General features: G+C 33.5%; 40 protein-coding genes. 26 read left to right on the plus strand and 14 right to left on the minus strand.

The genetic code is table 11. From position 1 onward, the window contains the following. Positions 1-268 precede the first annotated feature (268 nt). The 4 genes from HNQ90_RS07735 to nhaC all read right to left on the minus strand — a co-directional run bounded on the left by HNQ90_RS07735 (position 269) and on the right by nhaC (position 3,259). Positions 269-526 (minus strand): DUF6952 family protein, encoded by a 258-nt coding sequence (locus HNQ90_RS07735; RefSeq protein ID WP_092853337.1) that lies wholly within the window; start codon positions 524-526, stop codon positions 269-271. A 73-nt stretch (positions 527-599) separates the two neighbouring features. Further along, positions 600-908 carry a thioredoxin family protein gene (locus tag HNQ90_RS07740; RefSeq protein WP_092853335.1) on the minus strand — a complete coding sequence of 103 codons (309 nt, stop codon included), beginning with the start codon at positions 906-908 and terminating at the stop codon, positions 600-602. Between the two features lie 92 nt (positions 909-1,000). Beyond that, positions 1,001-1,645 (minus strand): peroxiredoxin, encoded by a 645-nt coding sequence (locus tag HNQ90_RS07745; RefSeq protein ID WP_144116091.1) that lies wholly within the window; start codon positions 1,643-1,645, stop codon positions 1,001-1,003. 144 nt (positions 1,646-1,789) lie between these two features. Continuing rightward, positions 1,790-3,259: a Na+/H+ antiporter NhaC gene (nhaC, locus tag HNQ90_RS07750; protein WP_144116090.1), complete on the minus strand. Its 1,470-nt coding sequence runs from the start codon at positions 3,257-3,259 to the stop codon at positions 1,790-1,792. 381 nt (positions 3,260-3,640) lie between these two features. Between nhaC and HNQ90_RS07755 the strand changes: the two genes are divergently transcribed. Continuing rightward, positions 3,641-5,713, plus strand: a complete 2,073-nt coding sequence (locus tag HNQ90_RS07755) for a hypothetical protein (RefSeq protein ID WP_144116089.1) — start codon at positions 3,641-3,643, stop codon at positions 5,711-5,713. Positions 5,714-5,747: 34 nt separating this feature from the next. Here the strand turns inward: HNQ90_RS07755 and HNQ90_RS07760 are convergent, their stop codons facing one another. Further along, the gene (locus tag HNQ90_RS07760; RefSeq protein ID WP_144116088.1) at positions 5,748-6,962 is read right to left on the minus strand and encodes an aminotransferase class I/II-fold pyridoxal phosphate-dependent enzyme; all 1,215 of its coding nucleotides are present in this window, start codon (positions 6,960-6,962) and stop codon (positions 5,748-5,750) included. A 189-nt stretch (positions 6,963-7,151) separates the two neighbouring features. Here HNQ90_RS07760 and HNQ90_RS07765 point away from each other — a divergent pair, with 189 nt between their 5' ends. The 4 genes from HNQ90_RS07765 (at position 7,152) to HNQ90_RS07780 (ending at position 11,092) form a co-directional block, all read left to right on the plus strand. Then, positions 7,152-7,610, plus strand: a complete 459-nt coding sequence (locus HNQ90_RS07765; protein ID WP_144116087.1) for an Lrp/AsnC family transcriptional regulator — start codon at positions 7,152-7,154, stop codon at positions 7,608-7,610. Beyond that, a complete protein-coding gene (locus HNQ90_RS07770) occupies positions 7,611-8,237 on the plus strand; it encodes a CPBP family intramembrane glutamic endopeptidase (RefSeq protein ID WP_144116086.1) in 627 nt (208 codons plus the stop codon). Positions 8,238-8,331: 94 nt separating this feature from the next. Beyond that, on the plus strand, positions 8,332-8,850 hold the full coding sequence (locus HNQ90_RS07775; RefSeq protein ID WP_144116085.1) for a hypothetical protein: 519 nt from the start codon (positions 8,332-8,334) through the stop codon (positions 8,848-8,850). A 1,423-nt stretch (positions 8,851-10,273) separates the two neighbouring features. Next, on the plus strand, positions 10,274-11,092 hold the full coding sequence (locus HNQ90_RS07780) for a sensor histidine kinase (RefSeq protein WP_144116083.1): 819 nt from the start codon (positions 10,274-10,276) through the stop codon (positions 11,090-11,092). A gap of 11 nt (positions 11,093-11,103) precedes the next feature. Here the strand turns inward: HNQ90_RS07780 and HNQ90_RS07785 are convergent, their stop codons facing one another. The 5 genes from HNQ90_RS07785 to HNQ90_RS07805 all read right to left on the minus strand — a co-directional run bounded on the left by HNQ90_RS07785 (position 11,104) and on the right by HNQ90_RS07805 (position 16,843). After that, positions 11,104-12,474 carry an aldehyde dehydrogenase gene (locus tag HNQ90_RS07785; RefSeq protein ID WP_420837399.1) on the minus strand — a complete coding sequence of 457 codons (1,371 nt, stop codon included), beginning with the start codon at positions 12,472-12,474 and terminating at the stop codon, positions 11,104-11,106. A gap of 56 nt (positions 12,475-12,530) precedes the next feature. Next, positions 12,531-13,232, minus strand: a complete 702-nt coding sequence (locus tag HNQ90_RS07790; RefSeq protein WP_144116081.1) for an RluA family pseudouridine synthase — start codon at positions 13,230-13,232, stop codon at positions 12,531-12,533. A gap of 84 nt (positions 13,233-13,316) precedes the next feature. Next, positions 13,317-14,135, minus strand: a complete 819-nt coding sequence (gene panB / locus HNQ90_RS07795) for a 3-methyl-2-oxobutanoate hydroxymethyltransferase (RefSeq protein ID WP_144116080.1) — start codon at positions 14,133-14,135, stop codon at positions 13,317-13,319. Positions 14,136-14,388: 253 nt separating this feature from the next. Continuing rightward, positions 14,389-15,810: an L-serine ammonia-lyase gene (locus HNQ90_RS07800; protein ID WP_144116079.1), complete on the minus strand. Its 1,422-nt coding sequence runs from the start codon at positions 15,808-15,810 to the stop codon at positions 14,389-14,391. A 79-nt stretch (positions 15,811-15,889) separates the two neighbouring features. Next, a complete protein-coding gene (locus HNQ90_RS07805; RefSeq protein ID WP_144116078.1) occupies positions 15,890-16,843 on the minus strand; it encodes a T9SS type A sorting domain-containing protein in 954 nt (317 codons plus the stop codon). A gap of 474 nt (positions 16,844-17,317) precedes the next feature. On the opposite strand from HNQ90_RS07805, the gene dnaK reads away from it, so the two are divergent. Beyond that, a complete protein-coding gene (gene dnaK / locus HNQ90_RS07810; RefSeq protein ID WP_144116077.1) occupies positions 17,318-19,222 on the plus strand; it encodes a molecular chaperone DnaK in 1,905 nt (634 codons plus the stop codon). 448 nt (positions 19,223-19,670) lie between these two features. Here the strand turns inward: dnaK and HNQ90_RS07815 are convergent, their stop codons facing one another. After that, a complete protein-coding gene (locus HNQ90_RS07815; RefSeq protein ID WP_183822306.1) occupies positions 19,671-20,342 on the minus strand; it encodes a hypothetical protein in 672 nt (223 codons plus the stop codon). 185 nt (positions 20,343-20,527) lie between these two features. Here HNQ90_RS07815 and HNQ90_RS07820 point away from each other — a divergent pair, with 185 nt between their 5' ends. Together HNQ90_RS07820 and HNQ90_RS07825 are read left to right on the plus strand one after the other, a co-directional pair. Then, entirely contained in the window at positions 20,528-21,757 is a 1,230-nt protein-coding gene (locus HNQ90_RS07820) for a class I SAM-dependent rRNA methyltransferase (protein WP_144116097.1), read from the plus strand. 71 nt (positions 21,758-21,828) lie between these two features. Continuing rightward, positions 21,829-22,776 carry an NAD(P)H-dependent flavin oxidoreductase gene (locus HNQ90_RS07825; protein WP_144116075.1) on the plus strand — a complete coding sequence of 316 codons (948 nt, stop codon included), beginning with the start codon at positions 21,829-21,831 and terminating at the stop codon, positions 22,774-22,776. Between the two features lie 24 nt (positions 22,777-22,800). Here the strand turns inward: HNQ90_RS07825 and HNQ90_RS07830 are convergent, their stop codons facing one another. Together HNQ90_RS07830 and HNQ90_RS07835 are read right to left on the minus strand one after the other, a co-directional pair. Further along, positions 22,801-24,861 (minus strand): DUF3857 domain-containing transglutaminase family protein, encoded by a 2,061-nt coding sequence (locus HNQ90_RS07830; RefSeq protein WP_144116074.1) that lies wholly within the window; start codon positions 24,859-24,861, stop codon positions 22,801-22,803. 248 nt (positions 24,862-25,109) lie between these two features. Beyond that, positions 25,110-25,682, minus strand: a complete 573-nt coding sequence (locus tag HNQ90_RS07835) for a GNAT family N-acetyltransferase (protein ID WP_144116073.1) — start codon at positions 25,680-25,682, stop codon at positions 25,110-25,112. 119 nt (positions 25,683-25,801) lie between these two features. Here HNQ90_RS07835 and HNQ90_RS07840 point away from each other — a divergent pair, with 119 nt between their 5' ends. From HNQ90_RS07840 to HNQ90_RS07860, 5 genes are all read left to right on the plus strand, one after another. Next, complete coding sequence (locus HNQ90_RS07840) at positions 25,802-26,224, plus strand: PaaI family thioesterase (RefSeq protein WP_092853293.1); 423 nt, start codon at positions 25,802-25,804, stop codon at positions 26,222-26,224. A 2-nt stretch (positions 26,225-26,226) separates the two neighbouring features. Continuing rightward, positions 26,227-27,342 carry a chorismate-binding protein gene (locus HNQ90_RS07845; protein WP_144116072.1) on the plus strand — a complete coding sequence of 372 codons (1,116 nt, stop codon included), beginning with the start codon at positions 26,227-26,229 and terminating at the stop codon, positions 27,340-27,342. 209 nt (positions 27,343-27,551) lie between these two features. Next, positions 27,552-29,312, plus strand: a complete 1,761-nt coding sequence (menD, locus tag HNQ90_RS07850) for a 2-succinyl-5-enolpyruvyl-6-hydroxy-3-cyclohexene-1-carboxylate synthase (RefSeq protein WP_144116071.1) — start codon at positions 27,552-27,554, stop codon at positions 29,310-29,312. Positions 29,313-29,408: 96 nt separating this feature from the next. Further along, positions 29,409-29,747 (plus strand): DUF2853 family protein, encoded by a 339-nt coding sequence (locus HNQ90_RS07855; RefSeq protein ID WP_144116070.1) that lies wholly within the window; start codon positions 29,409-29,411, stop codon positions 29,745-29,747. 305 nt (positions 29,748-30,052) lie between these two features. Then, positions 30,053-30,886, plus strand: coding sequence for a CvfB family protein (locus HNQ90_RS07860; protein WP_144116069.1), 834 nt, complete (start codon positions 30,053-30,055; stop codon positions 30,884-30,886). Here HNQ90_RS07860 and HNQ90_RS07865 read toward each other — a convergent pair. Further along, entirely contained in the window at positions 30,871-31,299 is a 429-nt protein-coding gene (locus HNQ90_RS07865) for a hypothetical protein (RefSeq protein WP_144116068.1), read from the minus strand. The two genes, HNQ90_RS07860 and HNQ90_RS07865, sit on opposite strands and share 16 nt — an antisense overlap. A gap of 421 nt (positions 31,300-31,720) precedes the next feature. On the opposite strand from HNQ90_RS07865, the gene mnmE reads away from it, so the two are divergent. From mnmE to HNQ90_RS07930, 13 genes are all read left to right on the plus strand, one after another. Then, the gene (mnmE, locus tag HNQ90_RS07870) at positions 31,721-33,112 is read left to right on the plus strand and encodes a tRNA uridine-5-carboxymethylaminomethyl(34) synthesis GTPase MnmE (RefSeq protein ID WP_144116067.1); all 1,392 of its coding nucleotides are present in this window, start codon (positions 31,721-31,723) and stop codon (positions 33,110-33,112) included. Between the two features lie 597 nt (positions 33,113-33,709). After that, positions 33,710-34,945 carry a peptidoglycan-binding domain-containing protein gene (locus HNQ90_RS07875; protein WP_144116066.1) on the plus strand — a complete coding sequence of 412 codons (1,236 nt, stop codon included), beginning with the start codon at positions 33,710-33,712 and terminating at the stop codon, positions 34,943-34,945. 311 nt (positions 34,946-35,256) lie between these two features. Further along, positions 35,257-35,586 carry a hypothetical protein gene (locus tag HNQ90_RS07880; RefSeq protein ID WP_144116065.1) on the plus strand — a complete coding sequence of 110 codons (330 nt, stop codon included), beginning with the start codon at positions 35,257-35,259 and terminating at the stop codon, positions 35,584-35,586. A 6-nt stretch (positions 35,587-35,592) separates the two neighbouring features. Then, a complete protein-coding gene (locus HNQ90_RS07885; RefSeq protein ID WP_144116064.1) occupies positions 35,593-36,927 on the plus strand; it encodes a sugar MFS transporter in 1,335 nt (444 codons plus the stop codon). Between the two features lie 163 nt (positions 36,928-37,090). Further along, positions 37,091-39,163, plus strand: coding sequence for a lipocalin family protein (locus tag HNQ90_RS07890; RefSeq protein WP_144116063.1), 2,073 nt, complete (start codon positions 37,091-37,093; stop codon positions 39,161-39,163). 137 nt (positions 39,164-39,300) lie between these two features. Next, positions 39,301-39,747, plus strand: coding sequence for a hypothetical protein (locus HNQ90_RS07895; protein ID WP_144116062.1), 447 nt, complete (start codon positions 39,301-39,303; stop codon positions 39,745-39,747). 228 nt (positions 39,748-39,975) lie between these two features. Then, complete coding sequence (locus tag HNQ90_RS07900) at positions 39,976-41,301, plus strand: hypothetical protein (protein ID WP_144116061.1); 1,326 nt, start codon at positions 39,976-39,978, stop codon at positions 41,299-41,301. Positions 41,302-41,423: 122 nt separating this feature from the next. Next, on the plus strand, positions 41,424-42,863 hold the full coding sequence (locus HNQ90_RS07905) for a T9SS type B sorting domain-containing protein (protein WP_144116060.1): 1,440 nt from the start codon (positions 41,424-41,426) through the stop codon (positions 42,861-42,863). A gap of 1 nt (position 42,864) precedes the next feature. Next, on the plus strand, positions 42,865-45,282 hold the full coding sequence (locus HNQ90_RS07910; RefSeq protein ID WP_144116059.1) for a PorP/SprF family type IX secretion system membrane protein: 2,418 nt from the start codon (positions 42,865-42,867) through the stop codon (positions 45,280-45,282). 80 nt (positions 45,283-45,362) lie between these two features. After that, on the plus strand, positions 45,363-53,609 hold the full coding sequence (locus tag HNQ90_RS07915; protein ID WP_241678342.1) for a T9SS type B sorting domain-containing protein: 8,247 nt from the start codon (positions 45,363-45,365) through the stop codon (positions 53,607-53,609). 3 nt (positions 53,610-53,612) lie between these two features. Then, complete coding sequence (locus tag HNQ90_RS07920; RefSeq protein ID WP_144116058.1) at positions 53,613-54,596, plus strand: PorP/SprF family type IX secretion system membrane protein; 984 nt, start codon at positions 53,613-53,615, stop codon at positions 54,594-54,596. A gap of 173 nt (positions 54,597-54,769) precedes the next feature. After that, the gene (locus tag HNQ90_RS07925) at positions 54,770-55,261 is read left to right on the plus strand and encodes a hypothetical protein (protein ID WP_144116057.1); all 492 of its coding nucleotides are present in this window, start codon (positions 54,770-54,772) and stop codon (positions 55,259-55,261) included. A gap of 119 nt (positions 55,262-55,380) precedes the next feature. After that, on the plus strand, positions 55,381-57,618 hold the full coding sequence (locus tag HNQ90_RS07930) for a TonB-dependent receptor (RefSeq protein WP_144116056.1): 2,238 nt from the start codon (positions 55,381-55,383) through the stop codon (positions 57,616-57,618). Positions 57,619-57,671: the final 53 nt, after the last annotated feature.

The following is a 57,671-nucleotide window of genomic DNA, read 5'->3' on the forward strand; positions in this document are numbered from 1 at the left end:
CACTTGATAAATTTTATCAACTGTTTTTCCTACTATTTGATTAATAAAGTTGTTAGATTTCAATTTCGTGTTCGTTTTTTTTAATTAATGCCAACTCGTTATATAGTTACGTTTATATTTTATATCCCGCAAATAGACCAGAATATCGTAAGTTTCTTGTTGTTATCCCGTAAATATAAATAATTTTTCTTACCAAACTCAATACAAACAAAAAACCACCTTGCTTTCGCAAAGTGGTTTTTAAATAGTCATTTTTCTTTTTCTAACTCTATTTATCAATAGAACCTAAAACACGTTTCATAAAGTTATTAACGGCGTCTTTTTTAGAGGTACCTTCTTTAATCATTTTATTAACTTCAATGGCGCCATACATGTTAGAGATTAGCTCTCCAATAACGTCTAATTCTTCATCTTTTAACGAAGATACTTCGGTTAAGGCTTCTAGAGTTTCAATGGTTTCAACTATATAGTCTTCATCATTGTCTTCTATAAATTGTGTTAAGTGTTTTATTACTGGTAGTTTCATTGATTCATATATTTTTTTCATTTCTGCACTTATACTAGGCTTAGTATATACTGCAAAAACGTAAGTTGTTTTATTATGCTACTTCGTCAACTAATTCTTTTAAAACATCTACTTTATTGGTTTGCGTTTGGTTTACAAAAGCACCTCCTTTAAAGGTTGCAAAAGTTGGTAAGTTATCTACGGTAGCTAATTTTCTTGATTCTGGAAATTTTTCCGCATCAGCGATAACAAACGTAATGTTTTCTAACTCGCTAGCTAATTTCTTAACTTTTGGTTTCATAATACGACAGTTACCACACCAAGTTGCAGAGTATTGCACCACAACAGTATCGTTAGCAGCAATGATTTCGGCTAAATTATCTTGACTTAATTCTTGTACCATAATGTTTAAATTTATAGGAGTAAAATTCCAAATTCTAAAAGCTGTTAATCTGTAGTTTTAGGAATTTGGATTTTACTACTTGTAATTATTAATTAGTTAGAATGTGCAGCTAAATACTCGGCAGTTGCTTTTGCATTAGCACTCATAGCATCTTTTCCTTCTTCCCAGTTTGCAGGACAAACTTCTCCTTTTTCTTGAACGTGCGTTAAAGCATCTACTAAACGAAGGTACTCACCAACATTTCTACCTAATGGCATATTGTTAATGCTTTCGTGTTGTACAACACCATCTTCGTCAATAATATATGTAGCTCTGTATGTTACGTTATCGCCTTCAACTTGTACAGTTCCTGTAGCTTCGTCGTAAGTTTCGTTAGTAATATCTAAAATACCTAAGATGCTAGATAAGTTACGGTTGCTATCTGCAAGAATAGGGTAAGTTACACCTTCAATTCCGCCGTTATCTTTAGCTGTGCTTAACCATGCAAAGTGTACTTCTGGTGTATCACAAGATGCTCCAATTACGATAGTGTTTCTTTTTTCGAATTCTGCCTTAGCAGCTTCAAAAGCATGTAATTCTGTTGGACAAACAAAAGTAAAATCCTTTGGGTACCAAAACAATACAACTTTCTTTTTGTTATTTACCGCTTCTTCTAGAACGTTTACTTTAAAAGTATCGCCCATTTCGTTCATTGCGTCAACGTTTAAATCTGGAAATTTTTTTCCTACTAATGCCATGTTATTAAAATTTTATAATTATTGATTGTTTTTTTCTCATGCAAATATACACTTGAAAATACGTTTTCAGAATGAATAAAATTTTAAATTTTTATTAAGGAATAGATATAATTTATACTGAAGTTAATCTTGTATAGCTTAGGTTTATTTGCTTGTTTTTAACTGTCTGATTTTTAAGTTTAAAGCAGCAAAAAGCAGTGTTGTAAACGGACTTAGCCAATTAAAAATGGCATACAAGAAATATTCGCCAACACCAACTCCTAAAACTCCAGATTGGTAAGCGCCACAGGTGTTCCATGGTATTAAAACCGAGGTTACTGTACCAGAATCTTCTAAGGTTCTACTTAAATTTTCGGGGGCTAATCCGCGGTCTTCGTATGCTTTTTTAAACATTTTCCCTGGTATTACTATGGCCAAGTATTGATCGGAAGCAATGGCGTTTAAACCCAAGCAGCTTATTACTGTGCTTGCAAATAGTCCAAAAATAGAAGTAGCTACCGAGAGTAGGGCACTTGTAATTCTAGCAAGTGCTCCAATACCATCCATAATACCACCAAAAACCATGGCACAAAGAATTAAATAAATGGTCCATAACATACCTTGCATGCCTCCAGCAGAGAAAAGATCGTTAAGTTTCTCGTTATCGGTAGTAATTTGGGTATCTGTAAGAATAGAAGTGATTATCGCTGAAAATTTAGAATCTGCTAAACCATCTAGAATATTACCTTGAAATATAAAGGCGAATATAGCTGCTAAAATAACCCCAGAACATAAGGCTATTAATGGTTTTGTTTTTAAAAGAATTAATGCAACAACCGTTACTGGAACCAAAAATAACCACGGTGTAATAGTAAATGTAGTGTCTATAGTACTTAGTAAATTACTAATATCTGCACTACCAGTAGTTGTTATTGAAGCGCTTATAACGGCAAAAACAATAAGCGTGATAATTATGGTTGGTACCGTAGTAATGGTCATGTATTTAATGTGCGTAAACAAATCGGTTCCGGCCATAGCAGGAGCAAGGTTAGTGGTATCGCTTAATGGCGACATTTTATCTCCAAAATAAGCACCCGAAATTACAGCACCAGCAATCATTCCTGGGTTTATACCTAAAGCTGTACCAATACCAACAAGCGCTATACCTACGGTTGCAGAGGTGGTCCAGGAACTGCCCGTTGCAATAGAAATTATGGCTGCTATAATTACAGAAGCTGGTAAAAATATTTCTGGACTTAACACTTGTAAGCCGTAGTAAACCATGGCAGGAATTACACCGCTAACTAGCCATGTTCCTGCTAATGCACCTACTAGAAATAAAATCATGATTGGGATAAAAACACTTTTTATGTTTTCCCAAATTTCGGTATACATGCGTTTTAAAGATACTTTATTAAAAAGACCTACAATGGCAGCAATACCACCACCAATTAATAAGATAAATTGATTTGAGTAATCGCCTAAAAGTGCCCCATCGGCAAAAAAGATGTTATAAAACAAGAGGGCCATAAGAAGAACAACAGGAATAAGGGCTTCTATGAAATTAAGTTCTTTATTTTCTATAATAGTTTCGTGGTCTGCCTTAATTTCAGAAATGTTTTCTTGGTCTTGCATGTAAAATATTTTGGTGTTGTAATGTTACGATTTTCTTAAATTCTTTCAAAATTATGTGACTTATTTGAAAGATTAGCGTCCTAACTGTATAATATCTAAATTATTAGACCATGACTTTGACTGCAATAATCGTATTTTTTTTAGCTGCAATATATTTTTTGATTTATCTAAAATATAGTTCAAAGGCCAATTCTATAAAACTTCTTAATAATAAAGGTTTAACCGATAAAGAAAATATCATTTCTCGCACCAAGTCTTGCGTTTCGGCTGTTCTACTACCAGACGAGTTGTATTTTCCTTACTAAAGTTAATGGATTCTATTTCGATAGTTATACTATTTAATTATATTTGTACATTCTACACTTCTCTCAATAAATAGGTATGAAAAACATAATATTATTAACGTTCCTTGGGTTATCTTGGTGTTCAAGTAATGCGCAAGTTGGCGTAAATAATGCAAGTCCAAAAGCTTTGTTAGATGTTGAAGCAACAACACCTAATACACCCAATGCTAATGATGGATTATTAATTCCTAGAATAAACCAATTTCCGGCTACAAATCCTATTGCAGATCAAAATTCGATGATGGTTTACTTAACCACTAATTTATTTGCAGTTAATATTAACGGTACAGCAAAAGATTATACTTCGGGTTTTTATTACTGGGATAATGCACAAACAGATTGGATTCGCTTTCTTCAACAAACAGGTTGGACTATTAATGGAAATGACAATACAGATAGCAGTTTAAATTTTTTAGGCACCACGAATAATCAAGATTTAGTTTTTAAACGAAATAATGTTGTTGCAGGTTTGTTACATACTAGCAATACCTCTTTTGGGGTTAGTAGTTTAGTTGCTAATGCATCTGGCATTAATGGCACTGCTATTGGTGTTAATGCTTTAAGTAGTAATTCTGGCGGGTCTAGCAATACGGCTATTGGAAGTAGTGCTTTAGCTGCCAACGTATCAGGCATTAGAAACACTGCTATAGGTCATAATGCCTTACTAAATAATTTAGGAGGACGAAATACCGCCATTGGATATGGAGCAGGAGATACGAATACTAATGGAGATTTTAACACGTATATTGGAGAGAATGCGGATGCAACAAATAACAATTTACAATCTGCAATTGCAATAGGTAATGGGGCTAGAGTAGGTGCTACAGCTACTGTTTCTATTGGTAATAATGCAGAGGCTACAGAGCAAGATGCCATTTCAATAGGTAGAAACGCCGATGCCTTTGGAATAAATTCTATTTCAATAGGTCGAAGTACAGGTAGTAATGGTCTAGGTGCCGTTGCCGTTGGAGCTAATAGTGATGCTAGTTCCCAATATGGTTCTGCTTATGGGTCGTTTGCTCAAGCCATCGGAACAAGATCTACGGCTTTAGGTTATAGTAGTGATGCTAACGCAACAGATGGCGTGGCAATTGGAAGTAGTAGTCAAGTTTCAGGATTAAATGGTGTTTCAATTGGATCTTCATCTGAAACTACCGGAACAGATTCTGTTTCCATAGGAAATTCGGCATCTGTAACAGCAGGGAATTCTGTTGCCATTGGAAGTTCTACAATTGCATCGGCAGACCGCACAACTAGTGTGGGTGAACAAGCTGTAGCAAATGCGGCGAATGCTTTGGCCTTTGGAAGTGGAACAGTTGCTTCGGGTGTAAGAAGTTTGTCTTTAGGTAGAATAGCGGAAGCATCTGGAGAAAACTCAAGTGCTGTAGGAGAGAATTCTATATCTAGTGGGGTGTCCAGTTCTGCATTTGGTAGTAAAGCTGAAGCTACAGCAGATTACAGTTTAGCTTTGGGGTTTTTAGCTCATGCGGCAGACGAGTCTTCAGTGGTAGTTGGTAGTTATTCAGAAGTAACAGGAGCAAGTTTAAATTCTATTATACTTGGTAATTCATCTCTTATTTCAGGAAGTTCTACAAATAGCATCGCAATAGGTAACGATATTACTATTACAGGCTCAAAAACTAATGCTACAGGTGTTGGTTACCAAGCATCGCCAACAGCGTCCAATCAAATAATGTTGGGTAATGCGGCTGTTACTGAAGTTGTAACATCGGGAGCAGTTAGAGCTAACTCTTTTATATCCAACACTACAACATATCCCGATTATGTTTTTGAGGATTATTTTAAAGGTTTCTCTGAAATTAAAGCTGATTATAAGTTTAATACTTTAGAAAAAGCAGAAACTTTTGTTAGTGAAAATGGTCATTTACCGGGTGTAAAATCATATGCGGAAGTAAAACGCAGTGGGTTTAAATTGGATATTACTGAAGCTACAATAACTAATCTAGAAAAAATTGAAGAGCAGTTTTTGTATATTATAGAGCTTAACAAGAAAATAAAATCTCAAGAGCAATTAATTAACTCTCAAAATTCAAAAATTGAATCGCTTGAAGAACGCTTAACCAGAATTGAAAAACTTCTTGAAAAATAGAGCTTTAAAAGTGTTATTTTCGTTTGCTAATAAATTATGCTTTCTGTAATTCTAGTATCCCGACATCAATCATACAAGTTCGCATCATTTTATAAGTGCGGTTAATATCAGCATCTAACCCAATAGAAAACCGAATTAAACCATCGCTTAGTCCCATTTCTTTTTGTTCGTCTTCAGGGATTTCTGATGATGTAGAACTTCCCGGAGCGCTAAACAATGTTTTATAAAAGCCAAGGCTAACTGCAAGGTATCCTAAATTTCTATGTTGCATTAATTCCATTAATTCATTTGCTTTTTCTAAAGAGCCAACATCAATAGTTAACATACCGCCAAACCCATAGGCTTCATTCATCATACTTTTAAATAATTCATAAGAAGGATGCGATTTTAATCCTGGGTAAACCGTTTTTAAACCATCTGCTTCAAACCTTTCGGCTAAAAACAGACCATTTTTACTGTGTTGTTGCATTCTAATGTGCAACGTTCTTAAGTTTTTCAAAATAGATGCAGCTCTTAAGCTATCCATAGTAGAGCCAAGTAGCATGGATGCACCATCGTTTACGTTTCGTAAGTTATTTATAAATTCTTGAGTGCCACAAACAACGCCACCAACCGTGTCGCTAGAGCCATTAATAAATTTAGTTAAGCTATGTATAACTATATCTGCTCCCAAAGTAGCTGGCGATATAGATAATGGTGAAAATGTATTATCAACTACTAATTTTAAACCATGTTTTTTAGCAATTTCGGATAAGCCTTTAATATCGGCAACCTCAAGAAGCGGGTTACTTACAGATTCGCAATATAAAACTTTTGTGTTTTTGGTAATAGCGGCTTCTACGCTATCCAATTTTGTAATATCTACAAAAGTCGTTTTAATATTAAACCGAGGAGTGAAATTTTTAAAAAACGCATAGGTTCCACCATAAATGGTTCTACTAGAAATAACATGATCTCCTGCTCCACATAATTGAAGGATAGTGGCGGTTATTGCTCCCATACCAGAGGCAGATACATTGGCGGTTTCTGTGGCTTCCATAGCTGCTAATGCTTCACCTAAATATAAATTTGAAGGTGTTGAATGTCGCGAATAGAGGTAGCAACCATCCGCATTACCTTCAAAAGTATCAAACATGGTTTTTGCAGAAAGAAAAGTATATGTAGAAGAGTCTGAAATGGAAGGATTAACGCCTCCAAATTCGCCAAAATATTGTAAGTCTTGAATGTTATTTGCAGGTTTAAATGCCATAGTTTTAGTTTGTTGTTAGGTTTATAATAGTTGAAATCTAGTGTTATTTACATCAAAAATCGTTATATTTAGAATGAAATACAATATAATATTACTTAAGTAGAATATAAAACTATAATATATTATATTTGTAGAATATAAGACTGATTTAAGCGTGTTTACGAGCGTTTTAATGAAATATTTTCAAGTATGATATTTGATGCTACCGATAAAAAACTATTAGAATATATCCAACAGGATAGTAAGCAGACTAATAAGGAGCTTTCCAATAAATTAGGGCTTTCTGTTACTGCAGTATACGAACGGATTAAAAAGCTGGAAAAAGAAGGTTATATTAACGGATATATAGCAATAGTAAATAAAAAAAAGGTTGATAGAGATTTTGTGGTGTTTTGCCATGTAAAGCTCTTGCAGCATAGTCAGGAATTTGTGAAGCGTTTTGAGAAAGAGGTAACCTCTATTAACGAGGTTTTAGAATGCTATCATTTAAGTGGCGACTATGATTATTTACTTAAAATTATCGTAAAAGATATGGCTGAGTACAGAGAGTTTATGGTAAATAAGCTTACTAATATTAACCATATTGGGAGCACACATAGTATGTTTGTAATTTCTGAAGTAAAATACACTAATGCCATAAGTTTTTAAATGAAGTCTGTTACCTATAAAATTATAGAGTTTGTAATTATTTTTTTAATAATCCCAATAAGCTTTGCAGTGCCTTATTCACCTTGGTTAAAATTAAGTTTTGGGCTGTTAGGTTTTCTTTATGTTATTTATATATTGCTAAGAGTGGAGCAGTTAAAATTAAAAGTATCTAAAACCATAAAATGGAAACCCTTCTGGAAACTAACAGGTATTAAACTTCTCCTAATTGCTTTTTTAACGACCATATTTGTTTGGATTACGGATAGTGAGTCTTTATTTACTGTTTTATTAAACAAACCTTTAAAATGGCTTATGCTGCTTTTTATTTATAGTTTCTTTTCAGTATATCCGCAAGAGCTATTGTATAGAGCATTCTTTTTTAAGCGGTATCAAAGCTTGTTTAAAAACGAACCTCTTTTCTTATTGGTAAATGCCATTTTATTTGCCTTAGCTCACTTGTTTTTTGGAAGTGTATTAGTGTTAGTTATTACCTTTATTGGTGGTTTATTATTTGCCTTTACCTTTAAAAAAACGCAATCTACACTTTTAGTCTCTATTGAACATGCTATTTATGGTTGTTGGTTGTTTACTGTTGGTATGGGCAGTATGCTCGGTTTTCCAACCTAATTGTAGTATAATGAAATAGAAAAACTAATAATAGCCTTTAGTTAAATCTTTTTATTACTTTTATGGAGCTATTAACAACCTTAACTAACAAAACATGAAAAAATTAGGACCAGTCATTTTCGGATTTATTATTGGAGCAATTTTAACCTATTATTTTTGTCCGAGACCTCTTGGAGATAAGCCAACTATGGGTGAGGAATATGTAGTGCCAAAAGACACTATTTCGGTAAAGGAAGCTAAATTATTTAGTGCTAATTGGGAAAAAAATAACGAAACAGAAATAGATTCTACAATTGAAGTGGAGGGCCCAAGAAAGAAAATGCGCTCGGTATGGTGGTCATTAAAAGAAGTAAACCAATATTTAGCTTATGCTAAAGCGCAATCGGACACCTTAGGATTTAAAATGACAGGTGTGCGAATCTATCTAGGGAACTATGGGGATCGAAAAAAAGGATCTAAAAAGAACAGAAATACTATGTTTATTGTACCTACAGGTCCAAAATCGACATCTAAAGCTAGTAGTGTAAATATGTTTTTTCCACCTAGTGATCCAGATATTCCTGTACCGCCTTTAAACGATGGTGGTGGAGGTGATAGTGGTTACCCGAATTAGGCGTTTTTTTTTGGAAGAATTTTTATACCAACATAGATGGATTATAACAAGAGCCGTAGAAATTATTGCGGCTCTTACTGGTATTGTATTTTTTAAGAAATATAAATCTACTAACGCGAAGTATTTTATATATTTTTTAATATACCTATCTATTTGCGATTTTTTAAATACTTATACCTTGTATACAGGAAAAGGACAGTTTTTTTATTTTTTAAGGGAAACTGTATTTAAATATAATTATTGGTGGTCTACTTTGTATTGGAAAATTGGAGCTATTATGTTTTTTGTTTTTTTTTACAATAAAATACTATCCAACAAAAAATTTAAAAACATAATAAAATTTAGTGGCTTGTTTTTTCTGCTTTTTTCTATTATTTATATTCTTTTAAATTTTGATGATTATTTTGTTAGATTCTTTCCACCAATAAGTATTTTAGGTGCATTTATTATATTTTTATGTACCGTGTTTTACTTTATTGAGGTTCTATTAAGTGATAAGATTTTAGTTTTTTATAAATCATTAAATTTTTACATCAGCTTCGCAATATTTATTTGGTGGTTAATTATAACTCCCATTGTGCTGTATGATATATACATGCTTCACAAAGATTTTAATTATATCAAATTAAGATTTTTAATTTACTTATTGGCTAATATTACTATGTATTCAACATTTACTTTCGCGTTAATTTGGTGCAAACCAGAATTAATAAAAAATGAACTTACATAATGATTGATTTTTTAACGCGTAATTTTAATTTTATTTCTTATGCGTTGGAGTTTCTTGCCGCATTTGTAGGTTTGCTATGTTTTAAAAAGTATCGAAATACGTCCACACGATATTTTATTTATTTTTTGGTTTACATTTTTTTTGTTGAAGTTATTGGAGCCCTGTTAGTTTACGCTCCATTTTTTTTACCCATTCAATTATTAAGAAAAGCGGGTGTTCGTGTTAATAATTGGTATAATGTGTTATGGCTTTTTGGAAGTATTGTATGTGTAGTTTTCTATTTTCATGCTATTATAAATCGAAAAAAACTTAAGCTTGTAATAAGGGTTGTAGGCGTTTTGTTTATAGCAGTTATGCTATCTCATTTCGTATTTTATTATGATGTGTTTTTAAACTCGAGATCTATGTTTTATCAAATAGCTGGTCTTATAACCACAGTTGTTTGTATTACTACATATTTTATTGAATTAACAAATAGTGATTCTATTCTAAATATGTTTAAAATATTTAGCTTTTACGCTAGTGTTGGTCTATTTTTATGGTGGTTAATAATAACGCCCGTCATATTTTTTGATATTTATAATACAGAATCCGATCGGGATTTTGTTATTTTAAAAAGACTCATTTTTTTATTTGCCAATATATTTATGTATTCTTGTTTTATACTAGGTTTAATAATTTCAAAACCAAATAATGCTTAATTTATTTAATTTTTTATTTCTAATTCAGTCAGCGGTATCTACAGCCTCAGAACGCTATTTATTGGTGTATATGATAATCGTTTTAATTATCATTACATCCTTAGTGATTGTATTTTTTGTGGTATTCCAGAAGCGAAAGAATAAATTACTTCAGGATAGAATTAAGCAACAACAAGCTTTTGAAGCCGAAATTATACAGGCACAAACTGAGGCTCAAGAACAAACTTTAAAAAATATTGGTTGGGAATTGCATGATAATGTGGGGCAGTTATTGTCTTTTGCCAGCATGCAATTGAGTATATTAAAAATGCAAGTAGCTGATGATGTTAAAGATAAGTTTAAAGACACCTCAGAAGCACTTAGTAATGGTCTAAAAGAAGTTCGTGCACTTTCAAAAACACTTAATAACGATGTTATTTTAAATATTGGTTTTGAAAAATCCATTACCAATGAGTTGGACCGCATGAAAAAGATGAAGTTTACATCGGCAGAATTAAAAATTATTGGAGATAAAGTACCTTTCGCTGATCGAAAACATGAAATAATTGTGTTTAGAATACTTCAAGAGTTTTTGTCCAATTCAGTAAAATATTCTGATGCAAAAAATATTGGAATTACTTTAAATTATAAGCCAGAACGCATCATTATTACTGCAACTGACGATGGTAAAGGTTTTGATATTAAAGAGATTGAACAAGGTTCTGGTTTAATTAATATGAAAAGTAGAGCGGCGTTAATTCATGCAGATTTCGAATTGAACTCGCAGCCAAATAGTGGTGTTCAATTGGTACTTAACTATCCTTTAAACTAAATACCTGCTTACTATCCTAAATACTTAAAAACGGTTTTTAGTAAACCAACTTTTTTATTGTAAGGCGCATATCTAAACGAAGGATCAATCCAATTACCTCGTTTTACAATTGGTTTTGTATTAGAAAAAGCATTAAAACCATGTTTGCCATGGTATTCCCCAATACCACTAGCGCCAACACCTCCAAAAGGTAATCTGTGGTTTCCAAAGTGGATTAGTAAATCGTTAATTACACCACCGCCAAAACTAAATTTATTAATCGTTTCATTTATAAATGATGATTTGTTAGAAAATACGTAAAGCGATAATGGCTTATCTAAATTCCATATAATTTTTTCAATATCAGACGCCGTATCATACACTAATATTGGTAAAATAGGACCAAATATTTCTTCTTGCATTATAGGGCTTTCTATATTTGGCTCATCAATTAAAGTAGGAGCGATGTAACAGGTTGATTCGTCTATTTCACCACCATGCACTATGGTAGTGTCTTTAATTAATTCAGATAATCTTTTGGTGTTTTTTTTATTTACAATTCTAGGGAAGTCAGCAGAATTTTTAGGGTTATCACTGTATCTATTAATTATTTCGGCTTTTAAAGCCTTGATAAGATCTTGTTTAATATTAGATTTTACAATAACATAATCTGGTGCAATACAAGTTTGACCTCCATTTAAAAGTTTGCCCCATACCAAGCGGGTTGCTACAAGTTTTATATCAACCGAATCGTCAATAATACAAGGCGATTTACCACCAAGCTCTAAAATAGTGGGCGTTAAGTGTTTTGCTGCCGCTTTTGCTACAATTTTACCAACCGTTGTGCTGCCAGTAAAAAATATAAAATCCCACTTTTGCGCTAATAACTCGGTAGACGTTTCTACACCACCTTCAATTGAAATAGCAAGGTCTTCTGGAAAAACATATTCAATTATCGAGGTGATTACTTTTGAAGTATTTACAGTTAGTTCGCTTGGTTTTAATACAACCGTGTTACCTGCCGCAATAGCCATTATTAAAGGTTCCATAGCTAACAGAAATGGGTAGTTCCAAGGCGCAATAATTAATACCGTTCCGTAAGGCTCTTTATAAATATAATCTTTAGAAGGAAAGGTTAACAGCGACGCTTTAATGCGTTTAGGTTTTGCCCATTTTTTTAGGTTTTTAATAGCTAAGTTGAGTTCGGAAAGGACAATACCTATTTCGCTAAGGTAAGCTTCAAATTCCGATTTTTTAAAGTCTTGATATAAGGCATCTAAAATGTCCTGCTCCCTAGCTAGAATTTCTTTCTTTAAGGCTTTTAACAAGGATAGCCGATAGTCGATATCTTTAGTTTTTTGCGATTTGAAAAAAGAGTGTTGTACCGAAATAAGTTCTGAAATTGATTTCAAAGTTTTCTTTTAAAGGTATGAAAAAAATAAAGAAAGTGAAGTTGTTTCTATTTAAGACAAGCATTCCAAATGGCATCATCTGGTAAAGGCGCATCAATAGAAATAGGTTCGTTTTTTACAGGGTGTATAAACTCGATATGTCTAGCGTGTAAACTAATGCTTGCATCTTTGTTGCTTCTATCAAACCCATATTTTAAATCCCCTTTTATTGGGCAACCTATATTGGATAGCTGCACACGTATTTGGTGGTGTCTGCCGGTTTCAAGGTTCACTTCTAATAGAAAATAATTGTCTAATTTTTTAATTATTTTATAATGAAGAATAGCCTTTTTGCTTTCCGGAACTTCCTTTATGTGAGCTTTAGATTTATTGTTTTTAGGATTCTTTTTTAGCCAATTAACAAGTGTGTCCTCTTGTTTTGGTGGTTCGTTTTTTACAAGTGCCCAATAGGTTTTGCTAATATCTTTTGAAACAAATAACTTATTTAATCTAGGTAAAGCTTTACTGGTTTTTGCGAAAATAACAAGTCCTGTTGTGGGTCTATCTAGCCTGTGTACGGTTCCTAAATAGACGTTTCCTGGTTTGTTGTATTTGTCTTTTATATATTCTTTTACAACATCGCTTAGTGGTTTATCGCCAGTTTTATCGCCTTGCACAATATCGCCTGCCCGTTTATTTACCACGATTATGTGGTTGTCTTCAAGTAAGACTTGGAGATTGGATTTGTTTGAAAGAATTTTGTTTGACACGAATTTCACAAATTTGTACGAATGCTTCTCTTATAATTTTTAAGCTTACGAGTGAGACTGATTACTTAGACTGTTACTGAAAACTTAATACTTCTCATTTTCATTAGGGAAATCGGTACTTTTTACATCATCTACATATTGCGAAATAGCAGTGGTCATTTCATCATACAAACTTAGATACCTGCGTAAAAAACGAGGGTTAAATTCGTGTGTCATCCCTAGCATATCATGTAATACAAGCACTTGTCCGTCTACATCTGGTCCTGCACCAATACCAATAATTGGAATACTAACACTTTCGGCCACTTGTTTAGCAAGTTTAGCCGGTATTTTTTCTAAAACAATAGCAAAACAACCAATTCTTTCGAGCATTTTAGCATCTTCAATAAGTTGTTCTGCCTCTTCTTCCTCTTTGGCACGAACGGTATATGTTCCAAATTTATATATGGATTGTGGTGTTAAACCTAAATGCCCCATTACAGGGATTCCTGCATTTAAAATACGTTTGATGGATTCTTTAACTTCTTTACCACCTTCTAGTTTAACCGAATGCGCTCCACTTTCCTTCATGATTCTAATAGCAGAACGTAAAGCCTCTTTAGGGTCACTTTGGTAGCTTCCAAAAGGTAAATCTACAACAACCAAACACCTGTCGATAGCACGAATTACAGAAGAGGCATGATAAATCATTTGGTCCAATGTAATAGGTAATGTGGTTTCGTGTCCAGCCATAACATTACTAGCAGAATCGCCCACAAGAATAACGTCAATACCAGCACCATCAACTATTTTGGCCATAGTATAATCGTAGGCCGTAAGCATAGATATTTTTTCGCCATTGGCTTTCATATCTACTAATGTTTTAACGGTAATGCGTTTGTATTCTTTTTTTGCTACAGACATGTATTTTAAATTTAGTTCGTCTGTAAAAATACTAAATAAAGAAGATACTTTAATAGTTTTCTTTTAGGTGAATTTTGAGAGTTGATTATCAGTTGTTTGGTTGAGGATTTCAGGATGTCGATGTTCAAAAATATATTTCTCGCAAGGTTGAATTAGATAAAAAGAGAACATAAAATAGAGAAAAGAAAATGCGGACTTGAAAGTGAAATTATAAGTGTACCTGAAAACTGAGACTGTGACTACAAACTGAATTCTAGCAATCTGTTAAATAAACACCAACAGCTAAACCACCTTCGCTAGTTTCCTTATATTTAGAGTGCATATCTTTTGCGGTTTCCCACATGGTATTAACCACTTTGTCTAAAGGTACTTTTACATTTTCGGGATTGGTATCCAAGGCTAATTCTGCAGCGTTTATAGCTTTAATAGCTCCCATGGCATTACGTTCAATACATGGTATTTGTACTAAGCCTCCAATAGGATCGCAGGTTAACCCTAAATGATGTTCCATGGCTATTTCTGCTGCAATTAAAACTTGTTCTGGTGTGCCTCCAAGTAATTCGGTTAAGGCGCCGGCTGCCATGGCAGACGACACTCCAATTTCTGCTTGACAACCACCCATTGCTGCACTTATTGTGGCACCTTTTTTAAAGATACTTCCTATTTCGCCTGCAACTAACAGAAATCGTTTAATATCCTCGAAATCGCCATCGTGGTTTTCTATAACCAAATAATACATTAAAACCGCTGGAATAACACCAGCACTTCCGTTTGTAGGCGCTGTTACCACACGACCTAATGATGCATTAACCTCGTTTACGGCTAAGGCAAAGCAACTTACCCATTTTAGTATTTGGCGAAATTTAACTTCGGTATCTCGTATGCTATAAATCCACTCTACGGGCGTAGTGTATGGCAATTTACCAACTAAGGTTTTATGCATATCGAATGCACGTCGTCTTACATTTAAACCACCAGGAAGACTGCCTTCTGTATGGCATCCTGTGTACATAGAATCTAGCATAACATTCCAAATGCGTTTTAATTCTGTATCAATTTCGGTTTCTGTACGGATCGATTTTTCGTTTTCTAAAACAACCTGCGATACGGGTTTGTTTAGTGTTTTACAAAATTGAAGTAGCTCTGTACCTTTATCTATAGGATAGGGGAATGCGCATTTTATTTCGAAATTCCGTTTTGAGTTTTTTCGTTCTTCTTTTACAACAAATCCGCCACCAATTGAATAGAAGGTTGATGCTGTTTTTTTACCATGACATACTGCTGTAAATTTTAATCCATTGGCATGAAAAGGCAAAAACTTTTTATTGAAAACAATATCTGTTTTAGGGTTAAACTCAATTAGGTGTTCATTATTAAAAGATAAGGTGTTTGTGTCTTTTACTTTAGAAATGATGTCGCTAATGGTTTCGGTAGGAATGGTTTCTGGATTTGCGCCATATAGACCTAGTATAACAGCATAATCTGTGGCATGTCCTTTTCCGGTTAAAGATAGTGAGCCATATAAATCGACTGTGATACTTTGCACAGCGTCGAACTTTTTGGCGTCTTTAAGTTCTTTAATCCAACGTTCGGCAGCTCGCCAAGGTCCAAGTGTATGTGAACTTGAAGGGCCAACACCTATTTTTAACATGTCGAAAACCGATATACACTCCATAAATTAGTCGTTTTGTTGTAAAGATATATCAAAATTTCCTCATAAAAGTAAAGTTGTTAAGCCTGTTATTTTAAAAATATTAGAGTTTAAAAATCTTTTTAGTTATAATTGTATTAGTGCCTTTTATGGAAAGAAAATAAACACCACTTTCTAAATTTTCTGTGTTAATTTCTCTTTTATTATTAATGAGTCCTTTTTGTAAAATTTGACCACTTAGATTTACGAGATTGTAGTTTGTTAAATCATGATGATTATTACTAAAGTGTAAGTTGATTTTGTTTTGAGCTGGGTTTGGATAAATTTTTAAGAAATCGTTATCGACAGTAGTATTGGATGTGGATAAGGTAAAGGAGGATAAAGCACAAACGGCATCAATATCTGCTCCAGGCGTAGTGCCAGAACAAGAACCGTTTGGAATATCTGTAATTTGAATGGCATTAAATTTTAAAGTTTTTTGAGAATATCCGGTTATTACAGCGTCTATATCAAATCCGCGTATTGAGCCGCTTATGGAACCTATTTCATAAAACCCATCATCATCTATATCGGGTATGTTATTGTTAATGAGTTGCGTTTCTGTAAATGCATCGGCTGGTCTAATAGCTAAATCGCTGGCTTCTACTTGCGGACCAATTTCAAAAACAAATACATCATTTTCCTCTGTGCCACTATTGGTTAAGAGATTGTTTGTAAAACCTAGTTTTATAGAGCCACCCTGACCTAAATAAACATAGCTGTAAGGATCTCCAGACACAAAATCATTTAGGCCAATAGCGCCCTCTGGATCGGGGTCGGCATTATCACATCCTGGGTTGTAATCAATAAGTACGTCTGCAAAGGTTATACCGTCTGTACATAGTTCGCAACCATTATTAGACCCTAAATTTTGGCAATCTGGGTCGTTACAGTCAATAAGAGTGTCGTTGTCATTATCTATACCGTCGGCACAGGTTAAGGCTGTATTTTCTTGACCAAAAGTAGACATGGTTAAAAATGAAAATAAAAGAAATAGATGGATTGTAAATGTTTTCATGAGAGTAAGGTTTTGTGTGTTAATAGCTTGATTTAAAGATAGTAAAAGAAAGTGTTATGTGAATGTTCTTACGTGTTAAAGTTTTGATTTATAATTAGTTGTAAAAAATGAAGCGTTTTTTAATAGATATTTAATGTAATAACCCAATTTAAATATGAAGTATGAAGTTTTTAGATAGTTGCGCAAGGGATAGTAGAGGAAAGCCCACAGCCCGACAAAGGAGGTGCGAGGACTTGTAACGGATAGCCCGACCCTTGTGGTTGCGCCCAAAAAAAAATAAAATTGACCGAAGACTGAAGTTTTGATGCGCATGAGTGAGACTGTAAACTGAGACGGTGACTGAAAACTAAAAATATGACACTATGTCATAAATTTTCAGTTGGCATAATGATTGACTTATACAACCTGAAATTAAAAATGAATACAAAGTTTCTGTGAAGACGGAAATCTATAAACAATAAATAAAAAAATATTATGAGTAAAATTATTGGAATCGATTTAGGAACAACCAACTCTTGCGTTTCTGTAATGGAAGGTAACGAGCCAGTAGTTATTCCTAATGCAGAAGGAAAAAGAACGACACCATCTGTTATTGCTTTTGTTGAAGGCGGTGAAATTAAAGTTGGTGATCCGGCAAAAAGACAAGCCGTAACTAACCCTACAAAAACGGTTTATTCTATTAAACGTTTTATGGGTAACAAATATTCTGAGTCTAAAAACGAAGCAGAACGTGTACCATATAAAGTGGTAAAAGGAGATAATGATACACCTCGTGTAGATATTGATGGTCGTTTATATACACCTCAAGAATTAAGTGCAATGATTCTTCAAAAAATGAAGAAAACTGCCGAAGATTACTTAGGTACAGATGTAACACGTGCGGTAATTACTGTACCTGCTTACTTTAACGATAGCCAACGTCAAGCTACTAAAGAAGCTGGTGAGATTGCTGGTTTAAAAGTAGAGCGTATTATTAATGAGCCTACTGCTGCTGCTTTAGCATACGGTATGGACAAAAAAGGAACTGACCAAAAAATAGTAGTATTTGATTTTGGTGGAGGAACACATGATGTATCTATCCTTGAATTAGGAGATGGTGTATTTGAAGTACTTTCTACAGATGGTGATACACACTTAGGTGGTGATGATGTTGATGAGAAAATTATTAGCTGGTTAGCCGATGAGTTTAATGCTGAAGAAAATATGGACTTACGTAAAGACCCAATGTCTTTACAACGTTTAAAGGAAGCTGCTGAAAAAGCGAAGATTGAGTTATCATCTTCTGCGCAAACAGAAATTAACTTACCTTATATTACTGCTACAGCTAGTGGACCAAAGCACTTAGTACGCACATTAACACGTAGTAAATTTGAGCAGTTAATTGACGATTTAGTAAAACGTACTATCGAGCCTTGTCAATCTGCATTAAAAGCAGCAGGTTTATCTAAATCTGATATCGACGAAGTTATTTTAGTAGGTGGTTCTACACGTATTCCTGCAGTACAAGCAGCAGTAGAGAAATTCTTTGGAAAAGCACCAAGTAAAGGTGTAAACCCTGATGAAGTTGTATCTCTAGGAGCTGGTATTCAAGGTGGTGTATTAACAGGAGATGTTAAAGATGTTTTACTTTTAGATGTAACACCTTTATCTCTTGGTATTGAAACTATGGGTAACGTATTTACTAAGCTTATTGAAGCTAATACTACGATTCCTACTAAAAAATCGCAAGTATTCTCTACAGCAGCAGATAATCAACCATCTGTAGAAATTCACGTATTACAAGGTGAACGAGCAATGGCTGCCGATAATAAAACTATTGGACGTTTTCACTTAAGTGATATTCCACCAGCAAGAAGAGGGACTCCACAAATTGAAGTAACTTTTGATATTGATGCTAACGGTATTATTAAAGTATCGGCTGAAGATAAAGCAACTGGTAAGAAACAAGATATCCGTATCGAGGCTTCTTCTGGATTAAGCGAAGAGGAAATCGAGAAAATGAAAGCTGATGCTGAAGCAAATGCTGAAGCAGATAAAGCTGCAGCTGAAAATGCTCAGAAATTAAACGAAGCTGATTCTATGATTTTCCAAACGGAAAAACAATTAGAAGAGTTTGGTGATAAATTATCGGAAGATAAAAAACAACCTATCGTTGATGCTTTAGCAGAGTTAAAAACAGCTTACGAGTCTAAAGACTTAGCTGTAATTACTCCAGCTTTAGATAAAATTAACGAAGCATGGAAAGTAGCTTCTGAAGAAATGTACAAAGCACAAGCGGAAGCGCAAGGTGGTGCTCAACCAGGACCAGATGCAGGAGCAGGAGATGCTCAAGCTGAAGGAAGTGATGTTGAAGACGTAGACTTCGAAGAAGTTAAGTAAGCAGAGAACCATTCTCGATTTTTTATCGAGATTGAGTGAATCGCTTATTCCGAACTTGTTTTCGGAATCTTTAAAATAAAGCTTGAAGTTGTAAGACTGAAGCTAGAAGTTTAAAAAACGCAATCATTAATTTGGTTGCGTTTTTTTTATGGCGTTACCCAAGGGTCGGGCTTTTGGCAGTCGCTTTTTTGTGTTGCATAGGTGCAACAACACAAAAAGAGCTTCAACAAATGCCTCAATCCCTAACGCAATTATCTACTAGGTTTGTTTTATAATGGAAAGTTATTTTGACTTTTGGAGAGGTTCGTTTGATGGTGTTGTGTACGGTTACTTGCGTGTTTAAGCAACTAATTTAGTAAACAAAAACGAACGCGAGAAAATTCCGAAGGAATTTTCCAAATAAGCACTTGCCCAAGCAATTAATTATACACGGTATTGTGCATAGTATTTATTGAAAGTCCGTCGAATTTATTTCTACCTCATACTCGTACAATTCCGTAGTATTATTCAATGGTATGACAATATAATGATTCAAATAAGGGCTTGTTGTTCTGATTTGAAAATTAATTTCATTTTCTACATTTTTATCAGCCCAAATCCTTCTAACAGAACTTTGAGTTGAAGGTGGTATTGGGTCAATTTGCCTTCCTGGATGTTGTTTATACACATTAATTTCTTGAGTTATTTCATCGGTAGTAATGACTCGCAAATCAATAGGAAAAAGCCTTAAAGCCTCAAAATTCAACTCTTCTTGGTTTCCAATGTTTTCATCTTGAATAATTTTCTCCAAATTTGGAATGTGAACCTCTTCGTTATAATCAAGTTGAATTGAATATTTATTTCCGTTTCCAGTTGTAGTGAATGGCAAACTATACTCTCCATTTATGGCAGTTGTTGTTGAATCTATAAATCCTTTAAAAATATAATTCGTTCCAGCGAAAGTTCCTTGAGTACTAAATTCGGCTATTTTTACTTTTTCATTTACTATTGGAATATCATTAGTTGAATCATAAATTTTTCCAAATACTAAAGTTTCAATATCAGCTGGAATTGGGTCTTTTTCACAGCTTATAATTAGAAGCGAAAAACAGGTCAAAATGTAAATCAAATTTTTCTTCATAGCAGTAGGTTTATATTATGCACAATATTTTTACGAATATGAAATCGTTTTAATATTTTATACCCAACGTTAAACGAATTTAGTTGATTATTTTTACAAAGTCAAGCGCTTTATTAATTTATAACTCATTATAAAACTTGACATATATCCATTCAAAACATTTATTTTTACAAGAAATTCAAAGCATGTCCTTTTCATCAAAAATAAAATCTAATTACATCCCAAAACGATTAGCTGTAAAGTTAAACGCTAAAGGCGAGCAGTTTGTTGTGCAAGGGCATCCTTGGGTGTTTTCAAATAATATTACAAAAATAAATGACGATGCAAAATCTGGAGATTTAGCCATCATTTTTAGTAAAAATAAGAACAGAGTAGTTGGTTTAGGGTTGTACGATGCCAATTCGCCCATTCGTATTAAAATGTTGCATAGTAGCTATGAAAAAGCAGAAATTAATGCCGCTTTTTTCAAAAGTAAAATTGAGCTAGCTTACCATAAAAGAGAACCCTTATTACGCACTAATACCAATAGTTACCGTTTGCTTTTTGGAGAAAATGACGGTTTTCCAGGTCTTATTGCCGATGTTTATGCCTCGGTTTTAGTGGTTAAAATTTATTCGGAAATTTGGTTACCTTATCTAGAAAGTATTATTCCTAGTTTACAGCAAACAGCCCAAGCCGAAACTGTTGTAGTGCGTTTAAGTAGAAGTTTAGAGCAATCTAAAGCACATACACTTGAAAATGGCGAAGTGGTTTATGGCGTTTTAGAAAATGAAGTTGTAGAGTTTGTAGAACATGGTGTTAACTTTTCGGCAAACGTTATAAAAGGACATAAAACTGGTTATTTTTTGGATCATCGTGCCAATAGAAAACAAGTAGGCGAGTGGAGCAAGGGCAAATCAGTGTTGGATGTTTTTAGTTACGCTGGCGGATTTTCAGTACACGCTTTAGCCAATGGAGCCAAGGAAGTTACAAGTTTAGATATTAGTAAACAAGCTCTAGAAATAGCCATAGAAAATGGAAAACTTAATAGCTATTCCGGAACGCATAAAACTATTGCTGGCGATGCTTTCGCGGAATTGAAGCAACTTATAAAAAATAACGTGACTTTTGATGTCGTGGTTATAGATCCTCCAAGTTTTGCAAAACAAGCTTCGGAAATTGATTTAGCTAAAAAGAAATACGCTCAACTAGCAGAATTAGGCGAGCAATTAACAGCTAAAAATGGCTTATTGGTTTTAGCATCGTGTTCATCACGAGTTTTAGCCGATCAGTTTTTTGAAATTAACCATAAAACCTTATCAGCTACAAAAAGATCTTATAAAGTCGTTTTAAAAACGGGTCATGATACCGATCATCCTATTGGATTTCCAGAAGGCGCTTATTTAAAATGTGGTTATTATAGGTTTAAAGGGTAGTTTTTAAATGTTTATTTTGTTATGCGTGCATAATAAAATAATGATTATATTTGTCGAAATAAGATGAAACCATGACAACTAAAATCACGCAACTTCTACAAATTAAATATCCAATAATTCAAGCGCCAATGTTTTTGGTTTCTAACGTTTCTATGGTAAAAGAAGCTATGAATGGCGGTATAGCAGGTTGTATTCCTGCCTTAAATTACAGGACTTTAGAGGAGTTACGTATGGCTTTAAGAGAGTTAAAATCTGCCAAACCAGAAGGTGGTTCTTTTGGGTTTAATCTTATTGTAAACAAATCGAATGTAAAATATTTAAACCAACTGGAAGTCATTTGTGAAGAAGGTTGCGATTTTATAATTACCTCTCTAGGAAGTCCAGAAGAAACCATAAATCAAGCCCATAAAGCAGGGATTAAAGTTTTTTGTGATGTTACCGATTTACGTTTTGCTAAAAAGGTGGAAAGCTTAGGAGCCGATGCTATTATTGCTGTTAATAATTTAGCTGGAGGGCATCGCGGAAACATATCGCCAGAAGTTTTAATAAAAGATTTAAGTACAAATTGTAATATCCCTGTTATTTCTGCGGGTGGTGTAGGATGTAAAGCCGATATTGATAAGATGTTAAGCTATGGAGCAGAAGGCGTCTCCGTTGGGAGTCCGTTTATTGCATCTATTGAAGCAGGAGTAACAGACGAGTATAAACAAGCGTGTGTAGATTATGGCGCAGAAGATATTGTAATGACCGAGCGCATCTCTGGAACACCATGTACAGTAATAAATACAGATTATGTTCAAAAAATTGGCACTAAACAAACGTGGTTAGAGTCTGTTTTAAACAAGAATAAAAAACTTAAAAAGTGGGTTAAAATGATTCGCTTTTCAATTGGTATGAATGCGACTAAAAATGCAGCAACCAAAGCCACATATAAAACCGTTTGGGTTGCAGGACCAAGTATAGAACATACCGATAAAATTTTACCTACTAAAGCAATAATAGAGCGTTTGGTAAGTTAAAAGAGGGCTTGTATTCGTGTACGCTTACCTTTTCTTATTTTGAAAGTACATAAAAACTAATAAGCCAATAACCACTATAAAACCTAATATTAATATAAGTTTTATTATATCAAATATTCCTGAAAAATTATTGGTATTGCCATCAAAAAGGATTGATGAACTGGAGAAGTTTTTAGGTATAAAAAGCAAATAGCCAGAACTTTGGTCTACCTTTTTTACATCGTTTAAATATTGTTTAAACTCACCTTTAGTAATGTGGTCTTTTTGGGTTTCTAAATAATAGTATAAATTTATAGCTTTTTGCGATCTATCATAATTTACTTTCCATTCGTAATAGAAACCAGGAGAGTTAACAAATAGTTTATTATTTGTAATGTCCCAAGCTGTAGGCAAGTTGACTTTAATTTTATGTTCTCTTATTATAGGGTAGGTAATAGCTATTTCAGATGTTCTTTTTTGCTTGTTAGGGATATACAGCGAATTCAAAAGGTTGGTTGCCGTAAATGAAGCCGCTATGTGGTTTTCCTTTTCAACCATAGGTTCCCAAATACTATCAATTTTATAGGTTTCAAAAACTTTAAAAATATTGCTGATTTTTCGATCCTTGAAAGTAGGAGCATTAGGTGAAGACACGTTAAAATAGTAATTGGAATAGAAGTTTTCGTATTCTTTTTTAATTGCGTTCTTACCATTGTTTTTAAAGTAATTACGCATATTATCTGCTTCAGATTCATAATACGTACTAACAACTTTAAGTATTGCACCTTTGCCTATAGTATCAATAGTAAACTCTTCTAAAACTTCAACTTTATTTTCAGATTTGGGTTTAATTTCATCAAACTCCGTATTACCTTTTTGTAAAACTAAACCAAATCTATAGTCAGGAAAATGAGTACTATCATAATCACCTCCTTGGTTTGTTATAGTAGGGTCGTAATAATATTTACTTTTATTATCAACGACCTTTACCACACAATGATCAAAAAATTTAGGAGATGGTAATAGTTCTTTTATAGAGTGTTTTAAAGTCGTATTTACTAACATGGGATAAGCTTCAATTCCCATTTCTTTCAGCATCGTTATCATTAACAGACTTTTATCTTTACAATCTCCAAAACGTCTTTCAAATACAAGATTTGGAGTAAATGGTTTGTAGCCACCTATGCCAAATTCAAACCCAAGGTATCTAACATCATTTTGCACAAAATCGAGTGTGGCTTTTATTTTTTCACCTTTAGAGGTAAAAGCGTTATTAATTTCATTAATTTTTAATTGTAATTTGTTGTCAATTTTTGTGTTTACCTCGTATAATTTTATTCCCCAATCTACAACCTCTGCCCAAGAGTTGTACTCACTAACAAACAGCGTGTTATATATAAATTTCCAAGAAGGTATATTTTCTTCGTAATCCAATTTTGTAGTATTGGAAACGACCCAGTGGTATTTATTAAGGTTATTTACTTTAGTAAGATTTAAAACAGGACTCGTATTAAATGTTTTGTGATTTAGTTTGTTATTTGATAAAATAGAAACATTTATTTTACCAATAGGATCTATATCGTTTAAATAAAACGATTGAGAGTACTTTTTACTAAGCGGATTAAACCCATAAATGGAATAGGAATAATCAATAATATCGCCAGTTCTTACATCCGAAATATTCATAACTGCCGATAGCGATCCATCATACAAGTAAATCTCCGTATTAAGTTCGCGGCGCATTACTTGAAAGTTTGATAGGTCTAGTTTATCAATAATTTTATTGTCTCTTATTACATTAATGCTATGGAATTTTAAAGATTGATACGCTGGATCGTAAGAAACACTTACTGTTGATGCATTTTGAATACCTACATTGTCTGTGATTTTCATTACCAACCTTGAGTATTCTATTTTTTTCGATGCATGTATTTGATTGTCATATAATAAAATAAATGAACCATCTGAAACATCATCTATATGCATTACATCTTCAGTGTAAGTATTAGTATCAACCCAATTGGGTGTTTTTTCTTTTAATACTTGCGAAAAAAGTTTAGTTGTGGATATAGTAATTACTAGTATTGCAATAAAAAATGATCTCATAAAAGGTTGGTCTTATAAGTGGTAAAGTTAAATTTTTATGTAAACTTTATATTTGTTTTTAGGAAAATCGATGTATAAATTTTCTTATTTTCGATTAAATGCTAATTATTACAGCCTTAATAATTTGAAAAAATAACTGAATAATGTTCCATACAAATGGAAAAAAAGGTATCCTTTTATATGGGATTGCTAAAATTATTCAGCTTAATTAATTCAATATTTTAAGAGCTGTGTTTAAGTTTTAATGATTAAAATCCTTTAAAAATAGATGTTTTTATAGTGTCCCATTCTTCTATTAAAATACTGTAACAACACGTACTACGTTTAAATCCATCGGGCATTAATACATCGTTCCTCAAAATACCTTCTAGAGTACCACCAATTTTTTCAACCGCCTTTCTAGATCTTATATTTCGTTCATCTATTGTAAATCCAACTTTATCAAATTTTAAGGTTTCAAAGGCATATTGTAGCATTAAAAACTTCATATTCATATTTAATCCTGTACTTTGAAACTCTCGTCCAATCCAAGTCCAACCAATATATAAAACTTTGTTAGTGGTGTTAATAAATCCGTATCGCGTGCAGCCAGCATAGGTTTGTTTTTCTTTATCGAAAATAATAAATGGCATAGCTTTATTTGCTTCGGCTCTTTCTAAAGCTGTTTTTACATAAATTTCCAAATCTTTGGGTGTGTCAATTTTACTAGGGGAATATTGCACCAATTTATCTTGTTTGGCAATGTCTATTACATGCGTGTAATTTTCTAAACTTAAGGGGAGTAGTTTTACGCGGTTATTTTCTAAGATTGGTGTTTTCATTAATAGGTCTTTTTTATCATGCCCCAAAGGGAATGAATCTCTTAAATTGAACTTAAATTTATCTATGATTGTTCTAGCATTTTGTACTTTTACAACTGCGAATAAAAATAAACTATTATATGCAATTATCTAAAAAAGATACGCTGGAGCGCGCTAAATTGGCGTGTAAAAACACTTTAATGGAAACATTACAAATTGAAATGATTGACTTTGGTGAAGACTTTCTAATTGCAAGAATGCCCGTTAACTCTAGAGTATATCAGCCAGATGGTGTTTTACATGGCGGTGCTACAGCAGCTTTAGCAGAAAGCGTTGGTAGTTTTGCTTCTCATATTTTTATTGATACCGATAAGTTTTTTGTTCGCGGCATAGAAATTTCGGCAAATCATTTAAAAAGTGTTAAGGAGGGATTTGTTTATGCAAAAGCAACGTTTATTCACAAAGGCAGAACAACACAATTATTGGAAATTCGAGTAACCGACGACGCCGATAATTTAATTTCTATCTGTAAGCTTTCAACTATTGCTTTACCTAAAAAATAAGAATGATTTCAAACGATTTTTTTGAGCGTATTGAATCGCATTTTCAAAATAAATTACCATTTGTAAGCTACAGAAAACCTAACTTAGGTAAAGTTTCGGCACGACTACAAAAGGATTCGAGTTTACATTTTACTGCAGATTTTACAGAAGATGGTTTTGTGTTTTCGCCGTTCGATGACATAACAAAAACAGTGTTAATGCCTAGTGCTTTATCCGAAATTATTTCAACGTCTTATGTCGTTGAAGAATCCGTTGAAGCTTCTAAATCGTTACCAGGCGCATCACCCGAAGCGGAGCATTGTCATATTAATTTGGTTAATAAAGGCGTAGATGCCATTTTAAATTCAGAATTAAAGAAAGTGGTGTTATCGCGACAAGAAACGGTAAAACTAACAGAAGATAATCCGTTTCAGATTTTTAAACGGCTTTTAAACACCTATAAATCGGCTTTTGTATATTGTTGGTATCACCCAAAAGTAGGGTTGTGGTTAGGTGCAACGCCAGAAACGTTAATTAAAATTGAAGGCCAACGGTTTTCAATTATGGCGTTAGCAGGCACACAAGAGTATAACGGTAGCTTGGATGTAGTTTGGCAAAACAAAGAAAAACAAGAACAGCAATTTGTAACCGATTTTATAATTGATAACCTTAAACCATCGGTGGAGGATTTTAAAGTTTCGGAAGTCGAAACCGTAAAAGCCGGAAATTTAGTGCATTTAAAAACCATGATTATGGCGCAGTTAAAAGCAAATACGCCATTAAAACAAGTTATTGAAGCCTTGCATCCAACACCTGCAGTTTGTGGTTTGCCAAAGCAAATGGCTAAACAATTTATATTAGAAAACGAAAATTATAACCGCGAATTTTACACAGGTTTTTTAGGTGAGTTAAATTGCGAAACCATTATCGCACCAAGATCAAGTAAACGTAATATAGAAAATAGAGCCTATGCTGTAAAGCGCAAAAGCACCCAGTTGTATGTTAATTTACGCTGTATGCAGCTAAAAAATGAAGCAGCCATAATTTATGTTGGTGGTGGTGTAACCGAAAGCTCCAATGCGGTTAGCGAGTGGGTTGAAACGGTATCAAAATCGGTAGTCATTAAATCTGTTTTATAAATGGTAATTTAAAGGGCTATTTTGTATTTTTGTAGCACTCATCTTGACTTTTTTATTATATCCAGAAAAGAGTTAAAATATGTTTATATAAAACTGTTTTTTTAGGCAAAGCATCGCTAAGTATATTGAAATAGACAAAATAAGGGCGGATTATATCCGTTTTTATGGAGTTTAAAAAATCAAGAAGAGTTCTTTTATAAAATTGCTACATGATTTACCCTAAAATTCCGCTTGCCCAAACCGTTATTCAACTTTGTAAAACTAAAGGTGTTAAGCACATTATTATTTCACCAGGAAGTAGAAATGCACCTTTAACTATTGGTTTTACTAACGATCCTTTTTTTAAATGTTATAGTATTGTTGATGAGCGCTGTGCAGCTTTTTTTGCACTAGGAATAGCGCAACAATTAAAGGAACCTACGGCTGTAGTTTGTACTTCGGGTAGCGCGTTACTTAATTATTACCCAGCGGTATCTGAAGCTTTTTTTAGTAATATTCCGTTAATAGTTATTTCGGCAGATAGACCTAAACATTTAGTAGGTATTGGAGATGGACAAACCATTAATCAGAAAAATGTTTTTGAAAATCATATTTTATATTCGGCTAATTTAAAGCTAGATTTAAAAGATGAAAAACAGGTGCCTAGTCATGAAGAACTGCCTATTTTTAAAAACCTAGAAGATAAGTTTGAACGTTTATTAGGACTGCAAAAAGATATTCAAACCAATAATGAAGAAGAAATAAATACAGCCATAAATGCGGCAAACATAAAAAAAGGTCCCGTACATATTAATGTTCCTTTTGATGAGCCTTTATATGATATGGTTGAAACCTTGAGCGTTTCGCCAAAAATAATTGAAGCTGTAGCTAAGGAAGAGGATGTTGAAGATTATGTTTTAAAATCTTGTTTTGAAGATTGGAATTCGGCATCGAAAAAAATGATTTTGGTAGGTGTAAACGGACCGAATGAAATAGAGAAGAAATGGTTAGACGAAATAGCCGAAGATGATAGTGTAATTGTTTTAACCGAAAGCACATCAAACCTACACCATTCTAGTTTTTTTCCTAGTATTGATAAGTTAATTGCACCGCTTAACCCGGAGGAAAAAAAGCAGTTACAACCCGATATTCTAGTAACATTTGGAGGTTTAATTATCTCTAAAAAAATTAAGCAGTTTTTACGGCAATACCAGCCTAAACACCATTGGCATATTGATGCTAAAATGGCTAAGGACACGTTTTTTTGTTTAGATACGCATATTAAAAAATCGCCAAACGCGTTTTTTGAATTGTTTTTGCCTAGAGTTACGCATTACGTAAAGAGTAATTATAAAGCTACTTGGACAGCGGTAAAACAACATAGAAGTAAGAGACATAAAGCCTATATGGCAGAAATTCCATTTTCTGATTTTAAGGTGTTTAATAGTGTTTTAAAATCGATTCCAGATGATTATATATTACAATCTGGAAATAGCTCGACCATTAGGTATACACAACTATTTAAAATACATAAAAGTATTGATGTGTTTTGTAATAGAGGTACGAGTGGTATTGATGGAAGTACATCTACAGCCATTGGTTGTTCTGTTGCTAGCACGAAACCAACCGTTTTTATAACAGGCGATTTAAGTTTCTTTTATGATAGCAATGCGCTTTGGAATAATTACATACCTAAAAGCCTTAGAATTATTGTTGTGAATAATAAAGGGGGAGGTATTTTTAGAATTTTACCTGGACATAAAAACACTGAGAATTTTGATACGTATTTTGAGACCAATCATAACTTAACTGCCGAACATTTATGCAAAATGTATGGTTTAAATTACGAGGTAGCAACAGACGAAGCAACGCTTAAAACAAGCTTGGAATCGTTTTACATGGAAAGTGAGCATCCTAAACTTTTAGAAATTTTTACACCGAAGGATATTAATGATGAAATACTGCTAAATTACTTCGAGTTTGTAAGATAATAATGTGACCGTTAGATAATTATTGTGTCAAAAAATTAGTACCTTTAAAACGGATAACTATTTAATTTTTTTCTAACATATTTAAACTTTATTATTATGAGTAAAAGAGACGAGCTTATTGTAAAATATGCTGCCGATTTAAAAGACAAATGCGGTGTTAACCCAGACATGGATTTATTAACTAAAGTAACTATTGGTTGTGGACCATCTATTTATAATAAGGATGCGGCAACGGTTTCAGGATCGGATGACTCTGAATTAGCTACTGTTAAAAATAACTTCTTAATTAAAAAATTAGGATTAAGTGATGGACCTAAGTTGGATGAAGCTATTGCATCTGTAATGGAAACTTATGGAAAATCTAACCGTAACAAATATAGAGCTGTTGTATACTACATGCTTACTAAGCATTTTGGTAAAGAGTCTATTTACTAGAACCTAGTTTATAAAATATTTAAAACGTTACATTGCTGTAGCGTTTTTTTTTGTTTTTAATTTTATGGATATCGTAATTAAGAATTTTTGTTGTTTGTACTTTATTGCTGCCATGACATGCGCAAGGGATAGTAGTGGAAAGCCCACAGCCCGACGTAGGAGGTGCGAGGACTTGTAGCGGATAGCCCGACACCGACCTTAGGAGGTGTTGCGCCCAAAAAATTAATTAAATTTTGCTGTATAATTAGTATAACTTGAGTGCTTATTAATATCGTGTAAGATTTAAAATTTATTACCTTTGTGGCATGATAAAATTAGGGGAAATAAATACGCTTGAAATACTTCGTGAATCTGAACATGGAGTTTATTTAATTGATGATGAGGATAACCAAGTGTTATTGCCTAATCGATACGTTCCTGAAGAATTTAAGATTTGGGAAAAGCTTGATGTATTTGTGTATTTGGATAATGAGCAGCGTCCTGTTGCTACTACCGATATGCCTTATATTAAAATTAACGAATTTGCATTATTACGTTGTAACCAAGTTACAGATTATGGTGCTTTTTTAGATTGGGGATTGGTAAAAGAATTGTTTTGCCCATTTAGCGAGCAGGCTTTTAAAATGAAGCAAGGTGGTTGGTATTTGGTACATTGTTATATAGATGAAAAAACCGATAGGTTAGTGGCGTCTAGTAAAACAAACCGCTTTTTAGATAATAACGAGTTAACGGTTAGTGAGTTTGAGGAGGTTGATTTAATTGTTTCGCATCCATCGGACATTGGTGTTAATGTTATTGTAAACAAAAAACATATTGGTTTAATTTATAAGGACAGTATTTTTAGGGATTTAAGTGTAGGTGATAAGCTTAAAGGAATCGTTAAAAAGATTAGACCAGGAAATAAACTAGATATTACTTTAGGCCAAGTAGGGTATAGGAATATTGAACCTAACGCCGATCGTATTATGAAAGCGTTACAGGATGATAATGGGTTTTTAAACTTAACGGATAAATCGAGTCCGGAAGCCATTAAGGATACCTTACAAATGAGTAAAAAGAACTTTAAAAAGGCTATTGGAACGTTATATAAAAAGCGCTTAATAGAGATTAAAAGCGATGGGATTTATTTAGTAGAATAAAAGGAATTACTTTGTACTTTATTGTAGATGGAATTTACGGCATCGAATAAACTGTCGTATTCTACTTTATCTGCTTTACAGAAATCGTTTTCTATAGCAGCATTCATTTTTCCTGCTAAATCATGACCAACAACACCATAAGCATATAGATTTTTAGCCATTTTTCTAATTAAGGGTACGTGCACTAGGTTTACGGAGTACGAATTAATACGGTTTGCAACTACACCATAAGGCATAGTTTCTTTAAAATATTTGTTTAGTTCATTTATAATTTTTGGTGCATTATTAATATCTAAATGTACGCCTTCATTTATTTCAACAACGGCTATATGGTTAAAGAAATAAATATAGCCAACTTCGTTTTCGACGAACTTTGTAATTTGTTCAGAAAATTCAGATTCTAATATTTTCATTTTGTTTGCAAGTCTTTTCCTCGTTGCACTAGGTGGATTAATATGAGGTAATTAATTGTTTATGTGACACATAAATACTTAGCAGGTCACATTATAAGTATAATAAAGTGTTAAATAAACTATAATTTTTAAGACCAATAGTTATTGTTATGTAGTATTTATCTGTTAAAATTCTTCGAAAAAATTATATTTATTTTTTTTATTGTTGAATTCTTTTTACCATTTAGGGGTTTTTTATAAGAACTCAATAATTGTAAACTGCTGTAAAGTTTTATATTAAAAAACATTAAACTTTTTTTTGTTGAGTGTAGAAAATAAGAGAGTAGCCCCATTAATTTATTTTTAAACTTTGAAATAAGGCTAGGATGATTTTAAAAATTATTTGCTATTAATAGCATTTCAAATTTAGTATTTTTACCACATGATAAATCAAGACACTATAGTAGCTTTAGCAACGCCATCGGGCGCTGGTGCGATTGCTGTAATAAGACTTTCTGGTAACGAGGCTATAGCATTAGCAGACGCCTGTTTTAAATCTGTTAAAACTAATAAGGCGTTAGCCTCACAAAAAACGCATACCATACATTTAGGTCATATTATGGATGGCGATAGAACTATAGATGAAGTTTTAGTATCTATTTTTAAAAACCCGAATTCTTATACTGGTGAGGATGTTGTAGAGGTTTCTTGTCATGGTTCCAATTACATCCAACAAGAAATTATTCAATTATTTGTTAGAAAAGGATGCCGAATGGCTACTGCTGGCGAGTTTACACTTCGAGCGTTTTTAAATGCTAAGTTAGATTTGAGTCAAGCTGAAGCTGTTGCCGATTTAATTTCTAGTGATAATGAGGCGTCTCATCAAATAGCTATGCAGCAAATGCGTGGTGGCTTTTCTAGTGAAATAGCCAAACTTAGAGAGGAACTTTTAAATTTTGCATCGTTAATAGAGTTGGAACTTGATTTTGCAGAAGAGGATGTGGAGTTTGCAGATAGAACGCAGTTTAAGGAATTGGTGGAGCGTATTCGTTTTGTTTTAAAACGTTTAATAGATTCGTTTGCTGTGGGTAATGTGATTAAAAACGGTATTCCTGTGGCTATTGTAGGTGAACCAAATGTGGGGAAATCTACGCTTTTAAACGCCCTATTAAATGAAGAACGTGCTATAGTTTCGGACATTGCAGGAACGACTAGAGATACCATTGAAGATGAAATTTCTATTGGTGGTATTGGATTCCGATTTATTGATACCGCTGGTATTAGAGAAACTAAAGATGTGGTAGAAAGTATAGGTATTAAAAAAACATTCGAGAAAATAGACCAAGCACAGGTGGTTATTTACTTGTTTGATTCTACAGAGTTTGAATCGGCTAGTGCAACTTTTAAAGTAGAAATAGAAAAAATAAAAAACAAGTATCCTTTAAAACCGCTTATTGTTATTGCTAATAAAATGGATAAACTTTCTGAGGATGCTATGCAGGTTATTCAGTCGCAAATAGAAGGTTTAACCTTAATTTCTGCTAAAAGTGGCGATGGTGTTGATGCGCTTAAAAACCAGTTACTTAGTTTTGTTAATACAGGAGCTTTAAGAAATAACGATACCATAGTAACCAATTCGCGTCATTACGATTCTCTTTTAAAAGCTTTTGAAGAAATTGATAAGGTTAAGTACGGTTTAGATTCTGGATTATCTGGCGATTTATTAGCCATTGATATTCGTCAGGCTTTGTACCACTTTGGTGAAATTACCGGAGAAATTACTAACGATGATTTGTTGGGTAATATTTTTGCTAATTTCTGTATTGGAAAGTAATAAAAACAACCACTCCGTATTTAAATTCTTTAACCAAAAACGCCATAAATAGGAGGGCGTTAATTTACTATTTGCATGTAAAATAATGTTCTCTTTTGTGTAACTTGAGCTTAGCTTAAAGTTTTTAATGTCTTTACTTAAAAAAAATATTCTATTAAGTTTATTTCACAAAATAAGTAGCATTACTTTTTTACGAGACCACGTAAAAGAGTGGGGGATTTATGTATAATGCTAATTGAAATATTTTTCTTATATTTGATGTAGTTACTTAATTTATAGGTAATTAAAATCTCCCTTTTAAAAAATACAATAGCAACTTTTTTTATTACCCAATAAGTATGGGGTATGTTATGGTTTTAAATGAAGCCATAATAAAGTGTATTGTATAACTAAAACAACCAAAAAGTAATACGCTTCTTAAATAGGACGGTTAATAGCTGCAATAAAATCAAACGCATCTTTAAATTTTATTATAAAGACATGAGGACATTACAAAATGAGTGGTCATTTTGCCTCATTGTTGGATATGAAATTTGATGTTAGAGATTAATATCTAGTGAAATTAAAACAATTAGTTTAACATTTAAAAGCAAACCAATGGCATTATTATTTTTAGGAAGTACTGATACTTCAAGATATCCAAGCGATCGAAAAAAATTTCTGCGGCCTTATCACAAAGATGGTTTATTAGTTGAAAAAGTTACATTTAGAGATGATGACCGTACCACATGGAGATCGTTTAGGAAAGAAGAAGGTAATGAAGTTGAAAAACTGCAACAATTTCTTATGAATTCTGGGTTTTTAACGAGTAGAATGAACATTGGTGTATTTGATTATGCAACGCAGTCGGCAGTTCGTTTATTTCAAGAGTATGTAAGAACTATTGATGAAGAAGGCGATAAAACCGTGGTGCCAGATGGATTTGTTGGTAGCGGTACTATGAAACATATTAATAGGTGGATTGCTCAAAACAAAGTTTGTAGTTGGGGGCCAATGTCTTCCCCTTCACAAGAATATAAAGATTGGTTTAAACTGTTAGAAAAAGCGAAAACATTTTACACCTCTAATCCCGGGCCTATTTTAAAACATGTAAATAGCCTAAGTAAAACATATTCCACCCGAAAGGTAAAGGATTGGAAATTTAACCAAGATGAAATTCATTTAATAGGAATTCGTCGTAATCAGGATAAGGCAGTACACGACCGCGAAAATGATGATATTTTTATATTACTAGTTAACGGTCAGGTGTTTAAGTTTTGGGGTTCTACAGATCCAAGTGCTCGAATGGCAGGTCGAAAAGACGAACCTTTTTTAGTAGAAGGGCAACATGATTATCGATTTGGCTGGCATAAAATCTGGAAAGAATCAAAAATTTATAAAGCAGGAAAACCTAATATTGCCACTGGTGTTTTAGTTTTACGAGACTGGGATAATGATAATTCTCTGTCGCCTAAAGATCTTGATATAACAGATAATAATGGTAAAGCTTTAGGCATACATGTAAATAATTCAATTAACATTCATTGGTCTGGTATGGGGAGCACTAATTTCTCGGCAGGTTGTCAAGTAATTTCTGGTAAAAGTTATATAAATAACCATAATCAGGTTATTGATTGCTCAAAGTTTGCATCCAGAAGTTATGGCGATTTAACTACATCTGCTAAGAAAACCAAAGGCGCTTATAATATGCTTGCAGATATGGTTATCTGTTATACAAAACCAGGCGTTAATAACTTTTTGTATACTTTAGGGCGAGAAGAGTCTTTAGATATTGATTCTAGTTTTGGGGCAAATTATGCTAAAAACGCTTTAGATAAAATGACAGGGGGTTAAAGCTAGAATTCTAAAATATCATCAGTATTGTAATTATTACACGAGTTTAGTTTTGGAAAACGAGAGGTCTGACAAGGCCTCTCTTTTTATTTAAAAAAACAACCTTAATCTAATTTAACATGTTACCGGTCGAAATTATTTATTAATGCGTTTGTTTTCCATTTCCTTTATAAATAATCTAAGCAAAAAATGTAAAGATTTGTTTATATCATTTTTAAGTTAATTTGTTTAAGAGAAGAACTGAGAGTTCAGTTCTTCTTTTTTTAGTTCTAGTTTAGAAATATGTGTTAACAATATTTCTGTTAAATTATATGGATTTAAAAGGTAGCATAAAATATTTAAAACCTTATTACACACTTGTTCATCAAGAAACCTTAACCCATCAAGAAACATACATTAAGTTTATCAATTGGGTTTCTGGAGAATTCGATTTATATCTTCAGGAAAAAACTGAAGGTTTAAAAATTTACTATCCTAATGTCTATTTTAATATTAAAAATATAGCTAATAGTGGGCAGGAAATAAAACTTCAAATTACTATATTGAGCAGGTCTAAAGAGATATGCTACAAAATAAACAAACAGCTACAATCTATTTTTAATCAAATAATTCAAATTTATAATAACCAATCAAGAAAATAATTAATTATGGATCAAAGTAATCAACCATTATCAGAACCAAAAAATAAAACCTTAGTTCCAATTTTAATTATAGCTGGTCTATTTTTCATATTTGGTTTTGTAACCTGGATAAATGGTGCTTTAATTCCTTTTATGAAAACTATAAGCGAGTTAACATCGGCTCAATCACTTTTAGTGGCATCGGCTTCATATATTTCATTTGTAGTTATGGCTTTGCCCGCCTCTTATATTTTAGAGAAAACAGGTTATAGAAAAGGAATGTCTTTAGGATTATTTATTATGGGTTTAGGAGCGTTAGTTTTTATACCTGCAGCCGAGGCTAGAACATATTGGATGTTTTTAGGTGGTATTTTTATACAAGGAGCCGGAATGACACTTTTACAAACAGCATCCAATCCTTATATTACTATTTTAGGCCCTATAGAAAGTGCAGCTAAACGTATTTCAATTATGGGAATTGCCAACAAGGTGGCTGGTGCATTAGGATCGCTTATTTTTGGTGCGCTTTTACTATCAGGAATTGACGAGATTAACGAGCAATTAAAAACCGTTTCGAGTACTGAAAAAGCACAGTTGTTAGATACTATGGCAGATAGTGTAGTAATGCCTTATATAACTATGGCTGTTGTTTTATTTGTATTAGGCTTATTAATTTTAAAGGCACCATTACCACACGTTGAGCCGGAACCAATAGAAGAAACAGCAAATGGAACAACTACAAAAACTAGTATTTTTCAGTTTCCGCATTTATGGTTAGGTGTGTTAACCTTATTTATGTATGTAGGTGTCGAGGTTATTGCAGGCGATACTATTATAGCTTATGGTATTTCATTAGGAATTCCTACAGCAGACGCCAAATTTTTTACAACCTTTACATTAATGGCTATGGTGGCAACCTATGCGCTTGGTGCTATTTTAATACCAAAATATATTAGTCAAACTAAGGCCTTAAAATTAAGTGCGCTATTAGGTATAATATTTTCATTGTGCATTGTTTTTACAACAGGTTTTACTTCGGTATTATTTGTGGCAGCATTAGGTATTGCCAATGCTTTAGTATGGCCAGCAGTATGGCCTTTAACATTAAATGGTCTTGGTAAATTTACCAAAACGGCATCGGCACTATTAATTATGGCTATTTCAGGGGGTGCTATAATTCCGCCTCTGTATGGGCAACTAGTAGATGGAAATAAAGCAGCATATTTAGCCGAAGGCATGAATGAGGCTTTAGCTACTGCAACGGCATCTACAAAGGGCTACTGGATTTTGTTACCGTGCTATACCATAATTTTATATTATGCTATTTCAGGCCATAAATTAGGATTGAAAAAAGATAATTAATACTCTAATTTTTTGGTTGACAAAAGGCTGTTTTTATTAACACATAAGTAAATTTCAACAAAACTTAAACTACTTTTGTTTAAGTTAGAAGTTGTATATCCTTATTGGAAAAATACATTAGCCATTTATTTGGAGACGTACACCTTCTGTAAATAAATGTAATATGGTGTTAAGACTCTTTTCTTTAGTAGTAATATTTCTGTTAGTTATTTCTTGTGGTAGCGATGACGATTTACAAGATAATCAAGGTGTTAATAGTTTTTATAGTAATACATACAAATCGGCTTCAGAAACAGATTTGTATGGTATTTGGGCTATTTTTAATGTTGAATACCAAGGCGTTGTTGCAGATGTACCACTTAACTACCAAGAGTGTGGTAGAGATTTCTTTATTTTTTCAGAGAATAAAAGATATACCGAATATGTATTTGAAAGTAGTGGATGCGATTATTTTTTAAATGTGCTTAACTGGGAGTTAGCCAATGGGATAATTAATTTATCTAATAATTTTAATCAAAATGATGAGCTTGTTATTACTAAATTAGACAAGAATCAATTAGTATTTAAAAGTAGGTTTGATATTGATGAGGATGGCGAATTAGATGTTATAACAATTTACGCTAAACCTTATAAACCAAACGAAATTGATGTAATTTCGAATACCTTTTATAGAAATAATGAGTCTGGGTTTGAAAACTTAATAAGTTATAATTGGGATGCTTATGCAGGGTTTAATGAATTTGATCGTTACGAGATTTATAGAAGTGAAGGCGATAATTGTTCTAAAGGAAATGCCACACTTATTAAAACCATAACAGATGTAAATGAAACTGAATTTACAGACTTAAATCCGCCAAAATCCGCAAAAAGACTTTGTTATTTTATTAAAGTTTATACCAATCAAGGTTTATTAGGAGAAAGTTATCTTAATGATTTTACTACAGAATATATTAGACCGTCGCCAGTAAATCTTTACGAGCCTACTGTAAACTCCAATCAAATTTCTTTTAATTGGAGTAAAAGTGAAGATCCGTACTTTTCACATTACGAATTAGCGTTTTCAAATTATGGTGGAGGTACTGGTTCTGGTCAACAGGAATATACCGTTGCTATCTTGAATAATATAGAAACCACGTCTTTTGTTGATGAAAATCCGCCTTACCTAGAAAATCCATTTTACGTGCTTTATGTGCATAATATTTTTGGTAATAAAACGAGTTTCGTTAATTATGATGTTACTACGTTTTGGGAGGTAAACTATAAACGACAAGAAATTATAGATATAAAGGCTATAGAAAGTTATGCAGTAGATAACACCGAACCCGTAGTTTATTTTTATGGTAAGGAGCGTGGGCAAGAAACCATTTATAACATTCATCGTTTTAATTATGAAACTAAGCAAACCGAAGCTGTTTCCAATTATACCCCAAATTTTTCAACAGGAATACCAATAAAAACAATACGTACAAGCTATGGTAATGAACTTTTTATAGAGCAAGCATCAGAGTTATATGTTTATGATGCGGCTACACTGGAATATAAATATGCTTTAAACCCTAATATATTAGGAGTCCATGATTTTATTTACACCAATAATGGTTATTGGCTTTTTATAACTAATAATGACGTTTATACATTTACTAGAGATAATGCCAATTTAACCCTTGTAGATACTAAGCCACATTTTACAAACCATCAGGGTAGTTTTTATTATAAATGTTTTGGTTTAAATAATAACAAAATAATTGTTGGTCATAATAATGAAGTGAATAGTTATGTGTTTGATGTGGATGTAAATGGTAATTTAACATTTAATCAAATTGTACCAATACCAATTCTAAATAATTGGGAATCTAAAAGCGAATATAGCGCTGTAGGCCAATATATAATCAGTTATAAGGAAAATAAATTATATTCAACAAGTTCTTTCGGTTTACTAGAATCGTTTGAAGAACCTTATTTTGCTTCAGGTTTAAGCATTAATGGAACAACTATTTTCGGAACCAATAACGATCCTAATTGGCAAGTCAATTCAGAAAGTATTCACAAAAAAGAAGTTTTACAACTTAATAGAAATACGCGTTTAGTAACCAAAACCCCAACAATTGGTTATCCTTTATTTGTTTTTGAAAACTACAAAGGCGATGTAATGAGCATTTCCAGTGGTTTAAAAAAAGAAAGGTTAACTGATAATATAAATGATAAAGCTGATATTTTTATCGAGCGTATTAAATAGAATTAAGTTAAACATAAGTGTCTATTTTGTAGGTAAAAACTGTTTATGTTTAAAAAAAAGTAAAAATAAATCGATAAAATGATTGTTTTTAACGATTAATTACATAAATTTGTGTAAGAACCCCAAAAATCTACAACATGAACATAAAGGTTATAGTAATCAGTTTAAGCCTTTTATTCTTTACAGGCATGAGTTATGCACAAAAAAAGAAGGCTCCTAAAAGTTTTATTAGCGAGAAAGTTACCATTAGCAAATATCATAACAAAGGAGAGCTAGAGCGTATGCACAAGGGGCAGTTAATAACCTTATATTCAGAGCGTATAGAGGTTTTAATTAAGACATTGCCATATATAGCATTTGCAACAAAACCAGGTATTACAATGGCTACCTTAGGTATTCCAACTAACAACGATAATAAAAAGGCGTTGGATAGTCAGTTTGATTCTACCGATACGTTTATGGAAGAATCTAACACATTTCTAGTAGAATATCTTCCCTATGCAGACACAGGTAGTTTAATTACAGGTATTTTGTTCTATGAAGATATCATGAAATCACTACATCAGTACAACGATTTTCGTTAGACTTTAATCATTTGTTTTTCGATTGTTTTTAGTGAAAAATTGTCGATTTTAGAAGGTCTAACATTGTGTTTTTTAACTGTTTACTTGGTATTTCATCGATTAATAGTAGCTTGTAGGTATTAAAAAAATGTTATTTAACGAAAAAATTGGTATTTCGTGGATTTTTTTCTAATTTTGAGTATCAACTAAAATGAGCAATTAATTTTAGTTTTAAAAATAAATTTAACTATGAAAAATTTTACCCAAATCATTTTCATATTACTTGTTTTAACTAGTACTAGTTATGCGCAACAAGAAAAAGGAATAGTAGGCGAAGATAACTGGCTAAATAATTGGACAGATTTTAGGCCTAACCAGAGCGAAAGCCCAGAGCCTACAAAAATATTAACAGGTAGTATAAGCGAGAACACCACACTTTATAAAAAGGATGTGTATTTATTGCTAGGTAGTGTTTTTGTTTCAGAAAACGTTACACTAACTATCGAGCCAGGAACTGTTATTATTGGTGATTATAATTCAAATGGTTCTTTAACAGTAGCTAAAGGTGCTACTATTATGGCAGAAGGTCTTCAAACAGATCCTATTGTTTTTACATCTAACCGCAGCGTTAAAAAAGCAGGCGATTGGGGTGGATTAACCATACTAGGAGATGCACCTTCAAATAAATTTGGTAATGGATCAGTAGCATCATTTCACAGCAATTTAAATTCAGATTCCTATGCCGCTGTAAATTACGGTGGTGAAAATAATGATGACAGTTCTGGGATATTAAGATATGTTAGAATTGAGTTTGCAGGAAAACGAGTAGCTAATGGAAGTTATTTTAGTGGTTTATTATTGGCAGGTGTTGGTAGCGAAACCATTGTAGAAAATGTTATGGTAAGCTACGCTGCTGGAAATGCTATTGAAGTGTTAGGAGGAAACTTAAGCATGTATAATATGGTTTCTTATAAAGCAAATAGCAACGATTATAAATTTAATTATGGCGCGCAATGCCAAATCCTTAATTCAATGGCAATACGATCGCCTTATGTTTCTAGCAATGAAGGTTCAAGATGCTTGCAAGTGTTATCGTATAGTAAGGAGGATGAAGTAGATTTTACAAAAAGCGGAACACGCGTAGTTGCTAAAAATTTAACCTTTTTAAATGATAGCAAAGATTTAGAGACAGATATTAAAATGAATTTAGTTCAAGAAGCTGTTTTTATTGGTAAGGATGCTTTACTTAATATGAATAAAAGTGTTATTTCTGGATTTAATCCTGCGGTTATTCTAGATGAAAAAATAGCAATTAATCAGGAAAATTTAGAAAAAATAAACTTTACTGCGATGCTTTTTAACAATTGTAATGGAAACATATTTGTTGAATACAATTCGAATAATGAAGACTTAGAAAACTGGTATGGTAATAGTGCTTTTTTTAACGTGTATTCTAAAGGTGATAATTTTGAAACTTTTATAGATACCAGAAGTGCTAAACGACCAGATTACAGATTACGAATCAATAAAATTATAGCATCAAACGAAGTGGATCCAGATTTAAGAATGGATTAAAAATAAAACCCTAGTCTCAATATTTTCCTATTTACCCTCTCATAAATCTTGAAAATTTTTAATTATTCTACCTTGGTAGAAGACATTAGTTTCTAGACGTTTTATTAAAAAAATAAAATGGCATGAGGAAATTTACTTTATTTTACATTCCGGTTTTGTTCGTTTTTTGTTTTAACGAATTAACTTATGCTCAAATAGTAATTAGTAAACCAAACTTAGGCTTTACACAAGCCTGTGCTAGTCCTTCTTTTAACACCTATAATGTTTCTTTTTCATTTTCGCCAGAATCCGAATTGGAAGCTTCAAACCAATTTATTGTAGAATTTTCAGATGGAACAGGAAGTTTTTCTAATGCAACGCAAGTCTATGCTTCTAATGCAGGAGCTGTAACAACATCGCCAGTAACTTTTAGTTTTTTAGTACCAAATACAACATCAGGCGAAGCCTACAGAATCCGAATTAAAAGTACGGCACCTACATCAACAAGTTTAAGCTCTAATGCTTTTCCTGCCTATTACAAATTACAAGACACACCCTTCTCGATTAATAATTTAATAGCTTCTGGGGTGTATTGCTCTGGAGGAAGCTACTTATTAACTATAGATAACCCTGGCGGATCGGAAAATGATTCACCATTACAATACAGTTCTTTAACCTTTAATTGGTTTAAAGAAACGGGTCCAACAACATCGGTGTTTATTTCAGAAGGTAATACCTTATCGGTTAGCGAACCAGGAACCTTTTTTGCCGAAACTAATTACGGAACGTGTACGTCAAATTCGTTTTCTAATCGTGTAACTATTAGTGAAGCGGCATCAGATTCAAAAAGTAGTATCAGTTCTAGTTTAGGAAACCCATATTGCTCAACCGATGGACCAACAGTATTAAGTGCTATTAACGCCAATGGATACCAATGGTTTAAAAATGGTGAAGCAATTGAAGGCGCTACAAAGCAAATGCTAGAAACCAATGAAACTGCGGAATACACGGTAAACATCGATTTAGGAAATTGTATGACGAGTGCGACTATAAATTTAGATGCTTCTCAATTTTCTAGTTCCATAAATGTAGAGGATGTTAATGAGTTAGATGAAAATGAATCTTTTATAGCCACCGTTACAACTACGACTAATGATTATGAGTTCTCGTGGTTTTTTAATGATGTTTTAATTGAAAACGCAACTACAAATAGCTACGAAGTTTCAGAAGTTGGTGCATATAAAGTTACTGTTACGCAAACGGTAGGGTGCAAATCATCAACAACATATAATTTTACTGCACAATCCACATTTCCTAGCGTTGAAAAAATTCCGAATGTAATTAGTCCAAATGGCGACGGAGCAAATGATACATGGATAATACCTAAAGCTTATGTAAATGGGACTAATACCGAAGTAGTAATTATAAACGCCCAAGGCAATATTGTTTTACAAACCAAGAATTATCAAAACAATTGGCCGGAAAATCAAATCGATTTTAAAGATATAAATCCACTATACTATTATATAATAACCACATCTAATGGTAAAACAAAAAAAGGTTCAATAACCGTATTAAGGTAGCATGAAAAAATATCTATGCCATATAGTTTTATTTTTCTGTATTATACAGCAACTCTATTCTCAAGCAGATGGAGTTGTGGCGTTTAATATACCTGCCCGAAATTCTTTAAAATTCAATAAACAATTTATTAACCCAACCTTTAGTTTTGTAAGAGAGCAAAATAAATATATAAGCATTAATAATAATAGGCAATGGGCACAATTTGATAATGCTCCAGAAACTTATTTGTTTAGTTATTCCGGTAGATTTCGAGAAAATGTTGGGGCTGGTTTAAGTCTGTTTCAACAAAATTATGGGATACTTAATACCTTTGGTGGAGTTGCCAATTTTGCATACAATGCTGTACTTGATAGGTACAGCAATTTAACTTTTGGGCTTAATCTAGGTTTTTATAAAAGTGGTATAAATCAAGGTGCTGTGGTTACCAATGTAACCGATGCTTCTATAGATAATTACCCTTCAAGTTCGGTAATAACCATTAACCCTGGTATAAATTATGGTCTCGATTTTTTAGATTTTGGGGTTTCGGTTAACAATTTAGTAGCTTATAATTTTACCAACTCAAAAATGATTGAAGATAATCCAGAGCAAAGCCTTCAAGCGCATTTGTTGTATACGGGTTATGTAAATACGCGTGGTTTTTTTGATGAAAGTAAGTTTACAGGTTTAATTAGTTCAGACTTTAAAAAAGACAATACAGTTCTTTCAGGTATGGTAATGCTTATGGTACCAAAAGGAATTTGGGCGCAAGCGGGCTATAACAGTTTATATGCCGTTTCTGCGGGAATAGGTTTAAATATTACTAACCAAATTGCCGTTGAATATAACTATGAAAAAGGTGCAGGAGGATTTTCAGCCTTCGGAAATTCTCATGATATTACAATAGCGTATAAATTTAATAATAACTATAGATACGATTATAGCGGTGATGATGATGAGGATGGGTTGCTATTGTCATCTAACAAAAAACGTAGAACATTTAAAACGCGCAAAAAGCCATCAAAAAAGAAAACGACTAATACACCAAAATCTAAAACGCCTAAAGTTGTTGCAGCAGAAGTTCCTTCTGAGAAGGAAGAAAGTACACCAGTGGCAGTAAAGGATGAAAATAGCGCGGTTCAAGTAGCCGAAGACACTAAAGCTAAGGAAATAGAAGCAGCAAGATTACAAGCAGAAGAGCAAGAGCAAGCCAGAATAGTAGAACAAGCAAGAGCTAAGGAAATAGAAGCAGCAAGATTGCAAGCAGAAGAGCAAGAGCAAGCCAGAATAGTGGAACAAGCAAGAGTTCAAGCAGCAGAAGAAGCTAAGGCTAAGGAAGAAGAAGCAGCAAGATTAGAAGCAGTAGAGCTAGAGAAAGCAAGAATAGCGGAACAAGCCAGAGTTCAAGCAGCAGCAGAAGCTAAAGCTAAGGAAATAGAAGCAGCAAGATTAGAAGCAGCAAGATTACAATCAGAAAAGCAAGAACAAGCAAGATTAGCTGAACAAGAAAGAGCACAAGTAGAAGAAGAAGCTATAGTGAAAGATGAGAGCGAGGAACAAATAGAAGAAGTTCTTTTAGATGAAGTTTTAATTGAGTTTAAAAAATCTAGAGATGATGCATTAAAATCTCAAGCGCTACTATTTAATCAGTTAAATGAAAAAGTAGACAGTAAGCAAGAGGATTTAGATAACTTAAAAGAAGAAAACGATTTAAGTGAAAAAGGCATTGTTAGTCAGCCAAAAGTATTTAAAAGTGTTTCAGCAGAAAATGCCGAAATAGAAAGCTTAAAACTTAAAATTGATAATTCAATAAGTTTTGGTAAAGCTAAAATTACCGAAATAGAAGCCTTATATGAGGAAAGACTTAAAAAAGTAAAAGATAAAAATGATGCTGTAAATATTGAATATGTAAATACTATTGAAGCATTGAAAACCGACATTTCAAAAGCACAACAAAAGAAGCAGAAATTAATTTTGGCCTTAACAGATATTAAGTTAGCAACCGATTTTGAAAGAAGGCGACGAATAAAACGTGCCGATTATGATAATGAAGAGGATAGATATAATAAAGATAGAACAGCCTTAGAGCGCATAAAGAAATTTACAGAGCCAAGTGCAACTGTTTTAACAATAGAAGATTTTGATTTTGGAGAACCACTTAGCAACATTCAAATAGTTAATGGTATTAATAACGTTGATGAAGGCTATTACTTAGTTATTGCCGTACATAAAGATGTAGCTAAAAGAGATGAGTTTTTAAAGAAAGCAATTCAGTCTGGAGAAATTAATGTTGACTTCTTCTATGATTTAAATACCAGTAAATATTACATTTATAGCGAAAAGTACGAAAGTATTGGAGAAGCTAAGTCGGCTATGGATAGAAGTAAAGGTAGTAAGCCATATAACAGTAACATGTCTATGGTTAAAATACAAAACTAAATGATTTTGAATATAACATTATGGTGCTTTTTGTTGGATGTGGACAGTTTAACTAATAAGTTGAAAATAAAATAGGCAACATGGAAAAAACTACAATTAAAAACATTGGACTTTTTTTAGTTTTACTCGCTGCGAGTATACCGTTGTATGCCCAAAACTTTGTGCCTTTTTCGCCAAGGTTTAATCAAGATTTAAAAGGAGATATCCAATTAATAGGTAATAATATTTTAGGACCAGGTAATGATGCGTTTAATAATACAGGTATTTACAATCATGATGTTAACATGGTTTATATCGATATAGATGGCGATCCTTCTACATTTAGTTCATCTAGTGCAGATTTAACAATTCCGAATCCGGGATGTTATAGAATCATTCATGCAGGTTTATACTGGGGAGCCGTTACTAACGGAAATGAATCTATAACAGACGTTAAATTTAAAGGTCCATCGGGAGGCTACCATGATGTTACAGGTACAGTTATCTTTAATGCCAATGGCACTTCGGTTGATAATGGAGATAGTTTTCCATATGCTTGTTTTGCCGATGTAACCTCTATTGTAACCTCTTTAGCTACAGATTTAGGTACTTACACAATGGCAAATGTATCTTCTTTACAGGGAGAAACAGCTAATTTTACACCAAGAAATGGTACAGGAAACTCGGCCGGTTGGTCGCTTTACATTGTGTACGAAGATCCTACATTACCGGGTAAATCTATTACTAGTTTTGATGGATTTAGCGCTATAAGTTTAGCGGGTGGTAATGCAACGCTAGATGTTCCTGTTACTGGCTTTAGAACCGTTCCTGCACCGGCACCGGTTAGAGCAAATTTTGCTTTTGCAACGTTAGAAGGAGATAGCCCTATACTTGGCGATCAATTACTTTTAAATGGTTTGAATTTATCAACCGTCGATCGTCCTCAAACGAACTTCTTTAATAGTTCGGTTACTCAATTAAGCGCCTTACCTGTAACGAATAGAAATCCTAATAGCACTAATACATTGGGATTTGATACCGGAGTTATAGTAGTTCCTAATCCTTCTAATTCAGTTATAGCAAATAATGCGACATCGGCAACAGTGCGCTTAGAAACAAGTGGAGATACTTTTTTTCCTTATTTCTTCTCTTTAGCAGTCGATATTATAGAACCGAATATCGTTTTAACCAAAATTGTTGAAGATGCTGCTGGTAATGATATTGGAGGCATGCTTGTAGATTTAGGGGATGAATTAAATTATGTCTTAGGCTTTCAAAATACAGGAAATGATAATGCAACAAATCTTATAATTAGAGATATCCTTCCAACAAATGTGGTTTTTAATTATCCTAGTGATATTGGGTTGCTACCAACAGGTGTGTCTGTGCAAAGTTATGATGCTTCTACTAGAGAATTAATTTTTAGTGTTGATAATTCTGTGGTGGAAGAAAATGATCCTATTCAAGAAATTCGATTTAAAGTTACAGTGGTTTCAACTTGTAGTTTATTAAATGATGCGTGTTCAAATATTATTAGTAATCAAGCATTTTCAACGTATAACGGAACGCTTAATCCAACCTTTACAATATCAGACGATCCTAGTTTTAATACAAACACAGGGTGTTTACTAACTCCGGGAGCAACTAATTTTTTAGCGGATATAGATTGCGTTTTTGAAGAGGAAGTTATTTTATGTGGTGCTAGTACGGTTTTAACATCGGGTAGTGGTTACGATTCATATTCATGGTCTACAAGTCCGTCAGGAACACCAGTAATAGGTACTACACAATCTATTACAGTAACCGAAACAGGTACTTATTATGTAAACAACACGGCTGTAGCGCCTTGTCAATCTACAGAACAAGAATTTGAGGTTATTACTTTTGGAGCAGGAGTTACTAATCCTGTGGTTCCTTTTGCCGATGAAGTTGTTATTTGTCCTAATGATGGAAAAGAATTACCTAATATATTTTTGTGTGGTGCAAATGGTCCAAGATATATAGAAACCAATATTACAGATACTACTTCGATTATTTGGGAACAATTAGATGAAAGTAGTTGTACTGCTGAAGTTAACCCAAACTGCGCTAACGAAGATGCAGCTTGTACATGGAATCAGGTTGAAACAGGTCCTAATTTTTTAGCAGATACTGCAGGTCAATTTAGGTTAACCTTAAATTATGATGGTGGGTGTTTTAACCAGTTTTATTTTAATGTATATAGTAATTTACTAGAGCCTACAGTAACATCTAGAGATATTTATTGTACAACTCCAGGGCAAATTGTTGTTGGGAGTGTACCTAGTGGCTACGAGTTTAGTATTGATAATATAAATTATCAATCGAGTAATACATTTTCAGTAAACACAGCGGGTATATATACAGTATACATTAAACAAATAGGAGTAGACCCAAATCCATGTGTATTTACGGTTCCGGATGTACAGATACGCCAAACAGATTTTACAGTATCAACGGTTATTAACCAACCCTTATGTAATGGCGATTTAGGAAGTATTTCCTTAGCAGCCAACGATGTGCGACCGCAATACTATTTTTCTATTTCAAGTGGAGGAACTTTAGTAAATAGCGTAGGGCCTATTACACCAAATAATTATGAGTTTTCTAATTTAAATCCTGGTGTATATACTGTAGAAGTCTCTACTGAAGATGGTTGTACTTACACGGAAGATATCGAAATTATTGAACCCGATGTTTTAGAAGCAACTTCGGCACTTACAACGCCGTTAACGTGTACCGATGGCGAAATTACCGTTTACCCAACAGGAGGAACAGCGCCATATTTTTATTTTGTAAATGGTGCGGCCGATTTTCAAACCGTGCCTACAATACCCGTAACAGCTTCGGGAGTATTTAATATTCGTGTTGTAGATTCTAATAACTGTATAGCAGAAACATCTATTTCAGTCGAGGCTATTCTTCCACCAGAATTTACAGTTAATGCTAATGATATTGCATGTTCAGATTCAGGAGATGTAGGTAGTATAACCTTTAACGTTACCAATGCTAATGGTAATACCTTAGCATATAGTATAGATAATGGCCTAACATACTCAAACTCTAATACATTTACAGGTTTAGCTGAAGGTACTTACGAAGCTATAGTTCAATATACTATAGGTTCAGAGGTTTGTATAACTAATACCGAGAGTGTTACCATAGATACACTTGCTACCGTAACAGGAACAGTTGATTTAACCACACCATATAGTTGTTTTTCAGATGGCGTAATTACGGTTTCAGGAGTTTCAGGAGGAACAGCGCCGTATTCATATAGCCTAAATGGTGTAACATTTCAAAACGGCACCACGTTTACAGGTTTAACAGAAGGATCATACACAGTAACTATTAGAGATTCTAGTGGTTGTGCTTTTATTGCAGCTCCAATTACTATTCAAGCTTTAAATCCGCCTACAGATATGGATTTTAGTGCTACAGCTATAAGTTGTCCAGCATTAACATCAAACGTAACCATTACTTCAATAACAGGTGGAACACCAACTTTAGAGTATCAAATTATCGCACCAACGGTAATGGCTACGCCATACCAAACTTCAAACGTTTTTAATGGCTTAGTTTCTGGAGCTTACACCTTTCAAGTAAGAGACGCTAATGGTTGTACCTACAGCGAAACATATAGTATTGCACCCTTAGATCCTGTACTTATAGAAACTGTAATTACAAAAGGTTTAGATTGTACTGCATCTCCCGATGGTAGTATAGCAGGGACAATTACGGATGGTGTTGCGCCGTTTACTTATGCTGTTTCTTTTAATGGTGGCGCATTTAGTGGCTCTAATCCAGTTACGGGTAATACTTTTACTTATGCATTACCTACCGATGGTACGTATCAATTTCAAATTACAGATGCTAATGGCTGTATGGCAGAGTCTTCAGTAGAAACAATAAATGCCATTTCATTACCAGAAATCATTTCAGTGGTACAAACTGAACCTATTTTGTGTCATGACGATAGCAACGCTGCCATAGATATTACTATAAACAATTCGGTTGGTACAGCACCTTTTACTATAAACGTGTATAACGAAACTAGAGCAACAGATTACGGTACACAAACAACAAGTTTACCAGCGGGTGTCTATACCATAACCTTAACGGATGGTAACTCTTGTATAGATACCGAAAGCTTACCAATACTAGAACCAGATGCTATAGATTTTGATATTGATAAGGTTGATATAACGTGTAATAATCCTGGAGGTTCTAGTTTAGGTTCAATTACCGTAGAAAACGTTACAGGAGGTACCGCACCATTCACCTATTACATTACCAATAATTTTGGCGATGCTATTCCTGGAAACCCATATGTTGCAACTTCAAACGAAAATCACACATTTAGTATTATCAATTTCGGAACATATACAGTAAATACTATAGATGCTAATGGCTGTAGCTTTACAAGACAGGTTGTTATGGCTTCGCCGCCTTCCGATTTGTTAATTGATGTAACTACCGTTGTTCCAGATTGTACAACCGGAGGAACTGCGGTTGTTGAAGCTATTTCGGCGGTTGGAAGTGGAAGTTACGAGTTTGGTATTTTAGAATTCAATTCGGCGCCATATACATCAAGTTATTTGCCAGCAGATGTTGGTTTTCCTAACCAAAGAACCTTTACTAATTTAACACCAGGTGTTGTATATACTTTTGTTGTTCACGATTTGGTAACCGACTGCTATTATGTGAAATCTGCAGATGCCGCTATTGCACCAGCATCATCATTAACCTCTACTGTAGTGCCTAATAACGTAAGGTGTCAAGGTGAAGATAATGGTAGTGTAACGTTTACTATCGATAATTTTGACAGCACAACAACTTCTGTAGATTACGAAATATACAGGGCGTACACTCATGTTTTAATAGAAGGTCCTATTAACGTAGGTGTAACTTTTGGTAGTCCAACAACCATAACAACGCCATCACCAGGAACTTTATCGGTAGGTGAATATTATATCCGTTTTACAGAAAATGGTACTGGTACTTTTGATGGTTGCGAATCGGCTTCTACTATTTTTGAAATAAGGGAATCGGAAGTAGCATTATCATTAACAGCTTCAGTAGATAAAAATGCTAATTGTACGCCTAATTCCGGAATTATTAGTGCTATAGCTTCAAATGGAACGCCACCTTATGCGTATCAATTAACTACATCGGCAACACCACCTGCAGCTTCAGATCCTTTATGGGACGTTATAAGTTCGTTTAATGCCGATGCAAATAGTTATTACGTTCATACTATAGATGCTTATGACTGTATACAAACTACACCAGTTATTGTGCTAGATGCAGACCCAGAACCTATTATTACAGCGTTAGCAACTAACGAATGTACAGCAGTCGATGGTAAGTTTGAAATCGATGTGAATTTATCAACGTCAGGTATTGCACCTTATAGTTATAGCGTTAATGGTGGTGCTTTTCAAACTAAAACGGCTCCTTTTACTATTTCAAATTTACCTTCAGGAACACATACTGTTGAGGTTCAAGATGCAAATGGTTGTGGTAATACGGTTTCAGTAGATATTCAAGCGCCTTTAAATGTGTTACCAGATATTACTGTATTTTCAACTTGTAATAATGACGACGGACAAATAATAATGAACGATGCCGGAGGTTCGGGGGCATATTCCTATGCTATTGTACCAAATCCATCTTCAATTTCATTATTAGGTAATGTGTTTTCTGGAGTGCCTTCAGGAACCTTTACTGTAACTGTAACCGATAATATTTCGGGATGTGTTGAAGATGTCACCATAGTAATGCCAGAAGCTACACAACCTAGTATAACAAACACACCAACAGCGGTAACCTGTTTTGGAAGCAATTCTGGTTCATTCGAACTAAATGTAAGTGGGTATTCTGGAGCTTATACTTATGAGGTTTTCGATAGTTCATCTACTTCAGTTTTAGGAGTAGTTAGCGCTAATACATCAACCAATCCAGAAGTGGTTAATGGCCTAGTAGCGGGTACCTATTCTGTAGTTATTACAGAATCGGCGAGTCCTTTTTGTTCCGCAGATGGTACGGTTATAATTTCATCGCCAACTCAAGGGCTTAATTTAATAGCCCTAGAAACATCTAACGTAACTTGCGATGATGGTCAAGGAACCATTTCTGCAACAGCAACAGGTGGTTGGGGGACCTTAGAATATGAGTTAACAGGAACAGCATCGGTTGCTTATTCTCCAAACGGTACATTTTCTAACTTATCTGCAGGATCTTATACTGTTAATGTAAGAGATGCTGGTGGATGTATAGATTCAGAAGTTATTATTTTAGATTTTCCAGCAGATATAGATGCTACAATTACAGCAACTCCAAGTATGTTGGCTTGTTATGGCGATGCCAATGCAACTATTACTGTAAGTGGTGTTACTGGTGGGCAAGGTAGTAATTACACGTATACACTAAATAAACTAACGCCAACGGTAAGTACTTCAGGACCTCAAACCTCACCAGTATTTAATAATTTAAGTGTTGGTACTTATAATGTGGTTATAACCGATGGCTATAACTGCGAGTTTACATCTACAAATGTTGTTATTACACAGCCTACAGAAATAGAAGCGAGTTTGGTTAAAACAACATCTCAAACCTGTACCACACAAAGCACTTTAACGCTTAGCGCTTCTGGCGGAACAGGTAGTTACGAGTATAGCGATACAGCATCGTTTACAAGTACTCTAGGTACTTTTGCAAGTTCTATTACTATTCCAGTTTCAACAGGAACCTTTATGTATTACGTGCGAGATGCTAATAATTGTTCAGCAAATGTATCGAACGAGATTACTATAGATCCACTGCCAACGCTAATAGTTAATTTAGATACTACAAACGCCACAATTAATTGTGCAGGAGATGATAATGGTGTTTTAATCGCTTCCGCGGAAGGTGGCCTAGGTAGCTACATCTACACGTTACAAGATGCATCAGGAACAGATATTACTGGAGCGATACAAGATAGCCCAGGAGTATTTACGAATCTTCCGGTTGGAAATTACCGCGTTCAAGTTGAAAGTGGTGATTGTTTAGAAGTATCATTAAATGCACCAATAACTAATGCAGGAACATTACTCGAGGTTGTGTTTAATCCAATAGACGTGACTTGTAATGGTGAGAATGACGGTATGTTAGAAATTACAACCACTGGCGGTACAGGAACCATTAAATACGCGATATCTCCACAATTAGATCAGTTTTTTAATGTTGAAACTGTTGAAGATTTAACACCAGGAAATTATGATATCGTGGTACAAGATGAACAAGGTTGTTATGTAACTTATAATTTTGATATCGATCAACCAGATCCTTTAGGATTTAGATATACTATTGATAGTGAAGCACCTTGTGTTGATGATGAAACTGCATCGTTTACTGTTGAAATTTTAGGTGGAGATCCTCCATTTAGCGTAAGTTTAGACGATATTACGTATATAGCGTTACCAATTGGCGAAAACTCTTATACGTTTGAAGACTTGGAAGGCGGTGAGAAAATGGTGTATATTTTAGATAGTGGAAATTGTGGTGGCGATAGTCCATTTTCAATTCCGTTGGCAGACCCTGTTAATTTAGATCCGCAAGCCGAAATTGAGTACGGATGTATTAATGATGCTACGGGCACAAATACAGTAACCAATACTGTAACTGTAACGGTAGATGATAGTATTGCAGATACTTCGGTATTAGAATATGCTTTAGATGGTGGTGCTTTTGCTAAGGGAACTGGTGTTTTCGAAAACTTAAGTACGGGAGACCATAGTATTGCTGTACGCCATCCTAATGGTTGTGTTAAAATTACAAATAACAATATACCTTTCGAAATTGAAACCTTTCAGCCATTAGCTCTAGTGCTTGAAGATGGCGGTTTAAACGAAATTGTTGCGGTAGCATCTGGAGGAGAACCGCCTTATGAATTTATATTTAACGGACAATCGAATGGCTCTGAAAATACCTTCTTAATTTACGAGTCAGGAGATTATACGGTTACTGTAATTGATGCTAATGGTTGTGAAGTATCAGCTACACGATTTTTCGAATTTATAGATGTTTGTATTCCAAATTACTTTACACCTAATGGCGATGGTAATTTAGATACTTGGGGTCCTGGTTGTTCTAGTCAATATAGAAATTTAACCTTCGATATTTTTGATAGATATGGACGAAAAATAGCAACCTTAAGGGTAGGCGAAAAGTGGGATGGTAAATACGGTGGTATCGAATTACCTTCCGGCGATTACTGGTATTTAGTTAAGCTAAATGAACCTAGAAATAAACGCGAATTTGTTGGACACTTTACACTGTATAGATAAATTATGAAACTAAGAAAATTATATATAATTCTGCTTCTCATGGTTATCTCTAACAGTTATAGCCAAGAGTTAAATTTGCCAGTATTTACACAATATTTAGCCGATAATGATTTTGTCGTTTCGCCTACCTACGCTGGTATTGGCGATAATTTAAAAATTAGGGCAAACGGTTTAACACAATGGGTAGGCATAAAAAATGCACCCGATAACCAATCTGTTTATGCCGATGTTAGAATAGCAGATCGCTCTGGTCTTGGATTTTCATTTTATAATGATAGAAACGGAAATACTATACAAACGGGAGGTAAAATATCGTTTGCACACCATTTAATATTGGATTATTATGAAGAGTTATACCTGTCTTTTGGTATTTCATACAACATCAATAACTTCCGTATTGATATTGATAATTTTAATACTACTTACGAAAATCCTATTATAGATCCTTTTGTTACAGACGACAGACGAACATCTAACAGTAATTTTGATGTTGGAGCTTTGCTGAGGTATAAAGGCGCATTTTTAAGCTTTAACGCAAACAATATTTTAGAGAAAAAAATAGATGAAAACATAAGGATTGCAGAACCTAACTTGCTTTTAAATTATCAAGTGTATTCTGGTTATGTATTTAAAGGCCCTAAAAAAAGTGGTTTGGAGTACGAGCCATCAATCTATTACCAAATGTTTAGTAGCGATAGACGTTCTAGTACAGATTTAAATTTTAAATTTAGAAAATATAACAGAAACTACGATTATTATTGGGCTGGAATTTCTTATCGATTCTTAAACGATCAGTTTTTAAAACCTTTAAATATTGGACCTATGGTAGGTTTCCAAAAATCTATATTTTACTTTGGTTATGCTTACCAAGTTACAACAAACGAGTTATCTGCTCATAATTCAGGGACACATGTGGTAACTATTGGGCTAAACTTTCTACAAAATATTAGTAATTGCCCATGTACACAAAGCGCTATTAGAAAGTAGTTTAGCCTTTTAGACGCTGAGGTTTTTAAGACTTTAAACAGTTATTTATTTTTAATTTTAAGTTTTTTTTAGAGTTTTTTAAAACCGACATTCTTTTTTTTTCGTTAGTATTACAAAGTCATAAAAATCTATAGTGTTTTCAAGTGAAAATACAGTGGAAAAAATGACAACCTATGTTTAAAATGGATAATACTACGCATAACATATTAAACTCTTTTTTTATAAAGATAGCCGGAATAGCTATGAGTTTATGTTATGTATTTGGACCTTCGCATTATGTGGTTAGTCAATTTCTACATGCCATGTCTCATAGTATTGAAGCTTCTAATATCTTTTCGGGTCATGATAGTCATGAGCATCATCATCACGAGCATCAACATATCCAGACAGAACATGCGGTAACAGAAACGCATAGTCATGAAATTTTAGAGGTCATTGATTCCGTTTTAGAAAGTTCAAATTCAGAAAACGATTCAAAAAAATCTGAAATAGTAACTTTCAAATTAGATAAACATTTAGAGACGAATAAAGATTATCAAATTCAAAATTTAGATTGGTCTTTAAAAGGGCAGTCTGCATTTAATTTCAATAAACAAAAAGTTCGTAAAGGCTATATTAATGGTTTAATAGAACCACCGCAATACGTTTGGTACATTAGTTTGTAATTCATTTTTATGAGACTACTACGCAAACTATAATTAAAAAAACAATCAAATTTTACTTATCAACTTCTAAGGGAATTAATACATAATTAATGGTCCTAGGGAGTGTAATACATTAAATAATGTTAAAAAATATAATAACAGGACTGTTATTCATTTTTAGCGTTGGGCTAAGTTATGCTCATGAGCTAAGTGGAACAGTTATTTCAGAGGAAAGTAATAAACCGCTTCAAGGTGTTGGAGTGTACAATAAAACCACAGGTAACTATACGTATACAAATGTTTCTGGCTATTTCGAAATTGATGATGTTTCGGTTAACGATGTTATTTACTTCTATCAATTAGGTTTTGAAAATCAAGAGCTAATAATAGATGAAAGTCATTTAGATAGTAATATCGATGTGTTTCTATTAATCTCTAAGGCCTCTTTAGATCAAGTTTTAATAGTATCAAAAGTGAATACTTTAAGTACTTTTTTAAACGTCGATTTAAAAACAAACCCTGTAAAAACATCTCAAGAAATTTTAAGAAAAATACCAGGATTAATTATTGGTCAGCATGCCGGAGGTGGTAAGGCCGAACAAATATTTTTAAGAGGTTTCGATATTGATCATGGTACAGATATCGCTATAGATGTTGATGGTATGCCGGTAAACATGGTGTCGCATGCACATGGACAAGGTTATGCCGATATGCACTTTATAATTCCAGAAACTATCGATAATATAGATTTTGGTAAAGGTTCTTATTATGCAGATAAAGGAAACTTTAATACCGCAGGATATGTAGATATTAATACTAAAAAATCCATAGATAATAACGTTATTTCGCTAGAAGCGGGCCAGTTTAATACAGTTAGAGCCTTAAGTATGCTTAAGTTGGTAGATACCGAAAATAGTTCGGCTTATTTAGCTTCAGAGTTAATGCTTTCTGATGGTGTATTCGATTCGCCTCAAAATTTTAATCGTATTAACATCATGGGGCGTTATAACTTTAATAATTATATAGATCAAGAATTAACCTTATCTATGTCTCATTTTCAAAGTAAATGGGATGCCTCTGGGCAAATTCCTGTTCGTGCCGTGGAAAGTGGTCAAATTGGACGTTTTGGAGCTATTGATGATACCGAAGGTGGTAACACAAGCCGAACAAATATTTGGTTAAATCATAAAAAACAATTGGATGAGCATTCGGCTATTAAAACATCTGCTTATATTTCTAAATACGATTTTGAGTTGTTTTCAAACTTTACTTTCTTTTTGGAAGATGAGGTAAACGGCGATCAAATTCGTCAATATGAAGACAGAGCCATCGTTGGAGCAAAAACAGCTTACGAGCACTCATTTCATTTAAAAGATCACAACGCGCAATTAAAGTATGAATTAGGAGTTGGTTTTAGATATGACGATGTTAATGATGTGCAACTATCTAGAACAAAAAACCGACAAGAATTATTAGAACGTTTGGCTTTTGGGAATGTAGATGAGTTAAACGGATTTTCATTTGCTAATGTAACGTACAAGAAAAATAAATGGACTATTAATCCTGGCTTACGTCTTGATTATTTTAATTTTGATTACGAAAATTTATTAACCGAAACTTATGATAGCACTAGTGAAAACAAAGTGTTACTAAGTCCAAAGTTAAATTTTATTTACGCGCCATCATCAAAACTACAGTGGTTTGCAAAAACAGGATTAGGGTATCACTCCAATGATACAAGAGTTGTAACTGCTAATAATGGTGAGGAAATTTTACCAACAGCATTTGGTACAGATTTAGGAATTATTTCTAAACCTGCAGATCGCTTAGTTATTAATGCGGCACTATGGAGCTTATTTTTACAACAAGAATTTGTTTATGTTGGCGATGCCGGAATTGTGGAACCTAGCGGAAAAACAAAGCGTTTTGGTGTCGATTTTGGACTACAATATCAACTAAATGATTATGTGTTTTTTAATACCGATGTTAATTATACATACGCAAGAAGTAGCGAAGAGGCGAGTGGAGAAGATTACATTCCTTTAGCACCAGATTTTACATCTTCGGGTGGATTAAATGTTAAAGATTGGAATAATTTTTCTGGAGGAATTAGTTACAGAATGATAGGAGATAGGGCAGCTAACGAAGATAACTCTATAGTTGCCGATGGCTATTTTATAACCGATTTAAACCTTAATTACACGCTTAAAAACTGGACGTTTGGGATTATTGTAGAAAATCTATTTGATAGCGAATGGAACGAAACACAATTTGCTACAGAAAGTAGATTGTTTAACGAACCTAATCCTGTTGAAGAAATTCATTTTACACCAGGTTCTCCATTTTTTCTAAGAGGCAAAATTTCGGTTAAGTTTTAAAAAAATATAATTTTTATTAGAAAGCGCACTATTATGGTGCGCTTTTTGTGTTT

The organism is Algibacter amylolyticus (assembly GCF_014202225.1).
Taxonomy (GTDB): domain Bacteria; phylum Bacteroidota; class Bacteroidia; order Flavobacteriales; family Flavobacteriaceae; genus Algibacter_B; species Algibacter_B amylolyticus.

Coding starts and splice junctions, on each gene's coding strand:
- HNQ90_RS07735 (WP_092853337.1), bottom strand. CDS start 526: ATGAAACTACCAGTAATAAAACACTTAACACAATTTATAGAAGACAAT.
- HNQ90_RS07740 (WP_092853335.1), bottom strand. CDS start 908: ATGGTACAAGAATTAAGTCAAGATAATTTAGCCGAAATCATTGCTGCT.
- HNQ90_RS07745 (WP_144116091.1), bottom strand. CDS start 1,645: ATGGCATTAGTAGGAAAAAAATTTCCAGATTTAAACGTTGACGCAATG.
- nhaC (WP_144116090.1), bottom strand. CDS start 3,259: ATGCAAGACCAAGAAAACATTTCTGAAATTAAGGCAGACCACGAAACT.
- HNQ90_RS07755 (WP_144116089.1), top strand. CDS start 3,641: ATGAAAAACATAATATTATTAACGTTCCTTGGGTTATCTTGGTGTTCA.
- HNQ90_RS07760 (WP_144116088.1), bottom strand. CDS start 6,962: ATGGCATTTAAACCTGCAAATAACATTCAAGACTTACAATATTTTGGC.
- HNQ90_RS07765 (WP_144116087.1), top strand. CDS start 7,152: ATGATATTTGATGCTACCGATAAAAAACTATTAGAATATATCCAACAG.
- HNQ90_RS07770 (WP_144116086.1), top strand. CDS start 7,611: ATGAAGTCTGTTACCTATAAAATTATAGAGTTTGTAATTATTTTTTTA.
- HNQ90_RS07775 (WP_144116085.1), top strand. CDS start 8,332: ATGAAAAAATTAGGACCAGTCATTTTCGGATTTATTATTGGAGCAATT.
- HNQ90_RS07780 (WP_144116083.1), top strand. CDS start 10,274: ATGCTTAATTTATTTAATTTTTTATTTCTAATTCAGTCAGCGGTATCT.
- panB (WP_144116080.1), bottom strand. CDS start 14,135: ATGTCTGTAGCAAAAAAAGAATACAAACGCATTACCGTTAAAACATTA.
- HNQ90_RS07800 (WP_144116079.1), bottom strand. CDS start 15,810: ATGGAGTGTATATCGGTTTTCGACATGTTAAAAATAGGTGTTGGCCCT.
- HNQ90_RS07805 (WP_144116078.1), bottom strand. CDS start 16,843: ATGAAAACATTTACAATCCATCTATTTCTTTTATTTTCATTTTTAACC.
- dnaK (WP_144116077.1), top strand. CDS start 17,318: ATGAGTAAAATTATTGGAATCGATTTAGGAACAACCAACTCTTGCGTT.
- HNQ90_RS07815 (WP_183822306.1), bottom strand. CDS start 20,342: ATGAAGAAAAATTTGATTTACATTTTGACCTGTTTTTCGCTTCTAATT.
- HNQ90_RS07820 (WP_144116097.1), top strand. CDS start 20,528: ATGTCCTTTTCATCAAAAATAAAATCTAATTACATCCCAAAACGATTA.
- HNQ90_RS07825 (WP_144116075.1), top strand. CDS start 21,829: ATGACAACTAAAATCACGCAACTTCTACAAATTAAATATCCAATAATT.
- HNQ90_RS07830 (WP_144116074.1), bottom strand. CDS start 24,861: ATGAGATCATTTTTTATTGCAATACTAGTAATTACTATATCCACAACT.
- HNQ90_RS07835 (WP_144116073.1), bottom strand. CDS start 25,682: ATGAAAACACCAATCTTAGAAAATAACCGCGTAAAACTACTCCCCTTA.
- HNQ90_RS07840 (WP_092853293.1), top strand. CDS start 25,802: ATGCAATTATCTAAAAAAGATACGCTGGAGCGCGCTAAATTGGCGTGT.
- HNQ90_RS07845 (WP_144116072.1), top strand. CDS start 26,227: ATGATTTCAAACGATTTTTTTGAGCGTATTGAATCGCATTTTCAAAAT.
- menD (WP_144116071.1), top strand. CDS start 27,552: ATGATTTACCCTAAAATTCCGCTTGCCCAAACCGTTATTCAACTTTGT.
- HNQ90_RS07855 (WP_144116070.1), top strand. CDS start 29,409: ATGAGTAAAAGAGACGAGCTTATTGTAAAATATGCTGCCGATTTAAAA.
- HNQ90_RS07860 (WP_144116069.1), top strand. CDS start 30,053: ATGATAAAATTAGGGGAAATAAATACGCTTGAAATACTTCGTGAATCT.
- HNQ90_RS07865 (WP_144116068.1), bottom strand. CDS start 31,299: ATGAAAATATTAGAATCTGAATTTTCTGAACAAATTACAAAGTTCGTC.
- mnmE (WP_144116067.1), top strand. CDS start 31,721: ATGATAAATCAAGACACTATAGTAGCTTTAGCAACGCCATCGGGCGCT.
- HNQ90_RS07875 (WP_144116066.1), top strand. CDS start 33,710: ATGGCATTATTATTTTTAGGAAGTACTGATACTTCAAGATATCCAAGC.
- HNQ90_RS07880 (WP_144116065.1), top strand. CDS start 35,257: ATGGATTTAAAAGGTAGCATAAAATATTTAAAACCTTATTACACACTT.
- HNQ90_RS07885 (WP_144116064.1), top strand. CDS start 35,593: ATGGATCAAAGTAATCAACCATTATCAGAACCAAAAAATAAAACCTTA.
- HNQ90_RS07890 (WP_144116063.1), top strand. CDS start 37,091: ATGGTGTTAAGACTCTTTTCTTTAGTAGTAATATTTCTGTTAGTTATT.
- HNQ90_RS07895 (WP_144116062.1), top strand. CDS start 39,301: ATGAACATAAAGGTTATAGTAATCAGTTTAAGCCTTTTATTCTTTACA.
- HNQ90_RS07900 (WP_144116061.1), top strand. CDS start 39,976: ATGAAAAATTTTACCCAAATCATTTTCATATTACTTGTTTTAACTAGT.
- HNQ90_RS07905 (WP_144116060.1), top strand. CDS start 41,424: ATGAGGAAATTTACTTTATTTTACATTCCGGTTTTGTTCGTTTTTTGT.
- HNQ90_RS07910 (WP_144116059.1), top strand. CDS start 42,865: ATGAAAAAATATCTATGCCATATAGTTTTATTTTTCTGTATTATACAG.
- HNQ90_RS07915 (WP_241678342.1), top strand. CDS start 45,363: ATGGAAAAAACTACAATTAAAAACATTGGACTTTTTTTAGTTTTACTC.
- HNQ90_RS07920 (WP_144116058.1), top strand. CDS start 53,613: ATGAAACTAAGAAAATTATATATAATTCTGCTTCTCATGGTTATCTCT.
- HNQ90_RS07925 (WP_144116057.1), top strand. CDS start 54,770: ATGTTTAAAATGGATAATACTACGCATAACATATTAAACTCTTTTTTT.
- HNQ90_RS07930 (WP_144116056.1), top strand. CDS start 55,381: ATGTTAAAAAATATAATAACAGGACTGTTATTCATTTTTAGCGTTGGG.